The sequence below is a fragment of the Cupriavidus sp. GW823-FHT07B10 genome (genome assembly GCF_058794355.1).
In genome coordinates this window covers 1-41,204 of record NZ_JBXAGS010000031.1, presented here as the reverse complement: position 1 = coordinate 41,204, position 41,204 = coordinate 1, and the positions used below count along the sequence as shown (strand labels likewise).

At 64.4% G+C, this 41,204-nt stretch carries 36 protein-coding genes; 14 read left to right on the top strand and 22 right to left on the bottom strand.

Features of this window, described 5'->3' with window-relative positions:
* Positions 1 to 60: 60 nt before the first annotated feature.
* Positions 61 to 1,338 (bottom strand): hypothetical protein, encoded by a 1,278-nt coding sequence (locus AC1Q6V_RS33765; RefSeq protein ID WP_454750321.1) that lies wholly within the window; start codon positions 1,336 to 1,338, stop codon positions 61 to 63.
* 18 nt (positions 1,339 to 1,356) lie between these two features.
* Complete coding sequence (locus AC1Q6V_RS33760; RefSeq protein WP_454750322.1) at positions 1,357 to 2,646, bottom strand: hypothetical protein; 1,290 nt, start codon at positions 2,644 to 2,646, stop codon at positions 1,357 to 1,359.
* Between the two features lie 678 nt (positions 2,647 to 3,324).
* Between AC1Q6V_RS33760 and AC1Q6V_RS33755 the strand changes: the two genes are divergently transcribed.
* The gene (locus AC1Q6V_RS33755) at positions 3,325 to 4,446 is read left to right on the top strand and encodes a helix-turn-helix transcriptional regulator (protein ID WP_454750323.1); all 1,122 of its coding nucleotides are present in this window, start codon (positions 3,325 to 3,327) and stop codon (positions 4,444 to 4,446) included.
* 68 nt (positions 4,447 to 4,514) lie between these two features.
* On the opposite strand, the gene AC1Q6V_RS33750 is transcribed toward AC1Q6V_RS33755, so the two are convergent.
* The 12 genes from AC1Q6V_RS33750 to AC1Q6V_RS33695 all read right to left on the bottom strand — a co-directional run bounded on the left by AC1Q6V_RS33750 (position 4,515) and on the right by AC1Q6V_RS33695 (position 19,229).
* Positions 4,515 to 6,380, bottom strand: a complete 1,866-nt coding sequence (locus AC1Q6V_RS33750) for a hypothetical protein (RefSeq protein WP_454750324.1) — start codon at positions 6,378 to 6,380, stop codon at positions 4,515 to 4,517.
* A 549-nt stretch (positions 6,381 to 6,929) separates the two neighbouring features.
* Complete coding sequence (locus AC1Q6V_RS33745) at positions 6,930 to 7,151, bottom strand: DUF1484 family protein (RefSeq protein ID WP_010812536.1); 222 nt, start codon at positions 7,149 to 7,151, stop codon at positions 6,930 to 6,932.
* A 315-nt stretch (positions 7,152 to 7,466) separates the two neighbouring features.
* The gene (locus AC1Q6V_RS33740) at positions 7,467 to 7,964 is read right to left on the bottom strand and encodes a hypothetical protein (protein ID WP_454750303.1); all 498 of its coding nucleotides are present in this window, start codon (positions 7,962 to 7,964) and stop codon (positions 7,467 to 7,469) included.
* Positions 7,965 to 8,196: 232 nt separating this feature from the next.
* The gene (locus AC1Q6V_RS33735; protein WP_454750302.1) at positions 8,197 to 8,883 is read right to left on the bottom strand and encodes a hypothetical protein; all 687 of its coding nucleotides are present in this window, start codon (positions 8,881 to 8,883) and stop codon (positions 8,197 to 8,199) included.
* 191 nt (positions 8,884 to 9,074) lie between these two features.
* Complete coding sequence (locus AC1Q6V_RS33730; protein ID WP_454750301.1) at positions 9,075 to 11,438, bottom strand: acetamidase/formamidase family protein; 2,364 nt, start codon at positions 11,436 to 11,438, stop codon at positions 9,075 to 9,077.
* 97 nt (positions 11,439 to 11,535) lie between these two features.
* The gene (locus AC1Q6V_RS33725; RefSeq protein ID WP_010812533.1) at positions 11,536 to 11,727 is read right to left on the bottom strand and encodes a DUF1427 family protein; all 192 of its coding nucleotides are present in this window, start codon (positions 11,725 to 11,727) and stop codon (positions 11,536 to 11,538) included.
* 32 nt (positions 11,728 to 11,759) lie between these two features.
* On the bottom strand, positions 11,760 to 11,969 hold the full coding sequence (locus AC1Q6V_RS33720; RefSeq protein ID WP_010812532.1) for a XapX domain-containing protein: 210 nt from the start codon (positions 11,967 to 11,969) through the stop codon (positions 11,760 to 11,762).
* 32 nt (positions 11,970 to 12,001) lie between these two features.
* Positions 12,002 to 13,027, bottom strand: a complete 1,026-nt coding sequence (locus AC1Q6V_RS33715) for an acetamidase/formamidase family protein (RefSeq protein WP_454750300.1) — start codon at positions 13,025 to 13,027, stop codon at positions 12,002 to 12,004.
* A gap of 464 nt (positions 13,028 to 13,491) precedes the next feature.
* Positions 13,492 to 14,820 (bottom strand): sensor histidine kinase, encoded by a 1,329-nt coding sequence (locus AC1Q6V_RS33710; protein WP_010812530.1) that lies wholly within the window; start codon positions 14,818 to 14,820, stop codon positions 13,492 to 13,494.
* Between the two features lie 8 nt (positions 14,821 to 14,828).
* Positions 14,829 to 16,121, bottom strand: coding sequence for an alpha-hydroxyketone-type quorum-sensing autoinducer synthase (gene cqsA / locus AC1Q6V_RS33705; RefSeq protein WP_058698921.1), 1,293 nt, complete (start codon positions 16,119 to 16,121; stop codon positions 14,829 to 14,831).
* 721 nt (positions 16,122 to 16,842) lie between these two features.
* Positions 16,843 to 18,138 carry a hypothetical protein gene (locus tag AC1Q6V_RS33700; protein WP_454750299.1) on the bottom strand — a complete coding sequence of 432 codons (1,296 nt, stop codon included), beginning with the start codon at positions 18,136 to 18,138 and terminating at the stop codon, positions 16,843 to 16,845.
* Positions 18,139 to 18,239: 101 nt separating this feature from the next.
* A complete protein-coding gene (locus AC1Q6V_RS33695; protein WP_011616627.1) occupies positions 18,240 to 19,229 on the bottom strand; it encodes a Bug family tripartite tricarboxylate transporter substrate binding protein in 990 nt (329 codons plus the stop codon).
* Positions 19,230 to 19,383: 154 nt separating this feature from the next.
* Between AC1Q6V_RS33695 and AC1Q6V_RS33690 the strand changes: the two genes are divergently transcribed.
* Entirely contained in the window at positions 19,384 to 20,313 is a 930-nt protein-coding gene (locus tag AC1Q6V_RS33690; RefSeq protein ID WP_058698918.1) for a LysR substrate-binding domain-containing protein, read from the top strand.
* A 17-nt stretch (positions 20,314 to 20,330) separates the two neighbouring features.
* Here the strand turns inward: AC1Q6V_RS33690 and AC1Q6V_RS33685 are convergent, their stop codons facing one another.
* Positions 20,331 to 21,299 carry a Bug family tripartite tricarboxylate transporter substrate binding protein gene (locus AC1Q6V_RS33685; RefSeq protein ID WP_011616629.1) on the bottom strand — a complete coding sequence of 323 codons (969 nt, stop codon included), beginning with the start codon at positions 21,297 to 21,299 and terminating at the stop codon, positions 20,331 to 20,333.
* Between the two features lie 62 nt (positions 21,300 to 21,361).
* On the bottom strand, positions 21,362 to 22,975 hold the full coding sequence (locus AC1Q6V_RS33680) for a sulfatase family protein (RefSeq protein WP_454750298.1): 1,614 nt from the start codon (positions 22,973 to 22,975) through the stop codon (positions 21,362 to 21,364).
* A 98-nt stretch (positions 22,976 to 23,073) separates the two neighbouring features.
* On the opposite strand from AC1Q6V_RS33680, the gene AC1Q6V_RS33675 reads away from it, so the two are divergent.
* Positions 23,074 to 23,985 (top strand): LysR family transcriptional regulator, encoded by a 912-nt coding sequence (locus tag AC1Q6V_RS33675; RefSeq protein WP_454750297.1) that lies wholly within the window; start codon positions 23,074 to 23,076, stop codon positions 23,983 to 23,985.
* A gap of 28 nt (positions 23,986 to 24,013) precedes the next feature.
* Here the strand turns inward: AC1Q6V_RS33675 and AC1Q6V_RS33670 are convergent, their stop codons facing one another.
* The 3 genes from AC1Q6V_RS33670 to AC1Q6V_RS33660 all read right to left on the bottom strand — a co-directional run bounded on the left by AC1Q6V_RS33670 (position 24,014) and on the right by AC1Q6V_RS33660 (position 27,218).
* Positions 24,014 to 25,216 carry an acyl-CoA dehydrogenase family protein gene (locus AC1Q6V_RS33670; protein ID WP_454750296.1) on the bottom strand — a complete coding sequence of 401 codons (1,203 nt, stop codon included), beginning with the start codon at positions 25,214 to 25,216 and terminating at the stop codon, positions 24,014 to 24,016.
* A gap of 35 nt (positions 25,217 to 25,251) precedes the next feature.
* A complete protein-coding gene (locus AC1Q6V_RS33665) occupies positions 25,252 to 26,250 on the bottom strand; it encodes a Bug family tripartite tricarboxylate transporter substrate binding protein (protein ID WP_454750295.1) in 999 nt (332 codons plus the stop codon).
* 122 nt (positions 26,251 to 26,372) lie between these two features.
* On the bottom strand, positions 26,373 to 27,218 hold the full coding sequence (locus AC1Q6V_RS33660; RefSeq protein ID WP_454750294.1) for an IclR family transcriptional regulator: 846 nt from the start codon (positions 27,216 to 27,218) through the stop codon (positions 26,373 to 26,375).
* A 125-nt stretch (positions 27,219 to 27,343) separates the two neighbouring features.
* Here AC1Q6V_RS33660 and AC1Q6V_RS33655 point away from each other — a divergent pair, with 125 nt between their 5' ends.
* A complete protein-coding gene (locus tag AC1Q6V_RS33655; RefSeq protein WP_454750293.1) occupies positions 27,344 to 28,579 on the top strand; it encodes a CaiB/BaiF CoA transferase family protein in 1,236 nt (411 codons plus the stop codon).
* Between the two features lie 18 nt (positions 28,580 to 28,597).
* On the opposite strand, the gene AC1Q6V_RS33650 is transcribed toward AC1Q6V_RS33655, so the two are convergent.
* The gene (locus AC1Q6V_RS33650) at positions 28,598 to 29,518 is read right to left on the bottom strand and encodes a LysR family transcriptional regulator (protein WP_010812518.1); all 921 of its coding nucleotides are present in this window, start codon (positions 29,516 to 29,518) and stop codon (positions 28,598 to 28,600) included.
* 187 nt (positions 29,519 to 29,705) lie between these two features.
* Between AC1Q6V_RS33650 and AC1Q6V_RS33645 the strand changes: the two genes are divergently transcribed.
* Both AC1Q6V_RS33645 and AC1Q6V_RS33640 read left to right on the top strand, forming a co-directional pair.
* A complete protein-coding gene (locus AC1Q6V_RS33645; RefSeq protein ID WP_454750292.1) occupies positions 29,706 to 31,049 on the top strand; it encodes a DUF3100 domain-containing protein in 1,344 nt (447 codons plus the stop codon).
* Positions 31,050 to 31,074: 25 nt separating this feature from the next.
* Positions 31,075 to 32,247, top strand: a complete 1,173-nt coding sequence (locus AC1Q6V_RS33640) for a M20 aminoacylase family protein (RefSeq protein WP_454750291.1) — start codon at positions 31,075 to 31,077, stop codon at positions 32,245 to 32,247.
* 10 nt (positions 32,248 to 32,257) lie between these two features.
* On the opposite strand, the gene AC1Q6V_RS33635 is transcribed toward AC1Q6V_RS33640, so the two are convergent.
* Positions 32,258 to 32,839, bottom strand: coding sequence for a nuclear transport factor 2 family protein (locus tag AC1Q6V_RS33635; RefSeq protein WP_454750290.1), 582 nt, complete (start codon positions 32,837 to 32,839; stop codon positions 32,258 to 32,260).
* A 108-nt stretch (positions 32,840 to 32,947) separates the two neighbouring features.
* On the opposite strand from AC1Q6V_RS33635, the gene AC1Q6V_RS33630 reads away from it, so the two are divergent.
* Complete coding sequence (locus AC1Q6V_RS33630) at positions 32,948 to 33,490, top strand: MarR family winged helix-turn-helix transcriptional regulator (protein WP_010812514.1); 543 nt, start codon at positions 32,948 to 32,950, stop codon at positions 33,488 to 33,490.
* Here AC1Q6V_RS33630 and AC1Q6V_RS33625 read toward each other — a convergent pair.
* Positions 33,487 to 34,710 carry an IscS subfamily cysteine desulfurase gene (locus AC1Q6V_RS33625; RefSeq protein WP_010812513.1) on the bottom strand — a complete coding sequence of 408 codons (1,224 nt, stop codon included), beginning with the start codon at positions 34,708 to 34,710 and terminating at the stop codon, positions 33,487 to 33,489. The genes AC1Q6V_RS33630 and AC1Q6V_RS33625 overlap by 4 nt on opposite strands.
* A gap of 369 nt (positions 34,711 to 35,079) precedes the next feature.
* Here AC1Q6V_RS33625 and AC1Q6V_RS33620 point away from each other — a divergent pair, with 369 nt between their 5' ends.
* The 7 genes from AC1Q6V_RS33620 to AC1Q6V_RS33590 form a co-directional block, all read left to right on the top strand.
* Positions 35,080 to 35,613 (top strand): flavin reductase family protein, encoded by a 534-nt coding sequence (locus AC1Q6V_RS33620; RefSeq protein ID WP_011616636.1) that lies wholly within the window; start codon positions 35,080 to 35,082, stop codon positions 35,611 to 35,613.
* 36 nt (positions 35,614 to 35,649) lie between these two features.
* A complete protein-coding gene (locus tag AC1Q6V_RS33615) occupies positions 35,650 to 37,134 on the top strand; it encodes a 4-hydroxyphenylacetate 3-hydroxylase family protein (protein ID WP_010812511.1) in 1,485 nt (494 codons plus the stop codon).
* Positions 37,135 to 37,179: 45 nt separating this feature from the next.
* On the top strand, positions 37,180 to 37,560 hold the full coding sequence (locus tag AC1Q6V_RS33610; RefSeq protein ID WP_010812510.1) for a cupin domain-containing protein: 381 nt from the start codon (positions 37,180 to 37,182) through the stop codon (positions 37,558 to 37,560).
* Between the two features lie 2 nt (positions 37,561 to 37,562).
* Positions 37,563 to 38,906 (top strand): amidase, encoded by a 1,344-nt coding sequence (locus AC1Q6V_RS33605; RefSeq protein ID WP_010812509.1) that lies wholly within the window; start codon positions 37,563 to 37,565, stop codon positions 38,904 to 38,906.
* A 47-nt stretch (positions 38,907 to 38,953) separates the two neighbouring features.
* Positions 38,954 to 40,180 carry an ABC transporter substrate-binding protein gene (locus AC1Q6V_RS33600; protein ID WP_011616637.1) on the top strand — a complete coding sequence of 409 codons (1,227 nt, stop codon included), beginning with the start codon at positions 38,954 to 38,956 and terminating at the stop codon, positions 40,178 to 40,180.
* A gap of 67 nt (positions 40,181 to 40,247) precedes the next feature.
* Positions 40,248 to 40,937: a DUF2848 domain-containing protein gene (locus AC1Q6V_RS33595; RefSeq protein WP_010812507.1), complete on the top strand. Its 690-nt coding sequence runs from the start codon at positions 40,248 to 40,250 to the stop codon at positions 40,935 to 40,937.
* A gap of 49 nt (positions 40,938 to 40,986) precedes the next feature.
* Positions 40,987 to 41,204 (top strand): ATP-binding cassette domain-containing protein (locus AC1Q6V_RS33590; protein WP_492316632.1); only part of this gene is annotated, 218 nt, incomplete at its 3' end.

Sequence of the window (41,204 nt, the reverse complement as noted above, 5' to 3'; positions counted from 1 at the left end):
AGTCATAAACACAGTCGTATGCCTACCCGCTATTGTAAGTGGGGGACTGTGTCCGGCGATTCAGGGGGCCGCTCCAATCGCCATATCGACGTTTACCATGTGGGTCATAATCATGGTCGCCTGGTTAGAAAAGTATGCTGGATTCGTGGCGTTGAAGGCGCCGGTGGCCGCGCCGGCAGACGTTACTGCTATTGCAGATACCCAGCTCGTAAGCATCATCTTGTTGAAGCCGGAGTAACTCTTTTCTCGCGCTTCACGAAACGATTTGCCAAATTCTCCGGTGAGTATCCATCCAGTTGTGGTGGCGTCTCGTTTCGTTCTCGCCTGAAGCTCGGTTATCAAAAGCTTTTTTATGAGTTGGACGTTAGCCTGTTGTTGGCGGCTAAGTGGCGCGCCGCTGATGGAGGCGTCGGCCAGAGGCGGATCAAAGGTCCTCATGTATCGTTCGAGCATTCGCGTCGCTGCATCTGTCGTAGTCAGCACGGCAGGGGCGCCAGAGGTAACCGCGGCGATATTAGTTACACGGGGATCGAGTTCAATGTTGTAGATTTCGCCAAGATCGGCCGGCGTGCCGTTTTTTACATAGGATGGACGGGACGCGCCGAAGATGCTGAAGCTTGATAGGCGAATGCGCGGGTAGACGAGCGTGTGCTTTCCGTCCAAGGGGAGGCTCGTGATCGCTCCGGCATACTGTGCACCCTTTTCATATGCGCCCACGTACCACAGCGGCGGCTTCTCTGTGACCGCGAAACTTGGGCTGGCGCACTTTGTAGCTGAAGATCGTAGTTGGTTCTGAGCAGCTACAAGCAAGCCACAGTTTGCCGGGGAGAGCGCGGAAGGGGAGCGCACAACGAAAGACAGACTCGTCCCAATGAACGGGAACTCTGCAGTATCGAAGCTCGCAAGGTCAACAACTAGGGCGGCGGGTAGGCTGGCATCGCCAATCGGGACAAGCCCAATACCCCCATCCTTGTCCCGCGTCACGAGCTGCGGTTCTAGAACCACGTTTGCCTCTGGCATGGCCTTGCGCAATGCAACGTACGTCTGTGCGGCGTGATAGGTATTGCTTGCGCTGAGAACCCCGACCGAGAATTTCTTATCGTTATCCACGTCGCCAAACGACTGCCACGCGCTCTTCAGGTCGTCGGAAATGGACGGATCGACTACCGCTGGCCAGCGGACGGAAACGATCAGTGGTGTAAGGGAATAAGGTCGGGTTTGTGCGACTGGCTTTGCCGCGAGCGTGGGTGGAATTTCTGTGTGAACCTGTTCAGTCGTCGCGCAAGCGCTAAGCAAGAGCGCTACTGACACGGCCCAGAGCAGTGAATAGGTCTTCATCTCTGACTCCTTGTAGACTCAATGGCAAGCCTGCTTCAGTTGCCGATCGATGTTCTTCAATTGACGTTGAATCGCGGCGGCTTCAGCCGTTCGGTTGCAGCGCGTAGCTTCTGCCAGCGCTTGCTTTCGCTCGTCAGCCATTTGCTGACCCGCGACGCAAAGTTGGCTTTGGGATAGTCCGGTATGGGGATATGTGGTCGCTTTTGTCGACGCCGTCTGACTGCCGTCGCAATTGATGCTCTCGGCGCTTGGCGAGGAAGAATGGGAGTTCGTACTCGCCATCGTAATAATCTGTTCCGGTTGCGGTGCGCGTGTTCCGTAGGCGCCAGAGCCAACTTGCTCGAGTTCTGTGTCGACGCCTTTTGCTGTCCCAACAGGAAGCGTGGAACTTCGGAGGGTCACGATTGGCGCTGCGGCAGGGACCGGGGTGGACGTTTCTGCCGAAATTGCGTCGATGGTTCGTTTGAGGTCTTCGACTTGATTCAATCTCTCGGTATTGCTTTCCTCAAGCTTCGACCAGGCATAGTTCTGAATCTCGCTCACGATGCCAGACTGGTTCTCTTGGATTCCTTCATGAAGCTTCTGGACACCGCGTTGGATGTACTTGTATTGGTCGGTTGTAGGGTTGCCCGGGGGGTCGGGTATGCCGGCCAACGAGCGAAGTGCTGAGATGCTTTGCTCGGCAAGCGCCGCTTTCGCATTAGTAAGTTGCTGCGACCGTACTGCAGCCTGGCGGGCGGCCTGTCGTTCCGCTTCCGCCTTTTGTGTGGCCTGTTGTTGCGCTGGTTGTTGGCGCCTTAATTCTTCGTAGCGACGATTGTTGTCACCAAGATTTCTAGCCTCTGCGATCCTTGCGTCGTTGTATTGCTGGAGGGAAAGTTGAGTCCGACGTCGCTCTTGCTCTTGCGCCTGTTGTTGTGCTTGCTGCGCCCGGCTACGATCGATGGCCTCCTGGCGCTCGCGCTGCCGCTCCGCAGCGCGAAGCTGGTCACAGACCGGTTGAATCGCTTTGACCTGCGCGATGTAGGTGTCGCGTTTTGCGGCGTCGGCGCTAAAGGCCGCTCGAAACCTGGGTGAGTCCGATGCGATCGCGCGGCAATCGTGGACTTGGTATTTAGCGGCACCTGCGGCGCAATCCATAAACGCGGAATCCCAATAATTTGCCTGTGCCTGAAGTTGCTTGAGTGCATGCTCGCACTCCGCGGCGGAGCGAAAGGATTGGCTAAGGCCTGCGCAGGGAAATAGGACGCAAGCGACCGCGGTCCATACTTGGATCAGCTCTATGCGACTCCCAGTAGCGCTGTCCATGGTCTGTTGCTCCCTCGAGATTGACCTTCTCCCTAAACAGGGGGATCCGCGCGGCGATATGTCGTTGGTGCTCGGATCGTTCGTTTCAGCATAGGAGGACTGTGCGCGTCCTCCATCGCCAATATTGACTACGTAGAAACCCTCGGTCCGGGTTAGGCGTGGGGCCTATCGGCTGTTTTGTGTGCGGGGCAGGTGAAAAAGCTCACCGCTATGGAGCGGTGAGCCTGCATTTATCTCAGCGATGCACTCGCGGAAGCGTGGGTCAAGGCGTTGGAAGACGTTTGGGCTCCAGATGATGGGAGGTATGAAGGGAAGGGCAATTGCCCAAGTGCAGGGCACCTGTGAAGATCTTCAGAGACAGATTCGGCGGCATACTCTCGCGATCGATGAGATCTTCTGCCATCCGTCCGCGAGAACGGAGCGCCGTACCCGACCTTCAGAGACTTTCGGTCTCATTGTGTCGAGAACCGCGCCGCCGGATTAGCCCAACGAACAATGCGAGCCGCCGCACATACTGAATCGTCCGATCGGGGTATAGACTGTTTAATTGCATCTAACCCTTGTTGGGGCTACGGAAGACAGCCAAACGGCAAGGTTTTTCCAACGACGTACGTGCAGCACCGGGCAAGTAAAGGCCGCGTTGACAGGCTTTCTGTCTGGAATCCGTGGGGAGCGGAGATGCTGAAGAACAATAATCATCTCGTCGGGGACCTTTATGAGGCCGCCTTCTCGCACGAGGACTTCCTGGATGCCCTGCAACGCACTGCGGAGGCGGTGGGGGCAAACATGTTTCACATGTTGTCCTGGGATTCGGGCCACAACTGCCCTCGGTTCTCGCACTATTCGCCTGGCACCGATTGGACCAAGGCGATCGAAGCGTATGACACCTATTACGGCTTGATTGATCCTCGACGCGAGATGACCGAGCGAGCGCCTCTTTCGACCTTTGTCTACTGCCAGGATTTCGTTTCAGACAGGGAAGTTGCGAGGAGCGAGTTCTATCAGGACTATCTGATTCCTCTTGAATTGCGCTATCTGATGGGCGCGCAGTTCGGCGACGTTGATCATAAAAACACTGTGCTGCTCGGCTTCCTTCGTGGAGCCGACCGCCTGCCCTATACGGACGCCGAGAAGCGCGTGGGTTACGGACTCACTGACCACCTGCACCGCGCCATTAACCTTTGGCAGGACTCAAGGGCTTGGCAGCGCGAGGCAGCAATTGGTACGGAGTTGATGCAACAACTAGGATTGATCGTGTTCGCGCTGAGCGCCGACGGCCATGTCGTATTCGCGGATACATCCGGTGAGGGTCTACTCCGCCAGGGCACGATGCTTCGAGTCGTGAAGGGCAAGCTTGCGGCACCCCAGTCCCCGGATAACGATGCACTGGCCGCAGCGATTGCTCGTGTCACCAAGACGCACTGCGGGGAAAGCCTCGCACTACGAGATAGCACGGCCCTGATGCACAACATTTTCCTGAGCATCACGCCACTACCGATCCACATGAAGAGCGCACTGGGTGAAGCGGTTATATTGATCACTGCCCGGCAGCGCGATATCGGGGTGTTAGTGACCGCGCGGCAGCTTCAGCAGGCGTTCGGATTCACGCCGGCCGAGGCGGCCGTCGCAGAGGCGCTGATTGACGGCATCTCTCCAGAAGATTACTCCGAGACGAAACAGGTTTCGCTACACACAGTTCGATCTCAGGTGCGCGCTATCTTGCTTAAGACGAACACGCGATCGCAAGTGAAGGCTGTCAGCACGATGCTATGGGTGCTATCGCAGCGAAAAGTGCGATAGCCATAGTACGTCCGAAAAGGCCTCCCGATAGGAGGCTCTTCCACGCTGCTTACTTCCAATCGATGACTTTAAGGCGAGGATGGCAGCCACTCCCCGTCCGGCGCAGTAAACCCGACATTACGACGCGTGCACCCATAGTCCGTACTCGCGTCAGGAACGCCAGGGCAGAAAAACGCGGGAGTGTTAGACGCTTTCGGCGCGGTCGGAGACGGCAGCAAGCATTTGGGGAACGATGCCGTTTGCTTCTGCGCACGCCATTTGCCAGTGGCCGTGCCCGTGAAGTTTGTGCTTGAGAAGTCGATGGAAACCGTACCCTCCATGATTGTGTCTGTGACTGTTGTCACCGTCCATTTCGCAGTGGACCCCGTCTGGTTGGCGAATGGTGGGCCAGAACTCAGTGAGTATGTCCAGGTCGCGCCTGCAACCGGCTTGGCTTGTATAGATGCGGTCGCTCCGATGCAGCCAAACTCTTGGTCAAGCCGGAAGTTAAGTTGCTCACCGCCCGTTCGAAAAGCGAGGCCCGCGACTTCTTGTCGATTGATGTTGTAGGTCAGGAAGTTGCAGACCGTGTCCGTTCGGGTGCAAGCGGTAATTTCAGCTGTGCCGCGCCAAAAACCAGTCTCTTCACATCCAGAAGATCCGCTCACCGCGTCACCAAACTGTTTCATGAGAGTTTGAGACTGGGCCGTATCACGGTCAGTGCCGAGTTGAACGTCCGAGGCCACGCCGCCGGCACCTCGCAGGTCCCATTTAAAGCAAGGCTTGGCGTGAAGGTCGTCAACGGTGAAAGAGAATGTCCCATCCACCCCTCCTTTGAACAGGGCGCCCAGGGAGAACATACGGTCCGGCGAGTTAGGCTTAAACCACTCGAAGTTTGGGGCGAGCACCATGCTCTTGGCGAGGACCAGTTCAACGCCAACCACACCATAGAGGTGGCCGGCTGCTTCATACTGGAACAGCTGATCAGTACTGAACGTGGCGGCTGGCGTGTCGATCGATGCTTGCATCGTCCAGCCCTTTTTTGACGAATAGGGGAACGCGACTTCAATGCCGGCGCGGAACTGAGCGACCGGAAGGGAGACGTCGAGTCGTAGCGGGATGTCGAGCCGCAAGAACCCTCCGGTCGATTTAACGGGCACTTGAAGGTAGAAGATGGGGATGTCCTCCTTCGCGATATTGACCGGCTTGTTGTCGCTCCCTACTAAAGCGGCTTCGGCACGCATGAACGGCGTAATTTGCATCTCCTCATAGGTGAACTTGCCCTGAAGGAACTTGATGTCAACCCCGGAAATGAGGGAATCGCGAAAACCGGACTTAATAGTAAGATCGAAGGGAGAAAAGGAGGCCACCTTCAGGTCGCAGGTCGCGGACGACGATTCTCCCAGCTTGCCGTCGCCGACCGTCGCCGTGCACGGACCTGAATCGAAGGTTGACGCCTGGGGCATAAGGAGGATGCTACCTGCGGCTTTGGGCGTTTTGGTGACGCTTGTCGCCATGGTGGCGGTCATTCTGGACAGATCCAGGTCCTCAGTTTTTATGTTGCCTGTGACCTCGATGTCAGCGAACACCTCCTGAAACTCTGCCGGCCGGGTCGTTACCTGAATCGTCTCGTCGGAGATTGGCGTCGCAGCCGTCACGACGTAAGCCCTGTCGTTCCAGAACACGACCGTACCGGCCTTCATCGATCCGGCCGAGCGGCTATTTATGGCCAACGTGCTGTCAGCAGGGGACGTCGCGGCGTCGGTAGGCAGTTGCAAGACGCCAGGCTGGAAAGTTTTCGTTACGATGGCATCGCCGACCGCGGTTGTTACCACCGCACCCGACGTGGCGGGTGGCGTCGATCCTTCACCATTCGAGTTGTCGTTCCCTCCGCCGCAAGCGGAGAGCGCTACTACCGCGGCAATGGCGGCGAGGTAACCCAATGCCCTTTTCATCTCCTGCTCCCTGTTCCCGATGAAGACCGCCCGCGCTAGGTCTGCGAGGTCAGGTACTCCCCGTCTAGAGCATATGAATTAAACGGCGCGCCCCGCATCACTAGAATTGGGGATGCGGGCGTTGGGCTGGCGGACCCAGGTGTCGCAAGCCTTCCGGGGCCATGGCCTTCTTGGCCCGCAGAGAACCCGGCGTCTGCTCCGTTGCCATGTTCTGGGTAGGGTAGAACGCATGAAGCTGCGCGCGAGATCCGGGGAGCGGTAGGCTAGCCAGGCATCCCATTCCTCAGAGGCAACACAATGGCAAGCGAGTTCGAACGAGTCATCCGAAAGCATGCTCAGTGACTTGTCCGCCGGTATCTGCGCTGGTTAGTAAAACTGCTAAACGAAACTCGTTTCTGCTAAGTCGACGGTCGCAACACGACGACCGTTCCTAAGGCACAGCGGCCAGAGCGCACCCCGTTAGTCAACGCGCCAAAAAATAACCGCAGCCGAAGCTGCGGTTATCCCACCCCACCGGAGCAACACCCCCGGCCACATCAGCATCCCCACTCACTCCACCGGACAAATCTCCCCCGCCGTCCGGTCAAACTTCGCCTTAATCATTGCCACCAGGCACCGGATACCAAAACAAGCATCCGAACATTCGCTTTCCACTTCCAACAGCACCAGCACCCTGTCCAATCCAGCACTGATGCAATTCAGCGATTCCCGGCAATCTTCCGGATTGGCGATTAAGACAGGTTGTTGATTCGACGCGGTATGTTCTTCCATTGCGAGCTCCTATCAAAGTTGGAAGACCCGCCTGGAACCTGCAATAGAAGGGGCGGCGGGCCTGACAGCGGGGGTACCAATACCGGCTCATTCCAGAGTAGTCCGGCCAGCCTTGCGGCTGCCCCGCCCGGCCCGCCATTGACTGAGGGATGTGGACGTACGACCGTGGCCGCTTGAGACGGCCGTCTGGAATGAGTTCCGAGTTGGTACACCCGATCATCGTTGTTTCGATGATGGCTCTAGTGTCCCCATCTCTGCCGTCTGTGGCGATCAGACGATTCGCAATCTTCCGGCGCTTCGCTGTCAGGCAGTTGCCTAGCGAATCCTGTCGAACCCACCAACGGCCCAGCGCTCGGCGCTGTCCCGCGTCAGCCGAAAGTCGGGCCGCACCTTCACAGTCGCCAGCACATCGCCGAAGGGATCTTCGGCCGTGAGAGTGCCAAAGGGCTCGAATTCATCCGGCGTAATGACGAGCTTCACAATCACAGTGCCGGATTCAGACTCAATACTGACCTGCTTGTTGAGCTGCGCATGCAATTGCTGCTCATGCCGCCGGATAACCTCTGAAGCCGTCTTGACCAGCGTCTGGTGCGCAGTGGCATCCAGCGGCTTGGGATCGACCTTGTTTCGCCCCATGGTCCAGGGACCGACCAGCGCGGGCTCGGCGCTGCCGTCGCGGATCATTTCGACTGCCCAGCCGTCGCCGTCCTCGTTCTTGATGACGCGGGCGGTCCAGCCCTTGTCGCGCCAGAGGCGGGGCTCGTGGATGGCGGTGGATTCGTGCTCGGGAAGGGCGTCGTCGGTGTGGTGCATCAATCTCGTGGTACGGGTCGGGGAACCCGCGAGGATACTATAGGGGCCGACAGGCAGCGTTCGGCCGTGCGTGTGGGCGCCTGGCAGGTTGCTGAAAGGCCGGCCGGCGGCGGGGTTGCTCCCCTCTCAAATGAGTCCCTTTATCAAGCGCTCGACAGTCATCGGTTGATGGAGTTCAGGGAGCAATGCTCGCATTGCGGACGCACCTTCAGGAACATGCCGGAAGGTCATGCTATCCCTGATCCTTCTCAGACAGCGCGCTTTCCAGTAGCTCACGTGCCTCCCTTCCATGAAGCCAAATGCAACGCTTCCATTCTTTGGTGGCTCCGCGTCTTCCTAAATATGCCTCGCGCTCTTCGGCAGTTAAGGATTCCCAGAATGGAGACCAATAGTTATCCCACCAATATTCAATATCGCCTTGCAGGAATCCCAGCTTAAGCGGTTCGCTAATCTCTGGAAAGGCGACCCACGGAGGCGGTGGACCGGAGTTGGCCACTGCTATGCGACAAAATACTGAAACATCGTTGGTCATCATTGATACTATCGATCCCGAAAACTCATCGTTGAGCGCAATGGAAATGAAAAAGTCTCCAACCTCATTGCCGCTGCGTCTCGTGTACAGGTGCTCATCAATTTTATCGAATCCAGTTTTAATGCCTTCGATAAACCCATGCACTTTATCCGACTCCAGCTGAAAGTGAGCGTAAAAAGCATTTATGCCCGCTCCGGGTAATAAGCTGGAAATTTCGGGGTACTTAGATGGCCTCTTTTCAGTCACTGGTATTTGCATCGCATCTAGCGGACGAGAAAATAAACGTTGCAATTCTTCCAGCGAGCGGCCGAAGCGTGCTCGGAGGGCTCGATTCCGCTCCTCGGCGATACGCCTGTGAGTCAACTTGTCGCGCAATTTCTTGAGCACTTATCTCACTCCATTTGATCGACTACCCAGTCCGCGCCCCAATAACCTAGGCTTCCGCCGATGATGCCATGGCTAGCGCCGCGCCGGCAGTAACCGGTGCGCTTGCGCTATCGATCACGGGGCAGCCCAGCAGGGTGCGTTCGCTGCCAGCGTTGGATACGCATATAGGTCTTGCGCCGAGCGACAGCCTGCTAGGCGCGGCTGAACATCGACTTCCTGATAATCGCATGCACACCCCAGTTGCCATTCACCACCTGCGTGATACCAAAATCCACCGCAACAGAGATCAGCGCGACCGCCTCGTCTTCACTCAGCCCCTTGACCGACATAAGGAAGCGGCGTGTCTTGCGGAAGGCGTCGCGCATGGCGTCGTCCAGGGTGGACTTCAGGTAGATATGGCTCTGCGCCATCTGGCCCAGTTCAGCCAGGTGGTTGGGTGAGCTGAAGCCATGCAGGATCCATTCGTCGGCGGTTTCCACCAGCGGGTAGCTCAGGTCGGCGAAGGGAGCGTCGCGATCGATCATGGTGCTCTTGTGCAGGATGAGCTGGAAGTCACCGGTCAGCGAGCATTCGATGGCGGTGCCGCACAGCTCGGAGTCTCCCTGCGAGGCATGGGGATCGCCAATCGACAGCAGGGCGCCCGGCACGGCTACCCTGAGGTAGACGCTGGCGCCCCGGGTGACGCGCCAGTTGTCCAGGTTGCCGGCAAAGCTGGAGGGCGGGATGGAGTCGATCAGGCCGTCCTGCGCCGGCGCCACGGCGATGACGCCGAAGTGGGGGCGGACCGGTATCTCGATATCGCGCAGCACGTCGTAGTTCTTGACGATGGTGTCGTGGTCGACCGGCACGCCGGGATAGTCGATGGTCGGGTGCAGCACGCCGAACGGATCGCGCTGCGGCGTCCAGCGGAAGTTGTAGACCGCGCGCGCACGGCTGTCGGCGCGTTCGCAATCGATCTCGAAGACGGTGACCACTTCGCGCTCGCGCGGCTCGGTCAGCATGTCGCGGTAATGAAAGCCCCACCAGGTCGCGGCGTTGCTGCCGAAGGCCCTGCCGGCAAAGCGCGGGTTGCGGCACGGGCGCGGGCGCACGTCCAGGATGCGCACCTCCAGCACATCGCCGGGCATGGCGCCGCGCACCGCGACCGGGCCGGTGCAGATATGCACGCCAAAGCCTTCGCCGGCGCCGCGGCCATAGACCGAGGCGTCGATCGGGCCCGCGCCGCGCCGGTTGACGTTCTTCTGCTCCGCGGTCCAGTGAAAGACGCTTTCGGCGCCGGCGTCGCCGTCGATCATGCGTTCCCGGTCGTCAGAGGCGTGCTGCGTCAGCGTTTCGATGGTGACGGTGTCGCCGGGCATGACCTCGAGCACGGGCGGCAGGTCGTGGCTGAGATAGCCCCAGTGCACGGTCTTGTCCGTGGCCTGCAGCCAGTGGTGCCGGCCTTCCGGGCGCGCGGCGTGCGAGCGCGCCTGGGTGATGGGGACGATGGTGGGCACCGCTTGCAGGCGCGCAGCAGGGCCATCGTTCGCGGGCGCGCCATGGCTAGCGGGAGCCCGCTTCGCATTGGCCGGAAGCCCGCGGGAGACATTCTGCGGTGGGCGATGCTCGGGCGTGTTCGCCGTCTGCTCACGGTAGGCGCGGGGCGAGATCCCGAACTGTTCGCGAAACGCGTGGCTGAAGTGCGAAGGGTCGTTGAAGCCCCAGCGATAGCAGATGTCGGAGACCGAGAGCTTGTCGTACTGGTGGTTCGCCAGGTCGGCCCGGCATCGCTCGAGCCGGCTGGTGCGCAGGTAGGCGGAAAAGCTGCTGCCGGATTTCTCGAAGAGCTTCTGCAGGTAGCGGGCCGACATGCGCTCGTCCGCGGCGATGGCGGCGAGGCTGAGTTCCGGCTCGGCAAGGCGTGCGTCGATGCGGCTGCAGACGCGCGCAAAGACGGCCGCGCGCGAGGGCGTCATGTCTGGCGGTGCGCTGGGCTGGCTGTCGGCCAGTGCGGCGTCAAGGCAGGCGGTGATGGTGTTGTCGAAGGGCTGGATGGCCTTGGCGTTTGCGGACACGATGGTGTCGAAGCTGGCCGCCATGGACTGGAGCAGGCGGGCAAACAGTTCCGCCGAGTCGCCGCTCAGCACCAGCGCGGAGCGAGGCAAAGGGGCCGTGATGCGTGCGCTCAGCAATGCCTGGCCGATATGCACGATCAGCATGCGGAAGCTGGTGGCAAGGGCCAGCCTGCGGGCGGCGTGTTCCGGCACGCAGACCACCTGCCCCGGCCGCAGCGGTTCACGCAGTTCCGGCGCAGCGAGGTGCGCTTCGCCTTCGGTCAGCATCAGCAGCATCAGGCCGCGGCCGTCGCCGCTGGTGATGGCCAGCGTCTGGGGGACCGATGCAATGCAGGTCAGCTCGATGCCCGCGGGGGTGGTCCGCGACTCGATCGTGCCGTGCAGGGTGTGATCGGCGCACAGGCTTTCGCAATGCAGGCGTGCGGCGCGGAGTTCGTCACGCCAGGCTGCGCCGCGCCGGTTGTGTGGATAGGCTTCGGTGGAAAAACGCAAAAGGTGCAATTGAACCTCCCTGGCATCACGCTGCAACAGCGAAAACGGGCGGACATTGCTGTCCGCCGCGCATCCAAAGCATTTCTTGCGAAGGCCAGGCCCTCCGCTAGCCGAACAGCAACTGCCCCCGCATCGCGGCCACCAGTACGAATCCCGCAAACGTGCCAAAGATGGCGAAGATCCCGCCGAGCACGTTCGGGGCCGGTATCGGCGCACGTACCGCAGTGTAGATAACGCCAGTCACCAAGCCAACGGCTGCGGCCTGCAGCTCGGTGCTGCCCAATGCAATTTCCACCATGTCATTCCCCAATCTCATGAGTTGCGCGTGATTCAGCGGCTTTCCGGCGGCCGCCCGAAGGCGATGGTCCTGCGCCATGCGTGCACGATCAGATAGCCGATGTAGGTGAAGAGGATGGCGCAGATCCCGCCGGTGACGTTTGGCGCGGGGATCGGCAGGTTCAGCCAGGAATACAGCGTGCCGGTGACCAGGCCGACAATCAGTGCAACCAGCTCGTTGCGTCCTATGTAGACGTATTGCATGTGGCGCTCTCCCTTTGTATTGAGTTGACGGCTCAGCCCTTGTCCTTGGGCGGGAAGATCGAGCGCGGCATGGTGCAATGGATGCCCTGGGTGCCATCGACGACCTGCGTCACGCCGAAGTCAGCCGAGACGCTCATGAGCGAATAGGCATCGTCGCGCGAGAGTCCCTGTTGCTCGGTCAGCAGATGGATCATGTCGCGGGCCGCGTTCTTGCCGGCTTCATCCAGGTCTTCATGGAAGCCATGGACGACCCAGCAATCCGGCGTTTCCAGCAGCGGCGACGGGAAGTGAAAGTCCTTGCGCAGGACGATCTGGAACAGGACGTTCAATGAGGCCTCGATGGCGGTGCCGCTGATCTCGCCGTCGCCTTGCGAGATATGCGGGTCGCCGATCGAGAACAGCGCGCCGTCGACCTGGACCGGGTAGTACATGGTGGCGCCCGCGCCGATGCGCCAGTTGTCGATATTGCCGCCATGCAGGCCGGGCTCGACGGTGGTGACGCGGCCGCGCGCGTCGGGCGCGACGCCAGCGGTGCCCAGGTGCGGGCGCACGGGAACGCGCACACCGGCCAGCGCCGGCTGCCGGCAGCATTCCCGCTCATCCACGAGCTTGCCGGGGATGGTCATCTTGCCGGGGTAGTCGAAGGCGTACAGGGCATGCGCGGTGTTGGAGCGCTGGTCCAGCTCATAGATGGTGACCCGCTCCTTCTCGAACTCTTTGTACAGCTGGCCCCAGTGCGCCGCGGCATTCGCCCCGAAACGGAAGCGCGGAATCATCTGCAGGTAGCGCACCTCCAGCACGTCGCCGGGCTTGGCGTCTTCGACATAGATAGGGCCGGTCATGATGTGCACGCCGGGGTTGCGGTCGTCGTGGGGAATCGCCCGGAAGATCTCGCGAATGGCGTCGTCCATCATCAGGTCGGGGGCATCGCCGGCATGGTGGGTTACCGCTTCGGCGCGGATGAGGTCGCCGCTTTTCACGGTCAGGGCGGGCGCCTTGGCGGCATCGAAGTAGCCCCAGTGGACGGTCTCGGGGCGGGCGGGCAGGTCGTGCAGCATGTTGTCTCCTATGTTTTCTTGCAGCCGTGTCCGCAGCCGTTCACCCGGTGAGCGGCTGGATTCGATGAGGTAATCAGGGACACTGGCTATGCGTGGCAGGCGGGGTATGCCTGGTACCGCGCGGCAGTCCTGCAGGCGCCGCGCGGTGAGTCAATACTAGGGACAGGGCGTTGCGGGGCAGTAGGGCGATTCACCCCAAACTCTTGTGTTGCTGCGTACTAAGGTAAACCCGCTGCACGATGCCGGGTCGCGGCGGGCTGTTAATTCCTGGTTGACATCGTGTCAACGATCTATGGAATTGTCGACAACGCCTTGACAGTGCGGAAGCCCGGCAGAGCCAGGGGCTGATGCTGAGGATGGCAGGGGCCCTGGGCATGGATGCCGCGCAGGTTGCGGGGCTGAGGGCCGCCGGGGGTGGTGTAAGTCGCTGTGCGGCGCCGGCGCAATGCCAGCGCCTGCTATTGCTATTGCGATGGCGCCTCGGGCCATTTCCCCTTGCGGGGAAAGCGCATATCGAACTCGGTGAACACGTGCTCCTCGGAGCGGCAGCTGATGCTTGCCCCCCAACTGTTCAGCACCTTCTGGCAAAACGCCAGTCCGATGCCGGTGCCGCGATGCGCCGGGTAAGAGAAGAAGGGCTGGAACATCCGGGCCAGCACTTGCGGCGGCACGCCCGTGGCGGTGTCGCGGAACACCACATGGACGGCGTCGGGCCGGACCTCGCAGCGGATATGGATGGTGCCCTTGCCGGCCCGCTTGGTCGCTTCCAGCGCGTTCTTCAGCAAGTTGGTCGTGACCAGCCCGAACAACTGGGCGTTGCCCATCACGTAGGCGGGGCCAGGCAGGTCGACGGTGACCAGATCCAGGTCGCTGTGCTCGAACGGAAACCGGCCGACAGCGTCGCGGATCACACCGCCCAGTTCGAACAGCTCCTGCGTGGCGTTGTCCGGGTTCTTGGAGTTGGCGACCAGCAGTTCAATGCTGTTGCTGATATGGGCCAGGTCTGATTCCATCCGGGCCACGGCCTGCATCAGGCCGTCGCGCTGCGGCGTGTCCTGGTCCAGGGCTGCCGGCAGCCGCGCCTTGAGGCCCCTGGCAGTCATGGCCAGGCTGGTCAGCGGCGTGCGCAGTTCGTGCGCGACGGTGGCCAGCGCGGCGGCCATCCCGCGCCGCTTCTGTTCGGCCAGCAGCTGGCGGTCCATCTTGATCACCACCAGCACCGCGATGACAAAGCCGATCACCGGCAGCTGCAGCAGTACCGGCTCCCACGGGATTCCGCCCATGGAGTTGCCCGCCAGCACGAACAGCGCAATGGCTGCCGCGGCCCCTGAGAACAAGGCAATGGTCGCGAACGCGGTGTTGAAGTGATACAGGATCACCACCGCGATGATGACCGATTCGGCCCACACCATGGAGCCGCCATTCTCCAGGTAGAAGAAGATAAAGGCGAACGGCAGGCCTATGGTAATGGCAAAGAGTGCATAGGGCGGCAGCCAGCGCCGGTCCGAGAAGGCGGAGGCGAACAGCAGCGGCACGAACAGCGCGGTGCAGACCAGGCGCAGCCAGAGGTTTTCATAGGGCTGCGGGAAGATGTAGGACCAGATCACGTAGTACAGCGGGTGTCCGATCACGCCCAGCGCCCCCACCATCTGGATCCGGCGCAGCCGGATGACGCTCTCCTCGTCCAGCAGCGTAGCCCGCGCGGCGGTCTCGAATACAGTCTGCCACGCATCGCGGGCGACGCCGGCAAGTGAGGTGCGGCCGTCTTCCGCTTGCGCTACCTTTGCATCCATCTCCAGGACTACTCCTCGCGGGAGCCTGCCAGCGGCCCGCTTGTGGGATTTTGAGACTTGCGCCGGGCCCGGCGCGTCGAGGACCATTCATCCAGCCGGACTTCGTCGCGGATGCTGGCGAGCACGCCGACCAGGCGGTCGATTTCATTGGCGGCAAGTTTCGCATGCAGCGTAAGTCGCATCAATGCCCGATTCTTCGGTGTTGCCGGCGCACAGAATACCGCGCCGAAGATCCCGCGGCTCTGCAGCGCATCGCGCAGCACCTTGACTTGCGGCTCGCTTCCCGCCTCCAGGCCGATGATCTGCTCGGAGCCTTCGCTGATGTTGTAGCCCAGTTCGGCAATCGCGGCCCGGGTGTCGCGAGTGATGGCATGCAGGCGCGCACGGCGTTCATCCGCCGTGGCGACGAAATCCGTCACGGCATCGAACCACGCAACCTCATGGCGCAGCAGCCCGGAACTGAAAATGGCCGGCCGGGACTCAACCGCGAAGAAGTCCTTGAAGTCGGTCGAACAGGCAACATAGCCGGCGCGGCCGGCAAACGCCTTGGCCAGCGAGGCCGTGCGGAAGTGTACGCGCTCGGACAGCCCGAGCGCGCGCACCAGGCCGCCGCCAGACGGCCCATGGGTGCCGAGCGAGTGCGACTCGTCCACCACCAGCACGCAGCCAGACGCCTCCGCCAGGTCGACATAGTCCTCCAGCGGCGCCACGCTGCCGGTGGTGCTGTAGACCGAGTCCACCATGATCACGCCCGGGCCGAAGCGCTCAAGCTGGCGGCGCACGTGCTCGCAATCGTTGTGGCGCACCGGCACGGCCTGCGCGCCCGCGGCGATGATGCCCTCCCACAGGGAGGCATGCCCGTTCATGTCGATATAGACCGGAATGCCGGGGCCGGCAATGCACTGCACCAGGCCGACGTTGGCGGCCCAGCCGGACTGGGCGATCAGCCCGTCCTCGGCCTGCATCAGGTCTGCGATCTTGCGCTCGACGCGCCGCTGCGGGGTGTCGCCGTGCTGGAACACGGACGACATCAGCAACTCCGGCTCCTCATTGAGGAAGGCCCGCGCCTGCGCCTGTACCAGAGAGGTCTCGCCGAGCAGGCAGAGATAGTCGTTGCTGCTCAGGTGCAGTGCACCGGGCCCAGGCGTGCGTCCGTGAAGCAGATGATCGCCGCCCCAGAGCTTGCCCATCCGCTCGTCGAAATGTTGTGCCATCCGCGCCGTGATCCATGGCGGCAGCGTGGGGGCTTTGGCGCGAGAGGCGTGGCGCATCGAGTGCGGAGGCTCGGCTTCGGAGAACATCGGCTTTCCTTCTACAGGTCGGGTAATCAGTGAGATCGGTGGCAAGGCTCTGCATGGCGGTTGCGGCAAAAAGCTGCCGTCCGCGCGCGACGCGGCCGCACCCAGTCCTTCCGGCGAGGTGCCATTGCTGACAAGTCGGGGGAGTCCTGTTGACGTAGCGACCACTGTGCCAGCCTTACTCAGCGATTGTGACCGGACTTCCACCAATCCAACGTCCGTTTGGAGTGGGGGGTGCCGGGTTGAGACAGCCGCGTCGTGGCCGCACCTTCGCCGGCCGATAGGCCGATTTCTCACTGTAAAATGTCTTTAGCATCACTTATGTGATGCTTGCGCTACCTGTTGCGCCGGTCCGTGAAGCCCGGACCGGGCGTGGCTCGCGCTTGGCGGGACCTTGTCAGGCCCGGGACTGCCGAATGCTCATCATCAGTTTTGGTGAAGAATGCCCTTTTTGCACGCCCTGTTTACAGGCGGGCGGCTGCGGCAGCGCGCCATAGCCAGGAAGCGGGCCAACATCGGACTTGGCACCAAGGGCGGGAGACAAGGGGACTGCCAGGTACGCAGGTTGCGGCCGGCGGCAATTGCCGCCAGCGTGACCTGGCTGGCGGCGTGTGGGGGAGGGGGGCTTCGGAGAGAGGGCGCTGCCCATGGCGCTTCCAGGCTGGTGCCTTTGGCGCAGGGGTACAGGGCAGCAGCGTGCTGCGACGCTTGTGTCGGGGGCGCCTTACGCCTGGCCTGCCTCGTCGATCAGCGCGGAAACGTCGACGATATACATCTGCCGCTCGGAGTCGTGGATCGAATCGATGCACACGTGCCGCCCGTCGCGGCTCCAGCGTGGATGCAGGTCGCAGCGGTTTTCCTTCTTCAGGACCGGGCTGGTGTAGTAACTGCCCAGGTCATGGCGCACGCCCTGCGCCATGTCGAAGAGAAACAGCACGCGCTCGTTGGTGTGCGCGTCGGGATAGGTGTCGCTGAGCAGCCAGCGCTTGTTGGTGGGCGAGAAGGTCATGTGACCGTTCTCGGTCAGGATGCCGTCGCCGATGACTTCAACCTTGCCGCCGGGGCTGTCGTGGTAGAGGTGGTAGTGGATGCTGCCCGCGTGCGGTCCCCACACGATGATATTGCTATCGTCTTGCCAGAGCGGATGGGAGATCTGGTACTCGGACTTCTCATAGTCGAAGGTGCCGACCGCGTTCGGATCGAAATCTTCGGCAAGCTGCGGCAGCGGATGGTCGGAGCATTCGAGCAAGCGCATGTCGCTGCCGTCCGGATTGACCGTGATCAGCCGGTGCAGGAAGCAGGTTTCGTCCTCGACCCGTTCGGTCCAGCGGTGCAGCAGCAGCACACGCGATGAGGACGGGTTAATTTCGATGTGGCTGACCCAGTGGATGGCCTTGTCCATCGAGGCGCGCGGATTGAAGTTGCGCAGATCAGCGTAGCTCACGACCAGGCGCGTCTGGCCGGTGCGCAGGTCCATGTAGTGGATGCCGTCGTCGGCGGGCGCATTGTCCAGCGCGGGCTGGGTGCCGTGGTCGCTGTAGCCGATGGTCTGGTGCGTGACGTAGAGGCGGCGGTAGTCCACGCACAGTGCATAGCGGCTGTCCGGCGCGACCACATAGACCGGCATCGGCAACTGGCGCGCTTCACCGGTATCGAGGTTGAAGATGGTGGCGCCCAGGTTGGGATAGAAGGCCTTGCTGTCCTGGGTGCGGCAGTTGTAGACAAGCTGGCGCTGTGCTTCCCCATCCAGCCATTGCAGCTGCGAGCCCATCTGCCAGTTCCAGGCGGTAGTTACCCCCACGCGATGGAAGCGGTCGTTGTCCTGCAGGTCGAAGTAGCCGATCTCGGCAACCAGGTCGGGGGTCAGGTCGGCATCGGCCATCGGCACGCGCTGCGCCAGCAGGTAGCGGCCGCTGCGGTCCCAGTTGGTCTTGTTGTAGTAGCCGAAGAAGTGATGAGGCTCGCCCGCGCCGACGCGGCGGCAGGGCAGCGGCTTGGCAATGATGCGTTCCGTTGACATGAAGCGTGTGTGTCCGTGTTGAAGCTGAAGTCTGGAAGGGGCAATGGCTGGCCGCGCGGCCAGCCATGAAGGGGGCGTGTCCGTGCGCGGATGGAAGCCGCTTATTCGGCGCTGATCCTGCCCTTCAGGATCACCTGGTCCCAGCGCACTTTCTCCGCGGCGACGAACTTCTGCGCGGCATCGCGCGTATTGGCCACCGGGGTCATGCCCTGCTCTTGCAGTCCCTGCCGGAACTCCGGCGTGGCCACGATCTGGCGGATATCGGCGTTGAGCTTGTCCGCGATCGCATCGGGCACCCTGGCGCCAACCGCAACCGTGGTCCAGGAAGTCGCCACGAACGACGGGTAGCCGGCTTCGCTGGCAGTGGGCACATCGGGCAGCGCGGCCGAGCGGGTCTTGCCGGTCACCGCCAGCGCCTTGAGCTTGCCGGAGCGGATATAGGCCAGCGTGGTGGGCGGATTCTCGAACATCATGTCGATCTGGCCGCCGAGAAGATCCGTCATGGCCGCGGAGCTGCCCTTGTATGGCACGTGCGTGATCGGGGCATTGGCATTAAGGCGGAACAGCTCACCCATCATGTGCACCGAGGAACCGACGCCGGCCGAGCCGAAGGTCCGCGTGTCTGGCTGCTGGCGCGCCAGGCTGGCCAGTTGCTGCAGGTTGTTCACCGCCAGCTTCGGGTTGACCACCACCACGTGCGGCATCTCGGCCAGCACCGTCACGACCTTGAGGTCGGTGGCGGGGTTGTAGTTCAGCTTCTTGAAGGTGGCATAAGTGGCGTGCAGGCCCAGCGAGCCCAGCAGCAGCGTGTAGCCGTCGGGCGCCGCATCGACCACGGCCTTGCCCCCGATATGGCCGCCGGCGCCGGGCCGGTTCTCGACCACCACCGATTGCTTGTAGAGCTTGCCCAGCCGGTCGGCCAGCATGCGTGCCTGCAGGTCCGAGCTGCCCCCGGCGCTGAACGGCACGATGATCCGGATCGTGTGGTCCGGATAGCCCGGCTGGGCGAGCGCGCTGCCCGTGCCGGCGATGGCCAGCACGGCCGCAACGATCGCGCGTTTCCAAACATTCCGGGGTGAATGCCGCTTCATCAACTTTCTCCTTGGGTTCTGGTCCTGCCGTCTTGGAAGCGGCAATGCGAAGCGAGTGTAGAGGAGGGGTTGGCATTCTGAATAATTCTTTGTTCAATGCACCCTATGCAGATTTGATATACATTGCCCGACGCGCCCGTCCCTTGCCGATGCCATGTCCCGTCCCCTGAATTTCCGCCAGATCGAGGCGTTCCGCGCGGTCATGCTGACCGGAACCACGACCGCGGCCGCTGCCATGCTGCATACGACCCAGCCGTCGGTGAGCCGATTGCTGGCCCAGATGCAGGCGGCGACTGAACTGAAGCTGTTCGATATCCAGAAGGGCCGGCTGCGGCCGACGCAGGAAGCGCGGCGCCTGTTCGACACGGTGCAGAACCACTTCCAGGGGCTGGCGCGGATCGAACAGGACGTGGCGGTGCTGCGCAAGTCCGGCACCGGCGTGCTGCGTATCGGTTGCACGCCTTCACTCGGGCTGGGGGTGATGCCCAAGGTGATCCGGCCGTTCACCGAGCGCCACCCGGACGTGCATATCAGCCTGCAAACGGTCGGCGGGCACCAGTTGCGCGAAGGGTTGCTGCATGGCCTCTACGACCTGGTGCTGACCACCAGCGAGATCGATCATCCGCACCTGGATGTCAACGTGGTGCATCAGTCGGGGGCGGTGTGCGTCATGCACCCGGAACACGCGCTGGCGGCGCGCGACACCCTTCGCGTGCGCGACTTGCGCGGGCAGTTCCTGATCCTGCTGAACGCAGACGATGCGCTGCACCTGGCGGTGCAGCGGCTCATGCAAAAAGCCGGCGTCGAGCCGTCGGCGACCATCGAGACCACTTACTCAGGCACGATCTGCACGATGGCGGCCGAAGGGGCGGGCATAGGGATCGTCAATCCCTATGTCGCGGCTGTATTCGGACACGGCTTGCGGGTGGTGCCGCTCGCACCGCGCTGCCCGGTGGAGGTGCGCATGGCGTTCTCCGGGCATTCCGCGCCATCGGAGATCGCGGAGGAATTCGCGGCGCTGCTGGCGGCGCATTTTCGCGTGCGCTCGCCGCTGGCGGAGAAGGCGGGGCGGGGGCGGGGCTGAAGGCCCCGGGCAGTCGCTCAGTCCAGCGACACGCCGAGCTTGCGGATCAGTTCGCCCCAGCGCGTACGCCCCGCGGCCAGCCATTGCGCTGCCGCCGCGCCGTTGCTCGTCTGCGGCCGCACGCCCTGTGCCAGCAGCTTCTTCTGGAAATCCGCGTCCGCGAAGACGGTCTTGAGCTGCTGCTCCCAGCGCGCACGGATGGCCGCGGGCGTGCCTGAGGGCAGGAACATGACGAAGGCGAACTCGGCATCGAAGTTGGCGATGCCGGTCTCTGCCACCGTCGGCACGTCCGGGAGCAAGGGGTCGCGCTTGAGGCCGGACACCGCAAGCGCGACCAGCTTGCCGCCCTTGATGTATTGCACGGCGGTCGGCGTGGCCAGGAATCCTGCCGGTACCTGGCCCGCGAGCACGTCGCTCAGCGCTGGCGCATTGCCCTTGTATGGGACATGGGTGCCCCGGATCTGCGTGCGTGCCTTCAGCATCTCGAACACAATATGGCCCGGCGATGCTACGCCAGCCGATGCATAGGACAGGTCTTTGTCCTTGCCGGCAGCCAGGAACTGCTTCAGGTCGCGGATTTTCAGGCCGGGATGCGTGACCAGCACCTGATTGAAGGTGCCGGCCAGGCCAACCGGCTCCAGGTCGCGGACCGGGTCGAACGACATCTTGCGATAGGCGAACGGGTTGACGGTGACAACGGTGTCAGTCGACATCAGCAACGTGTAGCCGTCCGGCGTCGCATGCGCGACGGCTTCGGCACCGATGTTGCCGCCGGCGCCGGAGCGGTTCTCCACCACGACCGGCTGCTTCAGGTCGCGCCCGGCACGCTCGGCAATGAGCCGTGCCACGGTGTCGAGCGGGCCACCTGCAGGAAAGTTGACGATCAGGCGGACCGGCTTGGCCGGGTAGGCATCCTGCGCGCAGGCGGGGACCGCGGCCGCCAGCATGGCTGCGGCGATCAGTATTCTGAAGGGACGGGGTGTCATGGTTGTCTCCGTGGATATTGTTGTCATGGGGTGCTGCCGCTGGTGGCGCGGGCGGACCCGATTCAGGCAAGCGCGGTCGGATTGGGGCTGGCGTCGCTGTGCGAGATCATCGTGACCAGCAGCTGGTGCAGCAGCGCCTGGCGCGTGCTTGCCAGCGCTGGCGCATCCCACAGGTTGTGCGATTCGGTTGGGTCGGTTTCAAGGTCGTAGAGTTCGCCCCACGGCGCGCCTTCGTACACACTGAGCCGATAGCGCGCGGTTTGCAGCGTCCGCATGCGCGTGCGCATGGGGAAGTCGAACATGGTGCGCTGGTTCTCTTCCTCGATCAGCAGGGCTTCCCGCGGCAATGCCTCGCCGGCGATGGCGGGCAGCAGCGACAGGCCTTGCATGCCGTTGTAGGGCGCGCAGCCCGCGCGCGCGAGAATCGACGGCGCGATATCGATGCTCGAGCACAGTGCCTGGCTGCGCGCGGCGCGGGCATCGGTGCCCGTGCGCGCTGCGGGTTCCGACCAGATCAGCGGCGTGCGGATCAGGCCCTGGTAGTGCAGCGGCCCTTTCCAGAGCAACTGGTGATCGCCGAAGAAGTCGCCATGGTCGCTGGTGAACAGGACCACAGTGTTGCGATCCAGGCCGAGCGCGGCCAGGTGCGCCATCACGCGGCCGATGGTGTCGTCGATATGCGCGATCGAGCCATAGTTCAGCGCCAGCGCTTCGCGGGCCTCGCGCGCCGTGCAGGCGAACATCGCCGGCGTATGCTTGACGGCGCGGCCGGCGTCGCGCTGCGCGTGCATCCAGCGCAGGTGCGGCGGCGCCAGCGCCGGATCGGCGTCGAACGAGGGCGGCAGGGTCATGTCCTCGGGCCGGTACATGTCCCAGAATCGGCCGGGTGGCGTGAACGGGTGATGGGGATCCGGAAACGAACACTGGATCATGAAGGGGGCGTCCTCCTGCGCGTATTGCCCGAGCAGGTCAATGGTGCGATCGCCGATCCATGCCGTGGTCGACAGCGTTTCCGGTACGCGCGTGCGCCAGGCCTGCCGCGCTTCGGCCAACACATAGCCAGGCGTCGGGATGGCATGCTCCTGGCCGCAGGCACGCGCTACTTCGGGATGGCGCTGCTCCAGCCAGCGCCGGTAATGCCCGCCGGCCGTGTCGCCATGGTCGGTCACCAGCTGCACGTCGGCAAAGCCGTAATACGGCAGGGACATGGCGAAGTCAGGATCGTCGCGCCAGGCCGGTCCCCATTCCTGGTCGAAGCGCCCGCTTTCAGGCCGGCGCGCTTCGCCCTCCGTGCGCGGATCGCCGGGACGTGGCCAGACGGGCGCAAGGCCGGTCATGTTCTGCAGATGCGATTTGCCGACCAGCCCCGTGCGATAGCCGGCATCGCGCAACCGCTCGACAAACGTCGTCTGTGACAGCGGCAAGGGAATGCCATTGTGGCGCGCGCCGTGTACCGACGGCATGCGCCCGGTCATCAGCGATGCGCGGTTCGGCATGCAGATCGGCGAGGCCACATAGCAGCGCTCTGCCACCCAGCCGTGGCTGCCGAGCCGGTCGATATTGGGCGTCTGCACCACGGCGTTGCCATAGATGCCGAGATGGTCGGCGCGATGCTGGTCGGTGATGAACAGCAGGAAATTGGGGCGGGCGCTGGCGGGAATGCTGGACGGGGGCATGGCAATGGCGGCTTGCGGGGGATGGAAAAATTATTGCATCGTCCGCGATTCCATTGAAATGATTAATATGACCTCTGCTATAACCTGAAACTCATACCATGGATTGGACCCAACGGATGCGTATCCGCCAGCTGCATGTGCTGGTGGCGCTACATGAAACCCGCAATGTCAGCCGTACCGCTGCGCGCCTGAACATGACCCAGCCAGCCCTGTCGCGCTGGCTGGCCGAGCTGGAGAGTGAACTGGGGGTGGCGCTGTTCGAGCGGCATTCGCGCGGCCTGGTGCCGACCCGCTTCTGCGAAGCGCTGGTCGTACATGCCCGCACCATCCTCAATGAGATCGAACGCACCCAGGCCACCATTCGCGTGATTGCAGAAGGCGCGGCTGGGCAACTGGCGATCGGCGCGACGCCAACCGTATCGGTCGACCTGCTGCCGTCGGCGATCAGCCGGTTCCGCGAGCGCTTTCCCGATGCCCACCTGACGCTGGCAGAGGGCACCGTCGAAGACATGCTGCCGGCCCTGCGCGAAGGACGGCTGGACTTCGTCATGGGGCGTACCGAAGTGCAGGGCATCGACGGCGCGCTGCGCTGCGACCTGCTATATCCGGAGACCATCCGCGTGATCGCCGGCCCCACGCATCCGCTCGCGCGCAAGCGCAAGGTCGGGTGGGCGGATACGCGCGCCTATACCTGGGTGGGGCCGCCCGTGACCAGCCAGATCCGGCGCGAGCTGGACTACGAACTGGCACTGGCCGGCGAACCCGCCCCATGCGTGCGGATCGAGAGCGCGACGTTGCTTGCCAACGTGTCGCTGCTGCAGCAGGGAGAACTGCTGGCCGTGATGTCAGGCCGGATGGCAGCGTTCTTTAGTCGCCTGGGGCAGGTGGCGATATTGCGGCTGCCATACCGGCGCGAGGGCATGGTCGGCGTGCTCCGGCGCCGGGACACCGAGCAGACGCCGCTGCGGCAGGCGTTCATGGACGCGCTGGCTGCCAGCGCGCACGGATAGTCAGATAGTCAGCAAGGACGCCATCCGGCTACCGCGCCGGTTGCCTCGCATCTGGCTCAGGCCCACTCCCCTCCAGCACCGCCCCACGCGCCTCCATCGTCCTGCGCGCAATATTGAGCTGGTGGATCTGCGTCGTGCCTTCATACAGCCGGAACAACCGCACATCGCGATAGAAGCGCTCGGCCACGGTGCGTGCCATATACCCGCTGCCGCCGAACACCTGCACCGCGCGGTCGGCCACGCGGCCGGACATTTCGGAGGCGAACAGCTTGCACATCGACGCCTCCATGGTCACGTCCTCGCCGGCGTCGCGCTTGCGCGCGGTGTCGAGCACCAGTGCGCGGGCGGCGTGCAGTTCCGTATTGCTGTCGGCGATCATCTGCTGCACCAGCTGGTAGTCCGCGATCGGCTTGCCGAACTGCCGGCGCTGCGCCGCGTAGCGGACCATCTCGTCGACCAGCCGGATGGCGGGCCCCACGCACAGGCCGGCCAGGTTGATGCGCTGCTTGTTGAGCGCCTTCATCGCCGTCTTGAAGCCGACATTGGGTTTGCCGCCGACGATGGCGCTGGCCGGCACGCGGCAGTCCTTCAGATAGACATCGCCCACCGGCGAGCCGTGCTGTCCCATCTTGCGTTCCGGTTCGCTGGTGCTGAGGCCCGGGGTGCCGCGCTCGATCAGGAAGGCGCTGATGCCATGGGCTCCCGGTGTATCGGGATTGGTGCGGGCGAACACGGTGAACAGGTCGGCGATCGGCGCATTGGTGATAAAGCACTTGCTGCCGTTCAGCACGTAGTGATCGCCGTCTTGCCTTGCGGTGGTTTGCAGTGATGTCGCATCGGAGCCGGCTTCCGGTTCGGTCAGCGCAAAGCAGCCGGTCACCTTGCCGGAGGCCAGTTGCGGCAGGTAGCGCTGCCGCTGCGCTTCGGTGCCGTCGGCCACCAGCGATTCGGAGGCGATCCCGGTATTACCGCCGAAGCGGGCACGGAACACGGTGGCGGCCTGCGAGACCTCGATGTTCACCAACGCCAGCTCCTCGGTGGTCAGCCCTGCGCCACCGTACGCTTCGGGGATGCTGTGGCCGAACAGGCCGAGGCGGCGCATCTGTTCGACCACGGGCTCGGGGATGACATCGGTGCGGTCGATCTCCGCCTCTAGCGGGATGCAGGTTTCGAGCACGAAGCGGCGGATATCGGCAAGCAGCGCTTGCTGGCGGGCGGAGTCGCGGATCATGGAATGTTTCCGGTAGGTTGGATGAGCGTGTGCGGCTACTGTGCCGTGATGCCGGCGGTCTTCAGCACGCCGGTCCATTTCTTGGTTTCCGTGTCCAGGAAGCGGTCGAATGCGGCGGTGGATTGCGGTGCCAGGTCCATGCCGAGTTCGGCCAGGCGGCGTGCCGTGGCGGGGTCCGCGGTGGCCTGCGCGGCGGCCTCGGCCAGCTTGCGCACCACCGCGTCCGGCGTGCCCTGCGGCGCGACCAGGCCGAACCACCCGCCCACTTCATAGCCGGGCAGGCGCGCGGCCTCGGCCACGGTGGGCACGTCGGGCATCACGGCTGAGCGTTTTGCCGAAGTCACCGCCAGCGCGCGCAGCTTGCCGGTTTGCACCTGCTGGCGGGCAATGGCCGAGGTCAGCGCCATCATCGAGACGCGCGCGCCCAGCAGGTCGCTCATGGCCTCGGGCTGGCCCTTGTAGGGCACGTGGGTGAGCTTCACTTGCGTCATCTGCGCCAGCAGTTCGGCCGACAGATGGTTCGAGGTGCCGACGCCCGCGCTGGCGTAGGTCAGCGTGCCGGGCTTGCTGCGCGCGGCGTCGAGCAGTTCAGGCAGTGTGCGCAGCGGCGACGAAACCGGCACCACGATCACGTTGGGTACGGCACCAATGCCCGCCACCGCGCGGAAGTCCTTGCCGCTCTTGCCCTGGATCGACGGGTTCAGCATCGGCCCGACCACATAGCTGGGGCTGACCGCCAGCAGCGTATAGCCGTCGGCGGGTGACCGGGCGACGAAGTCCGCGCCGATGGCGCCGCCGGCGCCGGTCTTGTTCTCGACGATGACGGGCTGCTTCAGTACCTTGGCCATGTTCTCCGCGGTGATGCGGGTGACGGAGTCGACCACACCGCCCGCCGAGAACGGCACGATGATCCGTATCGGGTGGTCCGGGAAGCGCGCCGCATTGTCAGGGGAGGCCAGCACTGGCAGTGGCATCAGCGCGGCGCAGGCCAGCATGCCGGCAGCGAGCCGGCGCAATGGTTGGATGGCATCCATCTTGTCTCCTTGGGTTGCCTGCGCCGGGGGATTTCCCGCGGCGCGGTTTCATGCGGGCCTCTGGCGGGCCGCTTGTCATGCCGGCGACATCGCCGGCAGAGTGCATTGCTGCGTCCTGCCGGCTAGCGCGCGCAGCTCAGTTCGATCTGCCGCACTGCCTCGCGCAGCCTTGGCGCCACCTCGCGCTCCAGCATGTTGTCGCGGTTGCGCGATGCGGCGATGGTGCAGTTCAGCGCAAACGGGTCTTCGTGCAGCGACTGGCGCACGGGTGCCGCGATCGCGTGGATCTCTGGCCGCCACTCGCCGCGGCTCAGGCAGTAGCCGTGGGTGCGGAAATGCTTCTGGTCGTCCGCCCACATCTGGCGCTCAACGTTGAAGCGCTCCGGATCGTCCACGCGCAGCCGGTTCAGCAGCGCCGTGCGCTCGTCTGCGCTGCAGGCCAGCAAGACCGCGCGGCCGATCGCGCTGGCCAGCAGCGGCCGGGTGCTGCCGATGTCCGGCTGGTAGAGGTTGCCGGGATCCAGCCGGCAACTGTCCACGTACACCACCGACAACCGCTCGCGCATGCCCAGGTTCACCGTGCAGCCGGTTTCCCGTGCAATGGCCTCCATATAAGGCCGCGCCACCTGGCGGATCGCCAGCCCGGCCAGCATCGGGTAGGCCAGCGCCAGCACGCCGGCGCCCAGCCGGTACTTCTGGTTGCCGGGCACGCGGCTCAGGAAGCCGAGCAGCCCCAGCGTGTAGGTCAGCCGCGACACCGTCGCCTTGGGCAGCCCCGTGCGCGCCACGATGTCCTGGTTGCCCAGCACCGGGCTGGACGGCGTGAAGGCACGCAGCACCTCCAGCCCGCGCGCCAGGTTGGTGGCGAACTGGCGGTCGGTGGCCAGTGCATCCTCGCTGGCCAGGCCTGGCAGGGGCAGGTGTTCCGGGTTGCGGTCCATGCTGTGCGGTGGTTGCTTGGGTTCCATGCTGGGATCCGGAGATGGGGGCGTCAATGTTGTAGCACGACAGTTCCGCACAGCGAAACCGTGCTTGCATCCGGGCAAGCCGCCTGCCACCTTGCAGCAGACGCCAATGCCGCCGGAGGCCCGCCATGCAAGACCAGGACACACACGCTGTATCGCCAGACGCACACTGCACAGGCCCGCTGGCCGGACTGCGCATCCTGGACATGGCCACCGTGGTGGCCGGCCCGTTTTCCGCCACGCTGTGTGCCGACACGGGCGCCGATGTGGTCAAGCTGGAGCTGCCCGACGGCAGCGATCCGCTGCGCGGGCTTGAACCGGTTACCGAGGACCACGCCCTGTACTGGAAGGTGACCAACCGCGGCAAGCGCGGCATCTCGCTCGACGTGCGCACGCCGCGCGGCCGCGAGATCTTCCTGCGCTTGCTGCCCCAGTTCGATGTGCTGGTCGAGAACTTCCGCACCGGTACGCTGGCGCGCTGGGGGCTGGATCTCGACACCCTGCACGCGGCCAACCCGAAGCTGATCGTGCTGCGGCTGACCGGCTTCGGCCAGACCGGGCCCGATGCGGCGCGGCCCGGCTTTGCCCGCATCTTTGAAGCCAGGAGCGGCTTCACCAACCTGGCGGGCACCGCGCAGAGCGGACCGATGCATATGAACTACCCGGTGGGGGACATGATCGCCGGGCTGTTCGGCGCGTTTGCGATTGCCACTGCGGTGGCAGAGCAGCGCGCCAGGCCCGGCCAGCGCGGCCGCGAGATCGACCTGGCCGCCACCGAGGCGTTGTTCCGCCTGCTGGATCCGCTGGCCATCGAATATGAACAGTTGGGGCATGTGCGCCAGCGCGCCGGCAACCGCACCACCTACGCGGCGCCGTCCAACATGTATCGCACCGCGGACGAGATCTGGGTCACGGTAGTGGCCTCCTCCGACGCCACCTTCCGCCGGCTGGCCGAGGCCATGGGCGCACCGCAACTGGCGCAGGCGCCGGAATACGCCACCAACGCCGGGCGCGTGCGCAATATCGAAGCGCTGGACGGCAGCATTGCCGAGTGGTTTGCCGCGCAGCCCTATGCCGCCGTGGCGGCCCGGCTGGAGCAGTGCCAGGTGCCATTCAGCAAGGTATTCAGCATCGCCGATATCGTCGACGACCCGCAGATGGCGGCGCGCCAGGCCATCGTGCGGCTGCCCGATCCGGACCTGGGCTCGGTGCCGGCGCCATGCGTGGTGCCGCGCTTCTCGGGCTATGCACCGCCGTCACCGCGTACCGGGCCGGATGTGGGCGAACACAATGCCGAGGTCTATGGGCGGCTTGGTATCGGGGATGAGGAGCTGGTCCGGCTGCGGGCGGAGGGCGTGGTCTGACACACCGGGCGCGAAGGCTCACTCCCCAGTCATCAGCGCCGAGAAGTCCCCCACGATCTGCCGCAACAGCCGTGCCGCCGGCGGCGACAACACCCGGCCCTGGCGCGACACGGTCTGGATTTCCCCCTGGTAAAGCAGGGGGTTTTTCATTGGCAGCGACACCACGGGCGCCTCGTTAAGCTGGTTCCACAAGGCCAGGCGCGTACACAGGACGTAGCCAAGCCCCGCCGCCGCGAAGTGCCCCAGCGCATTGAATGACGAGGTGGTCAGCAGCGACTGCAGGCGCACGCCCTCGCTGATCTCTGCGGCCTCGATGTGCTGGCGCACGCCGAAGGTCCGGTGCAGGGTGGCGCCAGGGTAGGGCAGCAGGTCCTGCAGGTCCAGCGGCCGGCCCAGCTGCGCCAGCGGGTGCGAGGCCAGCACCTGGGTCTGGATCGGCATCGGATGGGCGTGGTGGCAGCGCAGCCGCGCGTCCTTGGGGGGCTGGAACACCAGCCCGATATGGGCGCTGCCATCGACAATGCGCTGCACGATCTCGTCGGTGCTGCCCACCGACAGGTCCACCGTAATGCCCGGGTGGGCCAGCATGAAGGTGCGCAGGCTATGGCGCATCAGCCATTCGACGAAACCTTCGCCCGCCACGATGTCGATATGGCCGCGCGCCACCTTCTGGATGCTGTCGAGTTCGGCCAGCAACTGCTGCTTCTGGTTGTTCTGGTTGCGCACGTAGGCGGCCAGCAGATCGCCCGCCTCGGTGGCAACCACGCCGCGGCCGTGCCGCTCCAGCAGGCGCGTGCCGCAGTCCTTCTCCAGCACGGCGATGGCCCGGCTGACGGCTGAGGGGTCCATGTCGAGGACTTCGGCGGCGCCGCGGACCGAGCCGCTGTCGAGCACCTGCATGAAGTAGCGCACGCGCCGCGTGTCCAGTTTGTCGTCCATCGAAAGCACGTGTCACTCCGCTGAGCGTTGCATTGAATGCAACGAGTTTCCCATATCACGATCATTGATGAAACGCTTAGGGGCCGGAATACTAGCCCGATCCTCTCGGTAAGCGGTCAACATCGAACCGGAATGCCGAAGAAAGCACTTTTGTGCAGCATAAGCAGCCTTCCCGCGGAGACACGTGATGACCAACCCCATTGCCCAGCCGGCGCTTGCGCCCGCTTCCCCGATTGCCGCCGTCACCGGCAGTGGCAAGGTACGACTGGCCGTTGTCATGCTGGTCGTGGTGGCGATTGCCGAAACCATTGGCGCGGTGCAGTTCAAGCTGGGGCCCGGCAAGGTCGTGCTGATGCCGATGCTGTGGGCGCTGCTGATGGCCGCGGCGTGGGGCATCGCCGCCAGGAACGTGCCGCGCGCCGTGCGCATCGACGCGCCGCTGCAATCGCTGGCGACCGGGCTGCTCAATGCCGGGCTGCTGCTGTTCGTGGTGAAGCTTGGGCTGACCGTGGGCGGCGCTCTGCCGCAGCTCAAGGGCGCGGGCTGGGCGCTGCTGTTCCAGGAGTTCGGGCACGCGCTCGGGACACTGGCGCTGGGCCTGCCGCTGGCCTTGCTGCTCGGCATCAAGCGCGAGGCCGTGGGCGCCACCTTCTCGGTGGGGCGCGAGGGCAATATCGTCATCATCGGCGAGAAATACGGCATGGCGTCGCCGGAAGGCCGCGGCGTGCTGGCCGAGTACATCACCGGCACCGTGCTGGGCGCGCTCTTCATCGCGGTGCTGTCGGGGTTTGTCAGCAGCCTGGGCATCTTCGATCCGCGTTCGCTGGCCATGGGTGCCGGCGTGGGCTCGGGCAGCCTGATGGCGGCGGCCGTCGGCGCCATCGTCGCGCAGCACCCCGGGCAGGCTTCCGAGATCATGGCGATTGCCGCGGCGTCGAACCTGCTGACCTCGGTGGCCGGCTTCTACTTCACGCTGTTCCTGTCGCTGCCGCTGTGCTCATGGCTGTACGGCAAGCTGGAGCCGGTACTGGGCCGCTTCTCGCGCCGTGACGCCATGCGCGAGGTGCGGGACGTCAAGCTCGATGGCGCGCTGGCGCACGGCACCTCGGCGCGGGATGCCGCCCTGGGCTGGTTCCTGGTTGGTGCCGGCGTGCTGATCGGCAACAAGCTGTCATACAACGTGCCGGTGTCGGTATCGCTCAAGGGCATCCTGGTAGCCATTGCCATCGTGGTGGCCTGCGACCTGCTCAAGCGCGTGTTCCCGCGCGTGCCGCTGCTGCTGACGATGTCGGTGGTGGTCACGCTGATCGGCGTGCCGGGGATGTTCCCGTTCTCCGACGCCGTCATCGCCATGACGGAAAAACTCAACTTCATGACCTTCACCACGCCGGTGCTGGCGCTGGCGGGCTTCTCGGTGGCCAAGGACCTGCCGGTGTTCCGGCTGCTCGGCTGGCGCATCGTGGTGGTGTCGCTGACGGCCACGGCCGGCACCTTCCTCGGCGCCACGCTGATTGCCGAGTTCTTCCACTGAATCCCACCCGTAGCAGAGATTACCCATGTACCGCGACCCCGATATTGCCGACGACATCCGCCAGGACATGCTGGCCTGGCGCCGCGACATCCACGCTGTTCCGGAAACCGCATTCGAAGAACACCGCACCGCTGGCATCGTGGCGCAGGCGCTGGGTTTGATGGACATCGAAGTGCAGCGGGGACTGGCGACGACGGGCGTGGTCGGCACGCTGCGCAACGGCGATGGCCCCAGCATCGCGCTGCGCGCGGACCTGGATGCGCTGAACATGCAGGAGCTGGGCAAGGCCGCCCACGCTTCCACCTGCGCGGGCAAGATGCACGCCTGTGGCCACGACGGCCATACCGCCATGCTGCTGGGTGCGGCCGCGCACCTGTCGCGCAACCGCGATGCCTTCCGCGGCACGGTGCATTTCGTGTTCCAGCCCGCCGAAGAGAATGAAGGCGGCGGCCGCGTGATGGTGGAAGATGGCCTGTTCGACCAGTTCCCGGCCGATGCCGTCTATGGCATGCACAACTTCCCCCAGTTGCCACGCGGCAAGTTCGCCATCCGCGCCGGCACCATGACCGCGTTCCTGGACAACTTCGAGATCGTCATCACCGGCAAGGGCGCGCATGGCGCCCAGCCGCACCACGGCATCGATTCCGTGGTCGTGTCCGCGCACCTGATCACCGCGCTGCAGACCATTGCCAGCCGCCGCACCGATCCCACCGATTCGGTCGTGGTCAGCATCACGCAGATCCACGGCGGCGATACCTGGAACGTGCTGCCTGAGTCGGTGGTGCTGCGCGGCACCATCCGCACGCTGAACCCCGCCGTGCGGGATCGCACGCAGACGGCGATGCGGCAGATCTGCGAGGGCGTGGGCACGACCCACGAGGCGCGGATCGCGATTGACTACCGCCCCGGCTACCCCGGCGTGGTCAACACCCCCGCCGAGACCGACGCCGCCATTGCCGCCGCCGCGCAACTGGTGGGCGCCGACAACGTGAAGACCGATATCAAGCCGGCAATGGGATCGGAGGACTTCGCCTTCATGCTGGAAAAGCGCCCCGGCGCTTATATCGGCATCGGCGCCGGCGAGAGCGCGGAAGACCCGCCCCTGCACAATCCCTACTATGACTTCAACGACAGGATCCTGCCGCTGGGCGCGGCGTATTGGGTGGCGCTGGTCGCGCAGCAATTGCCGGCCAGATGATCCGCGCCCGTCAGGACCTGCGGGCCGCTTGCGCGAACACGTTCAGGAAGCCCAGCGCGGGCTGCGCGCCGGTGTGCGCTTCGATGGCGGCAGCCAGCACCGGCGCCGGCAGCCAGGGATAGGGCAGCGCCGCCTGCAGGGCCGCCAGCGTGACCGCGCCGGGATCGGCGATCGTGTCCATCCGTTCGATATGGATATGCAGGTTGGCGATACGGTACGTGCCGTCATCGCCGGCGGCAAAGCCCCAGCGGTAATGGCCCTTGCCGACGCGCAAGGCGCTGGCCGCGGTTTCCCGCATCACCACCAGCCAGGGGATCGTCATGGCGTTGCCGTCCAGCGCCGCGGCAACGTCGCCGATGTAGTAGGTCCGGCAGCGGTCGAACGTCTTGGCAAACTCGCTGACCAGCGTCGAGGCAATGGCATCCGCGCCTTCGGCCTTGGGCGGAAAGCTGATGGAGTCGGTATCGATCGAGAAGGTCAGCGACGCATCCGGAGCGAAGGCTTCGTGGATCAGCGCCGGACGATTGTTGTCCTTGGCCTCGACGTATCGGGCCAGCCGGGCTTTGGCGGTGGCGAGCGGGATTGTGTTCATGCTGGACTCGGGGGTATGGGTTGAAAGGCGGGGCGGCCAGGGTGTTGCGGCGAGTTTGTTAGAATTTGGCACAAAGCTTGTATCAAAAGCTAAGTGGACATACCGCCGATGGCAACGACTCCTGCAAATAAGAACCTGACCGTAACGCATCCGGCGTGCCTGGTCGACGGCTCGGACCGTGAATTCCGACACCTGGTGAATGGCCTGCTGCCGTTTGCCGCGCGCCTGCTGTCCGTGCGCGACGGCTTTGGCAGCCTGATCGGCCTGACGGGGGTCCAGTATTCGCTGATCCGCTCGATCCTGCACCTGTCGCAGCAAGGCGAGGTGACGGTCAACCAGCTCGCCGACCATCTGCACCTGAGCGGCCCGTTCATCACCATCGAGACCGGCAAGCTCAAGAAGCTGGGGCTGATCGACAAGAAGGCCCATCCCGAAGACAAGCGCAAGATGCGTCTGACCATCACCGCCGCCGGGACCCGTCTGCTCAATGAACTGCTGCCGGTGCAGCAGCAGATCAACGACGTATTGTTCGACGGCGTTTCCCGCACCGAATTCAAGGTGCTGTGTTCGGTGGTCGACCGGCTGGTCGCCAACGGCGATCGCGCCGCGCTGGATCTCGAACACCTGCAGGCGCGCCGGCAGAAAGGCTAGTGCGCGGCCCACTGCACCGTGCCGACATCGATGCCCTCCTGGTGCATCTCCCATAGCGGGCTCAGTTCACGCAGGCGGGTAACGGTCTCGCTGACCTGCCGGATGACCTCGTCCACCTCTGCCTCGGTGGTGTAGCGCCCAAGCGTAAAGCGGATCGAGCTATGTGCCAGCTCGTCGCTGCGGCCCAGCGCCCGCAGCACGAACGAGGGCTCCAGTGAAGCCGAGGTGCAGGCCGAGCCCGACGACACCGCCACGTCCTTGATGCCCATGATCAGCGATTCGCCTTCGACATAGTTGAAGCTGATGTTCAGGTTGTGCGGGATACGGTGCGCCAGGCTGCCGTTGACGTAGACCTCGTCCAGACGCGACAGCCCCGCCAGCAGCCGGTCGCGCAACGCGCCCACGCGGCGCGCTTCCTCCGCAAGTTCCAGCTTTGCCAGCCTGAAGGCCTCTCCCATGCCCACGATCTGGTGCGTTGGCAGGGTGCCTGAGCGCATGCCGCGCTCATGCCCGCCGCCGTGGATCTGCGCCTCGATGCGGATGCGCGGCTTGCGCCGCACGTAGAGCGCGCCGATGCCTTTCGGGCCATAGACCTTGTGCGCCGTCACGGTGAGCAGGTCGATCTTCAGGGTATCCAGGTCGATGGCGATCTTGCCGGCGGCCTGCACCGCATCGCAATGGAACACCACCCCCGTCGCGCGGCATAGCTCGCCGATCTGCGCAACTGGCTGGATCACGCCGATCTCATTGTTGACCATCATCACCGAAACCAGGATGGTGTCCGGCCGCATGGCCGCGCGCAGCGCGTCAAGGTCGACCAGGCCGTCGGTGCCGACGTCGAGATAGGTCACCTCAAAGCCCTGCCGCTCCAGTTCGCGGCAGGTATCGAGCACCGCCTTGTGCTCGGTCTTGACCGTGATGATGTGGTTGCCCTTGCCGCGATAGAAATGCGCCGCGCCCTTGATCGCCAGGTTGTTGCCCTCGGTCGCGCCGGAGGTCCAGATGATCTCGCGCGGGTCCGCATTCAGCAGCGCCGCCACATGCGCGCGCGCGGCCTCGACTGCCTCTTCCGCCTGCCAGCCGTAGTAATGGCTGCGCGATGCGGGGTTGCCGAACTGCTGATGCAGGTAGGGAACCATCTTCTCGACGACCCGGGTGTCGACCGGTGTCGTCGCGCTGTAGTCCATGTAGATCGGAAGGGTCTTCGGCTCGGATTGCATGGCGCTCATTCCTGGAGGCGGATGTGGGGACGACCGTGGGCAAAGCGTACCCGCTGGTCAAGGAAAGTGGGGCCGAGTCTAGCACCGGGTAGCGGCCGTTCGCGGCAGCGCCATGCTGCCGGTAGGGTTGCTTGACGCGCGGACAGTTGCAATTCAGGCCGCGTGGCGCCACCTGTCCGCTAGCCGGAAAAACTTGTCCAGCAACGGTTTCCGGATTTCATTGAGTCGCCTCGGGAGCTGTCCGGCTCCGCACTCTATGGTTTCCACCAACTTGAATGCCGTTGTTTTATAGCATTCAATAAAACCTAAGTTACAAAGGTAAATAAACAAAATAACAGGTTTGGTGACAACACTTGCGTAGGAGTCGTGATGGCTGAGTCATCTGTCGGTCAGGGCGTCAATGTGGACGCCGAAGCGCAGCGCCGCTTCAGAAATGCGTTGGCGATGTTTGCAACAGGCGTCGCCGTGATTACCGCGCCGCGCGAAGAAGGGCTGCCGGTCGGCATCACGGTGGCGTCGTTCAACTCGGTATCGCTGGACCCGCCGCTGGTGCTGTTCTCGGTGGACCGCCGCTGCCTGAGCCTGGGCGACCTGCGCAGCGCGCGGCGCTATGCCGTCAACGTGCTGGGCGAGGCGCAGCAGGATATCTCGAACCGCTTCGCCAGGGCCAATTCCGGCAAGTGGGAAGGCATCGGTTTCAGCAAGCGCAACGAGGACAGCCACGTGCTGCTGCCGGACGCGCTGGCCACCTTCGAGTGCGAGCCCTATGCCATGCACGACGGCGGCGACCACGTGATCTTTATCGGGCGGGTGGTCCGTCACCAGGCCCGCCAGGACGGCCGGCCCCTCATCTTCTTTGGCGGCAAGTACCGGGCACTGGAAGACAGCCCGGCCGCCGCCTGAATCCACAAGAACAGACAGTCAGCACAGGAGAACGACATGATCAAGACCGGTAACCAGCACATCGCCATGCTGCGCGATGGCCGCGAGGTGTACCTGGACGGCAAGCGGGTGACAGATGTCACCAGCCACCCGGCCTTCCGCAATTCGATCCGCAGCTACGCCAACCTCTACGACTTTCAGGCGCAGCCGGGCAATATCGACAAGATGACCTTCCAGCCGGCGGGCACCGACCGGCGCGTCAGCCGGATCTGGGAGCTGCCGGCCAGCTACAACGAACTGGTCGAACGCCGCCAGATGCTGGAAGCCTGGACCGAACTGCACTACGGCTTCATGGGCCGCTCGCCCGACCACGTGGCTTCCTGCATCTCGGGCATGTACATGGGCATCGATGTCTTCGAGCAGGCCGATCCGGCACGTGCCGGCGCGCTGCGCGACTACTACCGCTATGCCCGCGACAACGACCTGTTCCTCACCTATGTGATCGTCAACCCGCAGGCCAACCAGTCCAAGTCCGCGCACGAGCAGGAAGACAAGTACCTGGCGGTGGGCATCGTCGACCAGGACGCGGAGGGCATCACCGTGCGCGGCGCCAAGATGCTGGCGACCAGCGGCATCATGGCCAACGAGGTCTTCTGCAGCTGCATCCAGCCGCTGCGCGAGGGCGACGAGATGTATGCGCTGTCCTTCGCGGTGCCGATGAACACCAAGGGCCTGAAGGTGATGTCGCGCAAGTCGTATGAAGCCAATGCCACCTCGGTGTTCGACAACCCGCTGGCCAGCCGCTTTGACGAGAACGACGCGGTGCTCTATTTCGACGACGTCAAGGTGCCGTGGGAGCGCATCTTCGTCGCGGGCGACGTGGGCTTGTGCGCCAGGCAATTCCACGCCACGCCGGCGCACGTCTACCAGAACTACCAGTGCCAGGTGCGGCTGATGGTGAAGCTGCGTTTCCTGGTGGGCCTGGCGCACCGCATCACCGAGATCAACGGCACCAACAGCTTCCCGCAGGTCAGGGAAATGCTGGGCCAGCTCGCCGCCGAAGCAGGCATGGTCGAGGCCTGGGTCTACGGCATGGAGGCCAAGGGCCAGGTCGGCAAGCATGGCTACTTCGTGCCGGACCGCAGCATGCTGTACGGCTCGCAGGTGGTGACCCAGCAGCTCTACGGCAAGGTGCTGGCCACGCTGCGCGAGCTGGCCGGCGGCGGCATGATCATGCTGCCGTCGAGCATCGAGGATTTCGCCAATCCGTCGCTCGCCGGGATCATCGCCAAGACGCAGAAGTCGCCGGTGTGCAGCCCGGAAGAGCGCGTCAAGTTCTTCAAGCTCGCCTGGGACGCGGTCGGCTCCGAGTTTGCGTCGCGCCACAACCAGTACGAGATGTTCTATGCCGGCGCCACCTTTGTCACCAAGGGGCATGCCTATCGCACCTACGACTGGCAGAACGCATCCGGCCTGGTCGACAACATGCTCGGCAGCTATTCCCTTGAAAGCGAACTGGCCAAGCTGCCGCAGGCCGCCTGACTTTCCGCACCTTTCCCAATTCCCGCATCGAACACTGAGATCGACATGGCAATCACCAAACTTCACGACGAGTTCCACACCCTGGACCTGGAGTCCGGCTGGGAGGTCCCCCACGGCTATCCGTCGGGTATCCAGCAGAAGATCCTGTCCGGCTCGCTGGACGAGAACGGCCGCAGCGGCAGCCGTACGCGCCTGCTGCGTTTCCAGCCCGGCGTGTTCACCACCTCGCCCTTCGTGCATGAGTACTGGGAAGAGGTCTACCTGCTCAGCGGCGACCTGACCGTCGGCAACGACGCCAATGGCAAGGGCGGCGAGGCCTTCGTCCCCAACACCTACGCCTGCCGCCCGCCCGGCGCCTTCCATGGCCCGTTCAAGTCAGACGGCGGCTGCATGCTGCTGGAGATCCACTACTACGACCCGGCCTGATCATGGAAGCGACTATCGCAACCGCGCAGCGCCAGCTTGCCGCGGGCAGCGCCAACGCGCTGTCCCTGCTGGCGTCATGCGTCGAACGTATCTGCAATCCAGGCGGCGAGGGCGCGCGCGTATTCCCGCATGGCGTGAGCATGGCGGCGCGCAAGCAGGCCCAGGCCAGCGACATGCTGCGCGAGCAGGGCGTGGCCGGCCCGCTGGCGGGCGTGCCGGTGTCCGTGAAGGACCTGTTCGACGTGCAGGGCGACGTGACTCGCGCCGGCGCACGTGTGCTGCCGGAGCGTGCGGCCAGTGCCGACGCGCCGGTCATTGCGCGCTTGCGTGCGGCGGGGGCGGTGTTTGTCGGGCGTACCAATATGACCGAGTTCGCCTACTCGGGCGTCGGCATCAATCCGCACTACGGCACGCCACGCAATCCCTACGACCGGCAGGCGGGCCGCATTCCCGGTGGCTCGTCGTCGGGGGCTGCGGTGTCGGTGACCGACGGCATGGCCCTGGCCGCGATCGGCTCCGACACCGGCGGTTCGTGCCGGATCCCGGCCGCGTTGTGCGGCATCGCCGGCTTCAAGCCCACGGCGCGGCGCGTGCCGCTGCAGGGCACGGTGCCGTTGTCGCCCAGCTATGACTCGGTGGGCTGCCTGGCCAACACTGTGGCGTGCTGCGCCGCAGTTGATGCCGTGATGGCGGGCGAGGTGCCGCCCGCGGGGCCGGCGCCGCTGGCAGGGCTACGCCTGGCGGTGCCCACCGGCCTGGTGCTGGAAGGCATGTCGGACGAGGTGGCCGAGGTCTTCAGCCGCACGCTGCGCCGGCTGTCCGCGGCGGGCGCGCTGCTGCAGGACGTGAGCTTCGACAGCTGGGACCAGCTGGCCGGCATCGGCGCGAACGGCGGCCTGGTCGCAGCGGAAGCCAGTGCCTGGCACGGCAGCCTGCTGGCTGAGCAGGCCGATCGCTATGACCCGCGCGTGCTGTCGCGCATCCGGCTGGCTGACGGGCAGCGTGCCGCCGACTACCTGCGCATGCTGCAGCGCCGGGGCGAGCTGTGCCGGCAGGCCGATGCCGAGCTGGCGGGATTCGATGCCGTGGTCCTGCCCACCGTGCCGGTCGTGGCGCCGCGCATCGCGGACCTGGACGACGACGAAGCCTTCTTCAGCACCAACCGGCTGCTGCTGCGCAACCCGGCCATCGCCAACATGCTCGACCTGTGCGCGCTGTCGGTCCCGTGCCATCGCCCGGGCGACGCACCGGTGGGGCTGATGCTGTTCGGGCGCCACCTGTCCGACCGCAGGCTGCTGGCCATCGGCATGGGCATCGAGGGGGCATTGCGGCACGAGCGGGGTTGAGCCCCCGCAGCAGTACAGAAGTACCCATAACTACAGTGGAGACAACAATGCCTGATATCCGTACCGGCGCCGCCGTACTGGCCTGCGCCACCCTGTTCGCGGCGACTGCTTCCGCAGCCGACCCGGCCCCCATCAGCGACGGCGTGGTCAAGATCGGTGTGCTGACCGACATGTCGTCGATCTTTTCCGATATCGGAGGCAAGGGCTCGGTGGTGGCCGCGCAGATGGCCGTGGACGATTTCGGCGGCAAGGTGCTGGGCGCCCCCATCCAGGTGGTCAGCGCCGACCACCAGAACAAGACCGACGTCGCCGCCACGCTGGCGCGCGGCTGGTTCGACAACCAGAAGGTCGACGTGATCCAGGACGCCCTGCCGTCCTCGGTCGCGCTGGCGGTATCCAACCTGGGCAAGCTCAAGCACAAGATCGTCATCGCCAGCGGTGCCGGCACCACGCGCCTGAGCAATGAAGACTGCTCGCCCTACACCATCCAGTATTCGTACGACACCTACGCCTTTGCCGCCAACACGGTCAAGGCGCTGGCCCGGCGCGGCGACCACAGCTGGTACTTCCTGACGGTCGACTACGCCCTGGGCGCGTCGCTGGAGAAGGACGGCACCGAGGCGCTGTCCAGTGTCGGCGGCACCCTGAAGGGCAAGGCCAGGCATCCGATCAACTCCGCCGACCTGTCGTCCTACCTGCTGCAGGGACAGTCCTCGGGTGCGAAGGTGATCGGTTTGGCCAACGCTGGCGCCGACACGGTCAATGCGATCAAGACCGCCGCGGATTTCGGCATCAACACCGCGGGCAAGCAGAAGCTGGCGGGGCTTCACATGTTTATCAGCGATATCCACAGCCTGGGGCTGCAAGCCGCGCAGGGCATGACGCTGACCACATCGTTCTACTGGGATCGCGACGACGCCACGCGCGCCTGGTCGCAACGCTTCTTCGACAAGACCGGGCGCATGCCGACCCTGGTGCATGCCGGCGTGTATTCGTCGACCACGCATTACCTGAAGGCGATCCAGGCCGCGCGAACCGACGACAGCGATGCCGTGCTGGCCCGCATGCGCGAGACCCCGGTCAATGACTTCTTTGCGAAGAACGGCACGATCCGCGCCGACGGCCTGATGGTGCACGACATGTACCTGGTCGAAGTGAAGCGGCCGCAGGAGTCCAAGCGCCCTTGGGACTACTACAAGATCAAGAGCGTGATTCCCGCGAGCGAAGCGTTCCGCCCGCTCAGCGCAAGCACTTGCCCGCTGGTCAGGAAGTAAGCCCACATCCCTCATCGAGGCCGGCATTCCAGCCGGCACTCCACCCCATTGCAGAGAGCAACCGATCATGCAGACCCTTACCTTTGAACTCGACAGCTGCCAGGGCAAGTCGCAGCGCACCGTCACCATCCATCAGCTCATCGTGGCGGGATGGACCGGGCGCGACGTCGAAGCCATGGAAGCCCATATCCGCGAACTGGAGGAGTTGGGCGTGAAGCGCCCGCCCTATACGCCGGTGTTCTATCGCGTCGCTGCGCAACGCCTGGGGCCGGCCCCGGAGATCCAGGTCAGTGGCGAGGCCAGCAGCGGGGAAGCCGAGTTCCTGCTGGTCCGGGACGGCGATGAAATCCTGGTGGGCATTGCCTCGGACCATACCGACCGCGAAGCCGAGACCTACGGCATCACCGTGTCCAAGCAGATGTGCGAGAAGCCCTGCGCCCCGGCCTTGTGGCGCCTTGCCGAGGTGGAAGGCCACTGGGACCGGCTGATGCTGCGCTCCTACGCCACCATCGACGGCGAGCGCGTGCTGTACCAGGAAGGTCCGGTGACCGCCATGCGCTCTCCTGCGGACCTGCTGCAGCGCTTCAGCGGCCATGGCGGCGACTTTGGCGAAGGCTCGGCCATGCTGTGCGGCACGCTGCCCGCGATCGGCGGCATCCGCCCGGCCGAGCGCTTCGAGATCGAGCTGGAAGACCCGGTGCTGGGGCGCACGCTGCGCCACGCCTATGCGGTCGCTGCGCTGCCCGTGGCGGGCTGAGCATGCCGCGTCATCCCCACAGACACGGCAGCGCCACGGAGTCACCGCCATGCACCAAGACCTGATACTAGAGACCCGCAACCTCGGCAAGGCCTTCCGCGGCTTTACCGCGGTGAGCGACGTCAACCTGCGGGTACGCCGCGGGTCGATCCATGCCTTGATCGGGCCCAACGGCGCCGGCAAGACGACCTGCTTCAACCTGCTCACCAAGTTCCTGGAGCCGACCACCGGCACCATCCTTTTCAACGGCATCGACATCACCCGTGA

What these genes read in the sequence shown, in the direction of transcription:
- AC1Q6V_RS33715 (WP_454750300.1), bottom strand. Translation starts at nt 13,027, where the DNA reads ATGCTGCACGACCTGCCCGCCCGCCCCGAGACCGTCCACTGGGGCTAC.
- AC1Q6V_RS33690 (WP_058698918.1), top strand. Translation starts at nt 19,384, where the DNA reads ATGTCCCGTCCCCTGAATTTCCGCCAGATCGAGGCGTTCCGCGCGGTC.
- cqsA (WP_058698921.1), bottom strand. Translation starts at nt 16,121, where the DNA reads ATGTTCTCCGAAGCCGAGCCTCCGCACTCGATGCGCCACGCCTCTCGC.
- AC1Q6V_RS33645 (WP_454750292.1), top strand. Translation starts at nt 29,706, where the DNA reads ATGACCAACCCCATTGCCCAGCCGGCGCTTGCGCCCGCTTCCCCGATT.
- AC1Q6V_RS33655 (WP_454750293.1), top strand. Translation starts at nt 27,344, where the DNA reads ATGCAAGACCAGGACACACACGCTGTATCGCCAGACGCACACTGCACA.
- AC1Q6V_RS33665 (WP_454750295.1), bottom strand. Translation starts at nt 26,250, where the DNA reads ATGGATGCCATCCAACCATTGCGCCGGCTCGCTGCCGGCATGCTGGCC.
- AC1Q6V_RS33695 (WP_011616627.1), bottom strand. Translation starts at nt 19,229, where the DNA reads ATGAAGCGGCATTCACCCCGGAATGTTTGGAAACGCGCGATCGTTGCG.
- AC1Q6V_RS33700 (WP_454750299.1), bottom strand. Translation starts at nt 18,138, where the DNA reads ATGTCAACGGAACGCATCATTGCCAAGCCGCTGCCCTGCCGCCGCGTC.
- AC1Q6V_RS33685 (WP_011616629.1), bottom strand. Translation starts at nt 21,299, where the DNA reads ATGACACCCCGTCCCTTCAGAATACTGATCGCCGCAGCCATGCTGGCG.
- AC1Q6V_RS33680 (WP_454750298.1), bottom strand. Translation starts at nt 22,975, where the DNA reads ATGCCCCCGTCCAGCATTCCCGCCAGCGCCCGCCCCAATTTCCTGCTG.
- AC1Q6V_RS33740 (WP_454750303.1), bottom strand. Translation starts at nt 7,964, where the DNA reads ATGCACCACACCGACGACGCCCTTCCCGAGCACGAATCCACCGCCATC.
- AC1Q6V_RS33660 (WP_454750294.1), bottom strand. Translation starts at nt 27,218, where the DNA reads ATGGAACCCAAGCAACCACCGCACAGCATGGACCGCAACCCGGAACAC.
- AC1Q6V_RS33755 (WP_454750323.1), top strand. Translation starts at nt 3,325, where the DNA reads ATGCTGAAGAACAATAATCATCTCGTCGGGGACCTTTATGAGGCCGCC.
- AC1Q6V_RS33625 (WP_010812513.1), bottom strand. Translation starts at nt 34,710, where the DNA reads ATGCAATCCGAGCCGAAGACCCTTCCGATCTACATGGACTACAGCGCG.
- AC1Q6V_RS33615 (WP_010812511.1), top strand. Translation starts at nt 35,650, where the DNA reads ATGATCAAGACCGGTAACCAGCACATCGCCATGCTGCGCGATGGCCGC.
- AC1Q6V_RS33670 (WP_454750296.1), bottom strand. Translation starts at nt 25,216, where the DNA reads ATGATCCGCGACTCCGCCCGCCAGCAAGCGCTGCTTGCCGATATCCGC.
- AC1Q6V_RS33760 (WP_454750322.1), bottom strand. Translation starts at nt 2,646, where the DNA reads ATGGACAGCGCTACTGGGAGTCGCATAGAGCTGATCCAAGTATGGACC.
- AC1Q6V_RS33725 (WP_010812533.1), bottom strand. Translation starts at nt 11,727, where the DNA reads ATGGTGGAAATTGCATTGGGCAGCACCGAGCTGCAGGCCGCAGCCGTT.
- AC1Q6V_RS33765 (WP_454750321.1), bottom strand. Translation starts at nt 1,338, where the DNA reads ATGAAGACCTATTCACTGCTCTGGGCCGTGTCAGTAGCGCTCTTGCTT.
- AC1Q6V_RS33620 (WP_011616636.1), top strand. Translation starts at nt 35,080, where the DNA reads ATGGCTGAGTCATCTGTCGGTCAGGGCGTCAATGTGGACGCCGAAGCG.
- AC1Q6V_RS33595 (WP_010812507.1), top strand. Translation starts at nt 40,248, where the DNA reads ATGCAGACCCTTACCTTTGAACTCGACAGCTGCCAGGGCAAGTCGCAG.
- AC1Q6V_RS33710 (WP_010812530.1), bottom strand. Translation starts at nt 14,820, where the DNA reads ATGGATGCAAAGGTAGCGCAAGCGGAAGACGGCCGCACCTCACTTGCC.
- AC1Q6V_RS33745 (WP_010812536.1), bottom strand. Translation starts at nt 7,151, where the DNA reads ATGGAAGAACATACCGCGTCGAATCAACAACCTGTCTTAATCGCCAAT.
- AC1Q6V_RS33610 (WP_010812510.1), top strand. Translation starts at nt 37,180, where the DNA reads ATGGCAATCACCAAACTTCACGACGAGTTCCACACCCTGGACCTGGAG.
- AC1Q6V_RS33630 (WP_010812514.1), top strand. Translation starts at nt 32,948, where the DNA reads ATGGCAACGACTCCTGCAAATAAGAACCTGACCGTAACGCATCCGGCG.
- AC1Q6V_RS33605 (WP_010812509.1), top strand. Translation starts at nt 37,563, where the DNA reads ATGGAAGCGACTATCGCAACCGCGCAGCGCCAGCTTGCCGCGGGCAGC.
- AC1Q6V_RS33720 (WP_010812532.1), bottom strand. Translation starts at nt 11,969, where the DNA reads ATGCAATACGTCTACATAGGACGCAACGAGCTGGTTGCACTGATTGTC.
- AC1Q6V_RS33675 (WP_454750297.1), top strand. Translation starts at nt 23,074, where the DNA reads ATGGATTGGACCCAACGGATGCGTATCCGCCAGCTGCATGTGCTGGTG.
- AC1Q6V_RS33635 (WP_454750290.1), bottom strand. Translation starts at nt 32,839, where the DNA reads ATGAACACAATCCCGCTCGCCACCGCCAAAGCCCGGCTGGCCCGATAC.
- AC1Q6V_RS33640 (WP_454750291.1), top strand. Translation starts at nt 31,075, where the DNA reads ATGTACCGCGACCCCGATATTGCCGACGACATCCGCCAGGACATGCTG.
- AC1Q6V_RS33750 (WP_454750324.1), bottom strand. Translation starts at nt 6,380, where the DNA reads ATGAAAAGGGCATTGGGTTACCTCGCCGCCATTGCCGCGGTAGTAGCG.
- AC1Q6V_RS33600 (WP_011616637.1), top strand. Translation starts at nt 38,954, where the DNA reads ATGCCTGATATCCGTACCGGCGCCGCCGTACTGGCCTGCGCCACCCTG.
- AC1Q6V_RS33650 (WP_010812518.1), bottom strand. Translation starts at nt 29,518, where the DNA reads ATGGACGACAAACTGGACACGCGGCGCGTGCGCTACTTCATGCAGGTG.